Annotated in this window: 40 protein-coding genes, 2 tRNA genes, 1 pseudogene and 1 other annotated feature; of the genes and pseudogenes, 32 read left to right on the forward strand and 11 right to left on the reverse strand. The window is 40.3% G+C overall.

Going from position 1 to position 45585, the window contains the following annotated elements:
- Positions 1-92: 92 nt before the first annotated feature.
- Positions 93-734, reverse strand: a complete 642-nt coding sequence (gene plsY, locus M1F37_RS08095; protein WP_247935410.1) for a glycerol-3-phosphate 1-O-acyltransferase PlsY — start codon at positions 732-734, stop codon at positions 93-95.
- A 135-nt stretch (positions 735-869) separates the two neighbouring features.
- Here plsY and parE point away from each other — a divergent pair, with 135 nt between their 5' ends.
- The 18 genes from parE (at position 870) to sufB (ending at position 19958) form a co-directional block, all read left to right on the forward strand.
- Positions 870-2813: a DNA topoisomerase IV subunit B gene (gene parE, locus M1F37_RS08100; protein ID WP_247935411.1), complete on the forward strand. Its 1944-nt coding sequence runs from the start codon at positions 870-872 to the stop codon at positions 2811-2813.
- A gap of 137 nt (positions 2814-2950) precedes the next feature.
- Positions 2951-4117, forward strand: coding sequence for a hypothetical protein (locus tag M1F37_RS08105; protein WP_247935412.1), 1167 nt, complete (start codon positions 2951-2953; stop codon positions 4115-4117).
- Positions 4118-4185: 68 nt separating this feature from the next.
- Positions 4186-4575, forward strand: coding sequence for a CPBP family intramembrane glutamic endopeptidase (locus tag M1F37_RS08110; RefSeq protein ID WP_419991951.1), 390 nt, complete (start codon positions 4186-4188; stop codon positions 4573-4575).
- 53 nt (positions 4576-4628) lie between these two features.
- The gene (parC, locus tag M1F37_RS08115) at positions 4629-7100 is read left to right on the forward strand and encodes a DNA topoisomerase IV subunit A (RefSeq protein ID WP_247935414.1); all 2472 of its coding nucleotides are present in this window, start codon (positions 4629-4631) and stop codon (positions 7098-7100) included.
- Between the two features lie 134 nt (positions 7101-7234).
- Entirely contained in the window at positions 7235-8257 is a 1023-nt protein-coding gene (locus M1F37_RS08120) for a branched-chain amino acid aminotransferase (protein WP_247935415.1), read from the forward strand.
- Positions 8258-8279: 22 nt separating this feature from the next.
- Complete coding sequence (locus M1F37_RS08125; protein ID WP_247935416.1) at positions 8280-10247, forward strand: peptide ABC transporter substrate-binding protein; 1968 nt, start codon at positions 8280-8282, stop codon at positions 10245-10247.
- A 98-nt stretch (positions 10248-10345) separates the two neighbouring features.
- Positions 10346-10576: a DUF2969 domain-containing protein gene (locus tag M1F37_RS08130; protein WP_000037113.1), complete on the forward strand. Its 231-nt coding sequence runs from the start codon at positions 10346-10348 to the stop codon at positions 10574-10576.
- 49 nt (positions 10577-10625) lie between these two features.
- Positions 10626-10706: transfer RNA gene (locus M1F37_RS08135), tRNA-Tyr, on the forward strand.
- Positions 10707-10715: 9 nt separating this feature from the next.
- Positions 10716-10787, forward strand: a tRNA-Gln gene (locus tag M1F37_RS08140).
- Between the two features lie 161 nt (positions 10788-10948).
- The gene (rpsA, locus tag M1F37_RS08145; protein WP_001001631.1) at positions 10949-12151 is read left to right on the forward strand and encodes a 30S ribosomal protein S1; all 1203 of its coding nucleotides are present in this window, start codon (positions 10949-10951) and stop codon (positions 12149-12151) included.
- Between the two features lie 85 nt (positions 12152-12236).
- Positions 12237-12734, forward strand: coding sequence for a GAF domain-containing protein (locus tag M1F37_RS08150; RefSeq protein ID WP_247935417.1), 498 nt, complete (start codon positions 12237-12239; stop codon positions 12732-12734).
- On the forward strand, positions 12734-14392 hold the full coding sequence (gene dnaX, locus M1F37_RS08155; RefSeq protein WP_247935418.1) for a DNA polymerase III subunit gamma/tau: 1659 nt from the start codon (positions 12734-12736) through the stop codon (positions 14390-14392). Before M1F37_RS08150 ends, dnaX begins: the two co-directional genes overlap by 1 nt.
- A gap of 27 nt (positions 14393-14419) precedes the next feature.
- Entirely contained in the window at positions 14420-14614 is a 195-nt protein-coding gene (locus tag M1F37_RS08160; protein ID WP_001081602.1) for a DUF3272 domain-containing protein, read from the forward strand.
- Between the two features lie 150 nt (positions 14615-14764).
- A complete protein-coding gene (gene sufC, locus M1F37_RS08165; RefSeq protein ID WP_000114489.1) occupies positions 14765-15535 on the forward strand; it encodes a Fe-S cluster assembly ATPase SufC in 771 nt (256 codons plus the stop codon).
- Positions 15536-15562: 27 nt separating this feature from the next.
- Entirely contained in the window at positions 15563-16825 is a 1263-nt protein-coding gene (gene sufD / locus M1F37_RS08170; RefSeq protein ID WP_084863206.1) for a Fe-S cluster assembly protein SufD, read from the forward strand.
- A gap of 10 nt (positions 16826-16835) precedes the next feature.
- A complete protein-coding gene (locus M1F37_RS08175) occupies positions 16836-18062 on the forward strand; it encodes a cysteine desulfurase (protein WP_247935419.1) in 1227 nt (408 codons plus the stop codon).
- Positions 18049-18489 carry a Fe-S cluster assembly sulfur transfer protein SufU gene (gene sufU / locus M1F37_RS08180; RefSeq protein WP_247935420.1) on the forward strand — a complete coding sequence of 147 codons (441 nt, stop codon included), beginning with the start codon at positions 18049-18051 and terminating at the stop codon, positions 18487-18489. The genes M1F37_RS08175 and sufU overlap by 14 nt, the downstream gene beginning before the upstream one ends.
- A gap of 56 nt (positions 18490-18545) precedes the next feature.
- A complete protein-coding gene (gene sufB / locus M1F37_RS08185) occupies positions 18546-19958 on the forward strand; it encodes a Fe-S cluster assembly protein SufB (protein ID WP_247935421.1) in 1413 nt (470 codons plus the stop codon).
- Positions 19959-20149: 191 nt separating this feature from the next.
- Here the strand turns inward: sufB and pbp3 are convergent, their stop codons facing one another.
- Positions 20150-21391, reverse strand: coding sequence for a D-alanyl-D-alanine carboxypeptidase PBP3 (gene pbp3 / locus M1F37_RS08190; RefSeq protein WP_247935422.1), 1242 nt, complete (start codon positions 21389-21391; stop codon positions 20150-20152).
- Positions 21392-21493: 102 nt separating this feature from the next.
- Here pbp3 and M1F37_RS08195 point away from each other — a divergent pair, with 102 nt between their 5' ends.
- On the forward strand, positions 21494-22603 hold the full coding sequence (locus tag M1F37_RS08195) for an AI-2E family transporter (RefSeq protein ID WP_247935423.1): 1110 nt from the start codon (positions 21494-21496) through the stop codon (positions 22601-22603).
- Positions 22604-22809: 206 nt separating this feature from the next.
- Positions 22810-24006, forward strand: a complete 1197-nt coding sequence (gene tuf / locus M1F37_RS08200; protein WP_001040724.1) for an elongation factor Tu — start codon at positions 22810-22812, stop codon at positions 24004-24006.
- Between the two features lie 153 nt (positions 24007-24159).
- Here the strand turns inward: tuf and M1F37_RS08205 are convergent, their stop codons facing one another.
- Together M1F37_RS08205 and M1F37_RS08210 are read right to left on the reverse strand one after the other, a co-directional pair.
- The gene (locus tag M1F37_RS08205; protein WP_247935424.1) at positions 24160-25242 is read right to left on the reverse strand and encodes a DEAD/DEAH box helicase; all 1083 of its coding nucleotides are present in this window, start codon (positions 25240-25242) and stop codon (positions 24160-24162) included.
- Positions 25239-26216: a Gfo/Idh/MocA family protein gene (locus M1F37_RS08210; RefSeq protein ID WP_247935425.1), complete on the reverse strand. Its 978-nt coding sequence runs from the start codon at positions 26214-26216 to the stop codon at positions 25239-25241. Before M1F37_RS08210 ends, M1F37_RS08205 begins: the two co-directional genes overlap by 4 nt.
- A gap of 141 nt (positions 26217-26357) precedes the next feature.
- On the opposite strand from M1F37_RS08210, the gene M1F37_RS08215 reads away from it, so the two are divergent.
- The 6 genes from M1F37_RS08215 (at position 26358) to M1F37_RS08240 (ending at position 33967) form a co-directional block, all read left to right on the forward strand.
- On the forward strand, positions 26358-27062 hold the full coding sequence (locus M1F37_RS08215; RefSeq protein WP_247935438.1) for a YoaK family protein: 705 nt from the start codon (positions 26358-26360) through the stop codon (positions 27060-27062).
- Between the two features lie 58 nt (positions 27063-27120).
- Positions 27121-27208, forward strand: a sequence feature (ribosomal protein L21 leader region).
- Positions 27209-27243: 35 nt separating this feature from the next.
- On the forward strand, positions 27244-27558 hold the full coding sequence (gene rplU / locus M1F37_RS08220) for a 50S ribosomal protein L21 (protein WP_000109141.1): 315 nt from the start codon (positions 27244-27246) through the stop codon (positions 27556-27558).
- Between the two features lie 15 nt (positions 27559-27573).
- On the forward strand, positions 27574-27918 hold the full coding sequence (locus M1F37_RS08225) for a ribosomal-processing cysteine protease Prp (protein WP_000613699.1): 345 nt from the start codon (positions 27574-27576) through the stop codon (positions 27916-27918).
- A gap of 16 nt (positions 27919-27934) precedes the next feature.
- Positions 27935-28228 (forward strand): 50S ribosomal protein L27, encoded by a 294-nt coding sequence (gene rpmA / locus M1F37_RS08230; protein ID WP_006154204.1) that lies wholly within the window; start codon positions 27935-27937, stop codon positions 28226-28228.
- Between the two features lie 250 nt (positions 28229-28478).
- The gene (locus tag M1F37_RS10090; protein WP_348771863.1) at positions 28479-31397 is read left to right on the forward strand and encodes an accessory Sec-dependent serine-rich glycoprotein adhesin; all 2919 of its coding nucleotides are present in this window, start codon (positions 28479-28481) and stop codon (positions 31395-31397) included.
- A gap of 104 nt (positions 31398-31501) precedes the next feature.
- Complete coding sequence (locus M1F37_RS08240) at positions 31502-33967, forward strand: LPXTG cell wall anchor domain-containing protein (protein ID WP_419991950.1); 2466 nt, start codon at positions 31502-31504, stop codon at positions 33965-33967.
- A 425-nt stretch (positions 33968-34392) separates the two neighbouring features.
- On the opposite strand, the pseudogene M1F37_RS08245 reads toward M1F37_RS08240, so the two are convergent.
- Positions 34393-35512: pseudogene (locus tag M1F37_RS08245) on the reverse strand (IS30 family transposase).
- Positions 35513-35610: 98 nt separating this feature from the next.
- Positions 35611-35778 (reverse strand): hypothetical protein, encoded by a 168-nt coding sequence (locus M1F37_RS08250; RefSeq protein ID WP_247935427.1) that lies wholly within the window; start codon positions 35776-35778, stop codon positions 35611-35613.
- Positions 35779-36094: 316 nt separating this feature from the next.
- On the opposite strand from M1F37_RS08250, the gene M1F37_RS08255 reads away from it, so the two are divergent.
- From M1F37_RS08255 to M1F37_RS08275, 5 genes are all read left to right on the forward strand, one after another.
- Complete coding sequence (locus tag M1F37_RS08255) at positions 36095-37261, forward strand: AI-2E family transporter (protein WP_247935428.1); 1167 nt, start codon at positions 36095-36097, stop codon at positions 37259-37261.
- Positions 37251-38480 (forward strand): tetratricopeptide repeat protein, encoded by a 1230-nt coding sequence (locus tag M1F37_RS08260; RefSeq protein ID WP_247935429.1) that lies wholly within the window; start codon positions 37251-37253, stop codon positions 38478-38480. The genes M1F37_RS08255 and M1F37_RS08260 overlap by 11 nt, the downstream gene beginning before the upstream one ends.
- 139 nt (positions 38481-38619) lie before the next feature.
- Positions 38620-39261, forward strand: a complete 642-nt coding sequence (locus tag M1F37_RS08265; protein WP_247935430.1) for an amino acid ABC transporter permease — start codon at positions 38620-38622, stop codon at positions 39259-39261.
- Between the two features lie 9 nt (positions 39262-39270).
- Positions 39271-39900: an amino acid ABC transporter ATP-binding protein gene (locus tag M1F37_RS08270; RefSeq protein ID WP_247935431.1), complete on the forward strand. Its 630-nt coding sequence runs from the start codon at positions 39271-39273 to the stop codon at positions 39898-39900.
- A gap of 9 nt (positions 39901-39909) precedes the next feature.
- On the forward strand, positions 39910-40749 hold the full coding sequence (locus M1F37_RS08275) for an amino acid ABC transporter substrate-binding protein (protein WP_247935432.1): 840 nt from the start codon (positions 39910-39912) through the stop codon (positions 40747-40749).
- Positions 40750-40809: 60 nt separating this feature from the next.
- Here M1F37_RS08275 and lysS read toward each other — a convergent pair whose 3' ends face one another.
- Positions 40810-42300: a lysine--tRNA ligase gene (lysS, locus tag M1F37_RS08280; RefSeq protein WP_247935433.1), complete on the reverse strand. Its 1491-nt coding sequence runs from the start codon at positions 42298-42300 to the stop codon at positions 40810-40812.
- A 130-nt stretch (positions 42301-42430) separates the two neighbouring features.
- Here lysS and M1F37_RS10035 point away from each other — a divergent pair, with 130 nt between their 5' ends.
- Positions 42431-42556, forward strand: coding sequence for a hypothetical protein (locus M1F37_RS10035; protein ID WP_282184502.1), 126 nt, complete (start codon positions 42431-42433; stop codon positions 42554-42556).
- A 33-nt stretch (positions 42557-42589) separates the two neighbouring features.
- On the opposite strand, the gene M1F37_RS08285 is transcribed toward M1F37_RS10035, so the two are convergent.
- From M1F37_RS08285 to M1F37_RS08300, 4 genes are all read right to left on the reverse strand, one after another.
- Complete coding sequence (locus M1F37_RS08285; protein ID WP_247935434.1) at positions 42590-43207, reverse strand: histidine phosphatase family protein; 618 nt, start codon at positions 43205-43207, stop codon at positions 42590-42592.
- Positions 43207-43689 (reverse strand): aminoacyl-tRNA deacylase, encoded by a 483-nt coding sequence (locus tag M1F37_RS08290; RefSeq protein WP_247935435.1) that lies wholly within the window; start codon positions 43687-43689, stop codon positions 43207-43209. Before M1F37_RS08290 ends, M1F37_RS08285 begins: the two co-directional genes overlap by 1 nt.
- Positions 43689-44531: a DUF368 domain-containing protein gene (locus M1F37_RS08295; RefSeq protein ID WP_247935436.1), complete on the reverse strand. Its 843-nt coding sequence runs from the start codon at positions 44529-44531 to the stop codon at positions 43689-43691. The genes M1F37_RS08290 and M1F37_RS08295 overlap by 1 nt, the downstream gene beginning before the upstream one ends.
- A gap of 94 nt (positions 44532-44625) precedes the next feature.
- The gene (locus M1F37_RS08300; RefSeq protein WP_247935437.1) at positions 44626-45426 is read right to left on the reverse strand and encodes a glycoside hydrolase family 25 protein; all 801 of its coding nucleotides are present in this window, start codon (positions 45424-45426) and stop codon (positions 44626-44628) included.
- Between the last annotated feature and the right edge of the window lie 159 nt (positions 45427-45585).

Genomic DNA, 45585 nt, shown 5'->3' on the forward strand with positions numbered 1-45585 from the left:
AAAGGACTCAGCCCTGTGCAATACAGAACTAAATCCTTTGGATAAATTAATTGTCTAACTTTTTGGGGTCAGTACATACATGAACTGACGTTTTATTTTTTAGGATGTTGGTGGGTCAAATTCAATCCCCAAGGGACTAAATTTTCAGTTTTATTTTTAATGCGTGTGATATTATCCTTATGTCGAATGATGATCAAACTAGTGAGTGCAAGGATAATAGCGATGAAGAGAGGGTCATAGTGACTCAGGATAAAACCAAAAAGCGGAAAGAGTAAAATCCCGATGACAGCCGCGATAGATGCTGTGACGCTAGATAGTGAAATCATACTACCAAGATAGAGGGTTCCGAAGAAAACAACCGCAAGGTAGAGACAGAAGACAGGCGCAAATCCGAAAATCACTCCAGCACTAGTTGCGACAGCCTTGCCTCCCTTAAATCCTGCAAAGATAGGGAAGGTATGGCCAATAACAGCTATAAGTCCGAAGATGAGAGGCGAAACACCTTGCAGATGAAACATAATCGGAAGAAGGGTTGCTAGGGTTCCTTTGAAAAAGTCAATCACAAAGGTTGCCATACCAGCTTTCTTACCTAAAATGCGGAAGGTATTGGTCGTTCCAGTGTTACCAGAACCATGCTCGCGCAGATTGATTTGAAAGAATACTTGTCCAATCCAGAGACCAGACGGAATCGAACCCAGCAGATAGGCCAGGATTAATAAAACTATTGTAATCATACTACTATTATATCATGAAATGGAGAAGAAAGGCAGAGAATCTCTTCTGAAATTGTCACACCGGAGAAAGAAAAATTTTGCAAAATCCTTGGAAAACCTGTAGAATAGTAAAGATGAACGAATAGGAGGTTCCTTGTGTCAAAAAAGGAAATCAATATTAACAATTATAATGATGATGCCATTCAGGTGCTAGAAGGGTTGGATGCGGTCCGAAAACGTCCAGGGATGTATATCGGATCGACCGATGGTGCTGGTCTCCATCACCTAGTCTGGGAAATCGTCGATAATGCCGTCGATGAGGCCTTGTCTGGATTTGGTGATCGTATTGACGTGACCATCAATAAAGATGGGAGTTTAACGGTTCAAGACCATGGACGTGGGATGCCTACTGGTATGCATGCTATGGGCATTCCAACAGTTGAGGTTATCTTTACCATCCTTCACGCCGGAGGAAAATTCGGTCAGGGTGGTTATAAGACATCAGGAGGTCTCCACGGGGTGGGTTCTTCAGTCGTCAATGCCCTGTCAAGTTGGTTAGAGGTAGAAATTACTCGTGATGGTGCAATCTATAAGCAACGTTTTGAAAATGGTGGCAAACCTGTCACGACTCTGAAGAAAATCGGTACAGCGCCCAAGTCTAAGACAGGAACCAAGGTTACCTTCATGCCTGATGCGACGATCTTTTCTACGACAGATTTCAAGTACAATACCATTTCAGAGCGCCTTAATGAATCAGCCTTTCTCTTGAAAAATGTGACCTTGTCTCTGACTGATAAACGAACAGACGAAGCGATCGAGTTTCACTATGAGAATGGGGTACAAGACTTTGTTTCTTATCTGAACGAAGACAAGGAAACCTTGACGCCTGTTCTTTACTTCGAAGGCGAAGACAATGGTTTCCAAGTAGAAGTAGCCCTCCAGTACAATGATGGATTTTCAGATAATATCTTGTCCTTTGTCAATAACGTTCGTACCAAGGATGGTGGAACGCATGAGACAGGACTTAAGTCTGCCATTACTAAAGTCATGAACGACTATGCCCGTAAGACAGGTCTTCTCAAGGAAAAAGATAAAAACCTTGAAGGTTCAGACTATCGTGAGGGACTAGCGGCCGTTCTTTCTATCTTGGTTCCTGAAGAACATCTTCAGTTTGAAGGACAGACCAAGGACAAACTGGGAAGTCCTCTAGCTCGTCCAGTTGTGGATGGAATTGTGGCGGATAAGTTGACCTTTTTCCTTATGGAAAATGGGGAACTGGCTTCAAATCTTATTCGTAAAGCCATCAAGGCTCGTGATGCCCGTGAAGCAGCACGTAAAGCGCGCGATGAGAGCCGAAATGGCAAAAAAAATAAAAAAGACAAGGGCTTGTTGTCTGGGAAATTGACCCCAGCCCAGTCTAAGAATCCAGCTAAGAATGAACTCTATCTAGTCGAGGGGGATTCTGCCGGTGGTTCTGCCAAGCAAGGTCGTGACCGCAAGTTCCAGGCTATCTTACCTCTTCGTGGTAAGGTTATCAATACAGCCAAGGCCAAGATGGCGGACATTCTAAAAAATGAAGAAATCAATACTATGATTTATACCATCGGTGCGGGTGTAGGGGCAGACTTCTCTCTTGAAGATGCTAACTATGATAAGATCATTATCATGACCGATGCGGATACTGACGGTGCCCATATTCAGACCTTGCTCTTAACCTTTTTCTACCGCTACATGCGTCCGCTAGTTGAGGCAGGACATGTCTATATCGCCCTTCCCCCTCTTTACAAGATGTCTAAAGGAAAAGGTAAGAAAGAAGAAGTGGCTTATGCTTGGACCGACGGAGAACTAGAAGAACTCCGCAAGCAGTTCGGTAAAGGCGCCACCCTTCAACGTTACAAGGGACTTGGAGAGATGAATGCGGATCAACTCTGGGAAACAACCATGAACCCAGAAACACGCACCCTCATCCGTGTAACGATTGAAGACTTAGCACGCGCCGAACGTCGCGTCAATGTCCTCATGGGAGATAAGGTCGAGCCACGTCGTAAATGGATTGAGGATAATGTCAAGTTTACGCTGGAGGAGAGTGGGGTGTTTTAACGGAGTACTTTTCATTGAAGCAATAGCTCCTAATGAAAAGACGCTTGCCGCTATCAGGCAGACAAGCTAACTCCCTTACTAGCTCGAAAAGCAAAAAATAACGTTTTGCTTTTCTCACGTTGTAGGAGGAGAAGTGTATGGCAAATAAAAAGAAAAAACAAAAGAGTATTCTAGAAAAAGATATAAAAAAAGAATTTGTTGCGAAGGTCAATCTATCTAGTAAAACTAATCAGAAAAAGGGAAATACAAGTGATATTGAAAACAAAACGGATAACGCAAGTTTCATCATTCCTCAACCTTTACTGATAAAAAATAAGGATAATGACAAAACTATTTTTGATAAAATTATTCAGTTTTTGCCTTTGGTAATTTCTATAATATCGTTAGGCTTTACGATGTTTCTAGGATTTAGGACAATTGAAAATAATGAAAAGAACCAAGAGAATAATATCAAAAATCAGGAAAATAATAAAATTAACCAGGATAGAAGCAAATATCTTGATACAACAAATTTTAATATTGTTCAAAATTTTTGGCAAGAGAATCCAAGCTATACATTGTATAACGAATCTACAAAACCATTAACTATACCGCCCAAACCGTCTTACTATATGTATATCCCTGCTAAACTATTTTGGATTTTTAAAGATGGTACGCGTTTCTCGAATTTAATTTTATTACCTGTATCTTATGATAATGTTATCAGTCAATCAAGTACAGGTAAAACTATTGACGAAATTACTACTTCAGTTCTTCCGAAAAATTTTTATGGAAAACTAGGGGCCAGGGATTTAAGGTCTAGATTTTATGGTCGTCCTGGTATTGATAATATCGCTCATGAGTTACGAGTGTATCCATTTTTGGCTATAGCTACAAAATTAAATTATTCTTACAAAGATAAACCGGAAATACCTATATCAGAGAATTTTGTGACTACTCCGTGGAGTAAGGAGCCTCTTTCAGATACTAGATATAATGATTTAGAAAATTATACAAGAAATATTGCTCATTTTCCTGAGAACGAAATAAAAATTGTTGGAGATGATAATATTTATGATACTGCTTTTGCATATTTAGATTCACAATTTTCTAAATTCATTCCAATGCTAAAGGAGGGGTTTAAGAATAATGAAGAACAGCAAAGGTATTATACTCTTATGGGAAATCGTCGGGATATGAAATATGATCCTCAAAAGGATATTCTTGATTATTCGAAGCCGAGTGAGGATAACTTTCATTCTCTCGGTAGGGAACTTTCTGATAAGGTTATCCCTGCTAAAGATCCTCTTTACCCTGACTATTAGAGGAAAGAATTCACTAAAAAAGGCCCCCCACCCCCTCATCGGGAAATCCTATAGGAAATTTATTTGTTATTTTTTTGAGTGCAGTCTGTGTTTATGGTGGAGAAGAAGAACTGGGATGGCGTGGCACCTTGCAACCAATTTTGGAAACTAGATTCTCTTTTTGGATTTCCAGTTTGATAACAGGTTGTATTTGGGCAGTAAGGCATGTACCTTTATGGTTTGTGATTGGAAGTTCCCAAAGTAGGATGTCTTTTATATTATTCAGTCTATTCGCAATTTATCTCAGCATTCTTCTAGCGGCTGTTTTCAAAAAAACTAAGTCGGTCCTCTTTTGCGCCATTTTTCATGGTCTAATTAATACCTTACTTAGCTTATTTGTTATTAAAATTAATCTTTTATTCATTCTAGGATTAGTAGGATTGCTCTTCTTTTCTCACTACCTACAAAGAAATAGTTAAATTTATAAAACATAGATTTACTTTGCAACAAAACATTTAAAAAGAGAATTATTATGTCTAACATTCAAAATATGTCCCTGGAGGACATCATGGGAGAGCGCTTTGGTCGCTACTCCAAGTACATCATTCAAGACCGGGCTTTGCCAGATATTCGTGATGGTTTGAAGCCGGTTCAGCGCCGCATTCTTTATTCGATGAATAAGGATGGCAATACCTTTGACAAGAGCTACCGTAAGTCGGCTAAGTCTGTCGGGAACATCATGGGTAATTTCCACCCACACGGGGACTCTTCTATCTATGATGCCATGGTGCGTATGTCTCAGGATTGGAAAAATCGTGAGATTCTAGTTGAAATGCACGGTAATAACGGTTCTATGGACGGAGATCCGCCTGCGGCAATGCGTTATACCGAGGCTCGTTTGTCTGAGATTGCTGGTTACCTTCTTCAGGATATCGAGAAAAAGACAGTTCCCTTTGCTTGGAACTTTGACGATACCGAAAAAGAACCAACTGTTCTGCCGGCAGCCTTTCCAAACCTCTTGGTCAATGGTTCAACCGGGATTTCAGCTGGTTATGCCACGGATATTCCACCACATAATTTGGCCGAAGTTATCGATGCGACAGTCTATATGATTGATCATCCAACTGCCAAGGTTGAGAAGTTGATGGAATTCTTGCCTGGCCCAGATTTCCCTACAGGAGCTATCATCCAAGGCCGTGACGAGATTAAAAAGGCTTACGAAACTGGTAAGGGGCGCGTGGTTGTTCGTTCCAAGACTGAGATTGAAAAGTTAAAAGGTGGTAAGGAACAAATCGTTATCACTGAGATTCCTTATGAGATAAATAAGGCCAATCTAGTCAAGAAAATCGATGAAGTCCGTGTCAATAACAAGGTGGCAGGTATCGCTGAGGTTCGTGATGAGTCTGACCGTGATGGTCTTCGCATCGCAATCGAGCTTAAGAAAGATGCCAATACTGAACTTGTTCTCAACTACCTCTTTAAGTACACTGATTTGCAAATCAACTACAATTTCAATATGGTGGCGATTGACAATTTCACACCTCGCCAAGTTGGGATTGTGCCAATCTTGTCTAGCTACATCGCCCACCGTCGTGAAGTCATCTTGGCACGTTCTCGATTTGACAAGGAAAAGGCTGAAAAGCGTCTTCATATCGTAGAAGGTTTGATTCGTGTCATCTCTATCTTGGATGAAGTCATTGCTCTTATCCGTGCTTCTGAGAACAAGGCTGATGCTAAGGAAAACCTTAAGGTCAGTTATGACTTTACTGAAGAACAGGCTGAAGCTATCGTTACCTTGCAACTCTACCGTTTGACCAATACGGATGTCGTTGTCTTGCAGGAAGAAGAAGCAGAGCTTCGTGAGAAGATTGCTATGCTGGCAGCCATCATCGGTGACGAACGAACTATGTATAATCTCATGAAAAAAGAACTTCGTGAGGTTAAGAAGAAATTTTCGACTCCGCGTTTGAGTTCTCTAGAAGACACTGCGAAAGCAATTGAGATTGACACAGCTAGTCTGATCGCCGAGGAAGATACTTATGTCAGCGTGACTAAGGCTGGTTACATTAAACGTACTAGTCCACGTTCTTTTGCAGCTTCAACGCTGGAAGAAATTGGTAAACGGGATGACGATCGATTACTCTTTGTTCAATCTGCTAAGACAACTCAACATCTCTTAATATTTACAACACTAGGAAATGTCATCTATAGACCAGCCCACGAGTTGGCAGATATTCGTTGGAAGGATATCGGAGAGCATCTAAGCCAGTCTATTACAAACTTTGAAACCGATGAAGAAGTGCTCTATGTCGAAGTTGTGGATCAGTTTGACGATGCGACAACCTACTTTGCTGCAACTCGTCTCGGTCAAATCAAGCGTGTAGAACGCAAAGAATTCACTCCATGGCGGACCTACAAGTCTAAGTCGGTTAAGTATGCTAAGCTTAAAGACGAGACAGACCAGATTGTAGCAGTGGCTCCGATTAAACTAGATGATGTTCTCTTGATTAGCCAAAATGGTTATGCACTTCGTTTCAATATCGAAGAGGTTCCAGTTGTTGGTGCCAAGGCAGCAGGTGTCAAGGCTATGAACTTGAAAGAAGATGATCTCCTCCAATCTGTCTTTATCTGTAACACCTCGTCCTTCTATCTCTTGACCCAACGTGGTAGTTTAAAACGTGTTTCTATTGAGGAAATTCCAGCAACCAGCCGTGCCAAACGAGGATTACAAGTCTTGCGTGAATTGAAAAACAAACCGCATCGTGTCTTCTTAGCAGGAGCAGTTGCAGAGCAAGAGTTTGTTGGTAATCTATTCGGTACGGAAGTGGACGGGACTGATCAAACTCTGTTTGTCCAATCCAACAAAGGAACAATCTATGAAAGCCGATTGCAAGACTTGAACCTGTCAGAACGAACCAGCAATGGAAGCTTCATTTCTGACACGATTTCAGATGAAGAAGTTTTTGATGCTTATCTTAAAGAAGTATATACTGAAGCTAAATAAGTGAAATGAAGAATCAGTTCTCAGAGCTGGTTCTTTTTATTGAAGAAATTTTCTGAAAATTACAAAATATGCTTGCTATTTTAGAAAAATAGTGTAGAATATAAGAAATAGGTTTTTAGAATAAGGAGTGGAATATGACAGTAAAGATTGATTGGGAAAATCTCGGTTTTTCCTATATGAAATTATCTTATCGCTATATTGCTCATTTTAAAAATGGACAATGGAATCAAGGAGAGTTGACAGAGGATGCAACCTTGCATATTTCAGAGTCTTCTCCAAGTCTCCACTATGGACAACAAGCATTTGAAGGATTGAAAGCTTATCGTACTAAGGATGGCAGTGTTCAACTTTTTCGTCCTGATGAAAATGCTAAACGCCTGCAACGTACTTGTGACCGTCTCTTGATGCCACAAGTTTCCACAGAAATGTTTGTAGAAGCTTGTAAGGCGGTTGTTCGTGCGAATGAAGAATACGTACCACCATATGGAACAGGCGGCACCCTTTATCTTCGTCCACTTTTGATTGGAGTAGGAGATATTATTGGGGTAAAACCAGCAGAAGAGTACATTTTCACCATCTTTGCTATGCCAGTTGGAAATTACTTTAAAGGCGGTTTGGTTCCAACCAACTTCTTGATTCAGGATGAATACGACCGTGCAGCGCCAAATGGTACAGGTGCAGCTAAGGTTGGTGGGAACTATGCTGCTAGTCTCTTGCCAGGGAAATTGGCCAAGTCACGTCATTTTTCCGATGTTATCTATCTAGACCCATCAACTCATACAAAGATTGAAGAAGTCGGATCAGCTAACTTCTTTGGAATTACAGCTGATAATGAATTTGTGACACCATTGAGTCCTTCTATCTTGCCATCTATTACCAAGTATTCTTTGCTTTATTTGGCAGAACATCGCTTGGGCTTAACTCCTATTGAGGGGGATGTCCCGATTGATAACCTGGATCGTTTTGTAGAGGCAGGTGCCTGTGGTACGGCAGCAGTTATTTCCCCAATTGGTGGAATTCAGCACGGTGATGATTTCCATGTATTCTATAGTGAAACAGAAGTTGGCCCTGTGACTCGTAAACTCTATGATGAATTGACAGGTATTCAGTTTGGTGATATTGAAGCGCCAGAAGGTTGGATTGTAAAAGTAGATTAAAATAAACAAAAGGAGATTTTTGATGAAATCGAAAAAGTGGCTCTTAACAGCAGGAGTGGTCCTGAGCACGACAGCTCTTTTAGTGGCTTGTGGAAAAGCTGATAAAGAAGCAGATGCACCGACAACGTTCTCATATGTCTATGCAGTAGATCCAGCATCTTTGGACTACAGTATAGCGACTCGGACATCGACGACAGACGTTATTGGAAATGTTATTGATGGTTTGATGGAAAACGACCAGTACGGAAATGTTATTCCTTCCTTGGCTGAAGATTGGTCTGTGTCAAAAGATGGTTTGACTTATACTTATAAACTTCGTAAAGGAGTGAAATGGTACACTTCTGAGGGTGAAGAATATGCAGAAGTGACAGCCCATGACTTTGTGACAGGACTAAAACACGTAGCTGATGGCAAGTCAGACGGTGTCTCTCTCATCCAGAATTCAATCAAGGGATTGGATGCTTACATGACTGGTGAAACGAATGATTTCTCTACAGTTGGTGTCAAGGCCTTGGACGATTATACAGTTGAATATACCCTAAACAAACCAGAAAGTTTTTGGAATTCTAAAGTTACAACAGCGACGATGTTGCCTGTAAATGAAGAGTTTTTGAAGGCATCAGGTAAAGATTATGGAGCAGTTACTCCAGCAGGGATTCTCTATAATGGTCCTTATTTCTTGAAGACTTTGACTTCTAAATCCTTGATCGAATACGAGAAAAATCCAAATTACTGGGATAAAGAAAATGTAAAAATTGAGAAGATCAAATTGACTTACTACGATGGTTCTGATCAGGAATCGTTGATCCGTAGTTTCTCTTCTGGTGCCTATACGACAGCTCGTCTCTTCCCAAGTAGTTCAAACTTTGCTTCAACTTTAGAGCAATACGGAGATAAAATCACTTATAGCCCACAGGACTCAAGTAGTTATTACTTTACCTTTAACGTAAATCGTCAGTCATATAATAAAACTGCGAAAACAAGTGAAGAGCAAAAGACTTCTACAAAAGAAGCGATGCTTAATAAGGACTTCCGTCAGGCTATCAACTTTGCCTTTAACCGTCATTCTTATGCTGCTCAGTTAAATGGTGAAGACGGTGCGGACAAGATTATCCGTAACAGCCTCGTTCCTGACAACTTTGTACAAGCAGGTGGTAAGAACTTTGGTCAAATCGCTCAATCAGAGTTGGTGAACTACGGTGACCAATGGAAAGGTGTTGAGCTAGTCGATGGTAAGGATTCTATCTACAACCCTGACAAGGCTAAAGCAGCCTTTGAAAAAGCTAAGAAAGACCTGGAATCTAAAGGGGTAAGCTTCCCAATTCACTTGGATGTTCCAGTTGAACAAACAGATACCATCGCCGTTCAACAAAGTAACTCTTTCAAACAGTCTATCGAATCAACTCTTGGTGCTGAAAATGTCGTCATCGACGTTCTTCAAATGACAGATAATGAAAAGGAAACAATCACTTCACAAGCGCGTGTTCCTTCCCAAAAAGACTATGATTTGAATAGTACAGGATGGGCTCCAAGTTATCAAGACCCAGCATCTTATTTAACTATCATGGATCCTAAATCAGGTTCTGCTATGAAACACCTAGGTATCACTAAAGGAAAAGACAAGGATGTCGTAGCTAAGGTTGGTTTGGACCAATATAAGAAATTATTGGATGATGCAGATTCAGAAACTACAAATCTTGAAGAACGCTATGAAAAATATGCTAAGGCTCAAGCTTGGTTGACAGATAGTTCATTATTGATGCCAACAGCCTCATCTGGTGGTTCTCCAGTTGTAAGTAATGTTGTGCCATTCTCAAAACCATACTCACAAGTTGGTATTAAGGGTGACCCATATATCTTTAAAGGTATGAAATTGCAAAAAGATATCGTTACAACAAAAGAATATGAAGAAGCACTGAAAAAATGGCAAAAAGAAAAATTGGAATCAAACGGTAAGTACCAAAAAGAACTAGAAAAACACATTAAATAAAGCAGAAAACTCTATATCAGACTCAGAATGATATAGAGTTTTTTCTTGCTAGTTTTAGGATTTTCTTGTAAAATAGAAAAAGTGAAGAGAGGTATGAAATGAGCAAGAAAGATAAAAAAATTGAGATTCAAGTAGCGGATGCCAAAGTTAATGTAGGGAAAGATAGTTTTGAAGGTTATACATTGACTATCGGTAAAAAAGTTATCGGAGAAATTGCCGAATTAGATGGACAATTTGCCATCATAAAGAATGGGAATGTCGATAGTTTTTATAAAAAATTGGAAAAAGCTGTGGAAATTTTGATTGAAAATTATAATTTAGCAAAATAAGTCTTGTTTTTTTGAAATTTTCATGATATAATAGTCCATGTTGATTGTAGGAGAGATAGCGAAGTGGCTAAACGCGGCGGACTGTAAATCCGCTCCTTCGGGTTCGGGGGTTCGAATCCCTCTCTCTCCATTTCATCAGTGGGGTATAGCCAAGCGGTAAGGCAAGGGACTTTGACTCCCTCATGCGTTGGTTCGAATCCAGCTACCCCAGTTCTTAGGTAATAATCAAGATAAAAAGCAAAATATCTTAGGGTATTTTATTTTTATAATTGAAAGACGTGAACGATATGAACATGTCCTTGCGGGTGCTTAGGAAAAAAATTATAAGTATGTCAAGTTTAAGAAAAACTTGATTGTTGGAGGATTTTTTAGATGAACGAATTTGAAGATTTGCTAAATAGCGTTAGCCAAGTTGAGACTGGTGATGTTGTTAGTGCTGAAGTATTGACAGTTGATGCGACTCAAGCTAACGTTGCAATCTCTGGAACTGGTGTTGAAGGTGTCTTGACTCTTCGCGAATTGACAAACGATCGCGATGCAGATATCAATGACTTTGTTAAAGTAGGAGAAGTATTGGATGTTCTTGTACTTCGTCAAGTAGTTGGTAAAGATACTGATACAGTTACATACCTTGTATCTAAAAAACGCCTTGAAGCTCGCAAAGCATGGGACAAACTTGTTGGTCGCGAAGAAGAAGTTGTTACTGTTAAAGGAACTCGTGCCGTTAAAGGTGGACTTTCAGTAGAATTTGAAGGTGTTCGTGGATTCATCCCAGCTTCAATGTTGGATACTCGTTTCGTACGTAACACTGAGCGTTTTGTAGGTCAAGAATTTGATGCTAAAATCAAAGAAGTTGACGCTAAAGAAAACCGCTTCATCCTTTCACGTCGTGAAGTTGTTGAAGCAGCTACAGCAGCAGCTCGCGCTGAAGTATTCGGTAAATTGGCTGTTGGTGATGTAGTAACTGGTAAAGTTGCACGTATCACAAGCTTCGGTGCTTTCATCGACCTTGGTGGTGTTGACGGATTGGTTCACTTGACTGAATTGTCACATGAACGTAACGTATCACCAAAATCAGTTGTAACTGTTGGTGAAGAAATTGAAGTGAAAATCCTTGATCTTAATGAAGAAGAAGGACGTGTATCACTTTCACTTAAAGCAACAACACCTGGACCATGGGATGGCGTTGAGCAAAAATTGGCTAAAGGTGATGTAGTAGAAGGAACAGTTAAACGTTTGACTGACTTCGGTGCATTTGTTGAAGTATTGCCAGGTATCGATGGACTTGTTCACGTATCACAAATTTCACACAAACGTATTGAAAATCCAAAAGAAGCTCTTAAAGTTGGTCAAGAAGTTCAAGTTAAAGTTCTTGAAGTTAACGCAGATGCAGAGCGCGTATCACTTTCTATCAAAGCTCTTGAAGAGCGTCCAGCTCAAGAAGAAGGACAAAAAGAAGAAAAACGTGCTGCTCGTCCACGTCGTCCAAAACGTCAAGAGAAACGTGATTTCGAACTTCCAGAAACACAAACAGGATTCTCAATGGCTGACTTGTTCGGTGATATCGAACTTTAATCAAATTGAAAATTCACAAAATCCTTTGTTTTCTAAACAAGGGATTTTTCTTTTGTCTGTAAGTCTTTTTTGATATAATAGTTCTATGTTAGAATCAGAAAAACAATCACGTTATCAAATGTTAAATGAAGAGCTCTCTTTTTTATTGGATGGTGAAACAAATGTTTTGGCTAATCTTTCCAACGCCAGTGCTCTTTTAAAATCACGCTTTTCCAATACTGTATTTGCAGGCTTTTATTTGTTCGATGGAGAGGAATTGATTTTAGGTCCCTTCCAAGGAGGTGTTTCCTGCACCCGTATTGCACTAGGCAAAGGTGTTTGTGGTGAGGCAGCCCACTTTCAGGAAACTGTTCTGGTTGGTGATGTAACAACTTATCCCAACTATATTTCTTGTGATAGTCGAGCTAAAAGTGAAATTGTTGTTCCGATGATAAAGAATAGTCAACTACTTGGAGTTCTGGATCTTGATTCTTCAGAGATTGATTATTATGATGCTATGGATCGAGATTATTTGGAACAATTTGTCGCTATTTTGCTTGAAAAGACAGAATGGGACTTTACAATGTTTGGGGAGAAAGCCTAATGTATCAAGCACTTTATCGAAAATATAGAAGTCAAAACTTCTCCCAGTTGGTTGGTCAAGAAGTTGTGGCTAAGACTCTAAAACAAGCAGTAGAACAAGAGAAAATAAGTCATGCCTATCTTTTTTCTGGTCCACGTGGAACGGGAAAAACCAGTGTAGCCAAGATTTTTGCAAAAGCTATGAACTGTCCAAATCAAGTGGGTGGTGAACCTTGTAATAACTGCTATATTTGTCAGGCAGTGACAGATGGTAGTTTAGAAGATGTCATTGAAATGGATGCTGCCTCAAATAACGGGGTGGATGAAATCCGTGAAATTCGTGATAAATCTACCTATGCGCCTAGTCTTGCCCGTTATAAGGTCTATATCATAGATGAGGTTCACATGTTGTCTACAGGGGCTTTTAATGCTCTCCTAAAGACGTTGGAAGAGCCAACACAGAATGTGGTCTTTATTTTAGCTACAACGGAATTGCACAAGATTCCTGCGACTATTCTATCCCGTGTGCAACGTTTTGAATTTAAATCAATTAAAACACAGGATATTAAGGAACATATCCACTATATCTTAGAAAAAGAAAATATCAGTTCCGAACCAGAGGCTGTGGAAATCATTGCTAGACGGGCTGAAGGTGGAATGCGAGATGCCTTGTCTATTTTGGATCAAGCCCTGAGTTTGACACAGGGAAATGAATTGACGACTGCTATCTCTGAAGAAATTACTGGCACTATTAGTCTATCAGCCTTGGATGATTATGTGGCTGCCTTGTCTCAACAGGATGTTCCCAAAGCCTTAGCTTGCTTAAATCTTCTTTTTGACAATGGTAAGAGCATGACTCGTTTTGTGACCGACCTTTTGCACTATTTAAGAGACTTGTTAATTGTTCAAACAGGTGGAGAAAACACTCATCATAGCTCAGTCTTTGTAGAGAATCTGGCTATTTCTCAGGAAAATCTGTTTGAAATGATTCGCTTAGCAACAGTCAGTTTAGCAGATATTAAGTCTAGCTTGCAGCCCAAGATTTATGCTGAAATGATGACCATCCGTTTGGCAGAAATCAAGACTGAACCAGTTCTTTCTGGAGCGGTTGAAAATGAAATTGCTACGCTGAGACAGGAAGTTGCCCGTCTCAAACAAGAACTCGCCAATGTGGGAACTGTAGCCAAGCCAACTAGTCCAGCGCCTAGTCGTCCAGCGGCAGGCAAAACAGTCTATCGTGTAGATCGCAATAAAGTTCAATCTATCTTACAAGAGGCCGTCGAAAATCCTGATTTAGCACGTCAAAATCTGATTCGTTTACAGAATGCCTGGGGAGAGGTGATTGAAAGTCTTGGAGGTCCTGATAAGGCTCTGCTAGTTGGATCTCAACCAGTTGCGGCCAATGAACACCACGCTATTCTTGCTTTTGAGTCTAACTTCAATGCTGGTCAAACCATGAAACGAGACAATCTCAACACCATGTTTGGCAATATCCTCAGTCAGGCAGCAGGTTTTTCACCTGAGATTTTAGCCATTTCCATGGAGGAATGGAAAGAAGTTCGCGCAGCCTTTTCAGCCAAAGCCAAATCTTCTCAAACTGAAAAAGAAGTAGAAGAAGAAAGTCTGATTCCAGAAGGATTTGAATTTTTGGCTGATAAAGTGAAGGTAGAGGAAGACTAAAGAAAGATTTCATGATACAATAAGTTTATGAATAGACAACAATTTATTATCATAGCGCTGTTTACAGCTGCTGAGACCTATTTTTTTAATGAAGCCTGGATGACTGGTCGCTATATTATGGCAGCCTTTTGGGCCATTTTGCTCTTTCGAAATTTTCGAGTTAGTTATTTGATGGGCAAGATTGTAGATGTCATTGACCAGCATTTGAAAGGAAAAGACTAGTCCTCAGCTTCTAGACAAAATCAAAGCCTTTTAGGCTTTTTTTTGTTATACTATAAAAGTATATTTATTGACCTTTTACCGTGTTTTCTAGGGAAATCAAGTATGTTTCTAGTAAGTACTGTAAAGGCCTTGAAAAAGAAAGGAACTATCATGTCAGTATTAGAGATCAAAGATCTTCATGTTGAGATTGAAGGAAAAGAAATTTTAAAAGGGGTTAACCTGACCCTTAAAACAGGAGAAATTGCCGCTATCATGGGACCAAACGGTACTGGTAAATCGACTCTTTCTGCCGCTATCATGGGAAATCCTAACTATGAGGTTACCAAAGGTGAAGTCTTGTTTGATGGCGTAAACATTCTTGAGTTAGAAGTGGACGAGCGTGCGCGTATGGGACTTTTCCTTGCTATGCAATACCCATCAGAAATTCCTGGAATTACCAATGCTGAGTTTCTTCGTGCAGCTATGAATGCTGGTAAAGAAGACGATGAGAAGATTTCAGTTCGCGAGTTCATTACTAAATTGGATGAGAAAATGGAATTGCTCAACATGAAAGAAGAAATGGCAGAGCGTTACCTCAACGAAGGTTTCTCTGGTGGTGAGAAAAAACGTAATGAAATTCTTCAACTCTTGATGTTGGAACCAACTTTCGCCCTTTTGGATGAGATTGACTCTGGTCTTGATATTGACGCCCTTAAAGTTGTATCTAAAGGTGTGAACGCTATGCGTGGTGAAGGTTTTGGTGCTATGATTATCACTCACTACCAACGTCTTTTGAACTACATCACACCAGACGTGGTACACGTCATGATGGAAGGTCGTGTCGTCCTTTCTGGTGGTCCAGAATTGGCTGCGCGTTTGGAGCGTGAAGGATACGCAAAACTAGCTGAAGAACTTGGCTACGACTACAAGGAAGAATTGTAATTCCCTCGTATCTTTTAGGAGAAGTAAATGACTAAAGAAAATATTAAACTTTTTTCAGAAATGCACGCTGAACCAAGCTGGTTGGCTGACCTCCGTCAAAAAGCTTTTGATAAGATTGAGAGTTTAGAATTACCAGTTATTGAGCGTGTCAAATTTCACCGTTGGAATCTAGGTGATGGAACGATTACAGAAAGTGAGCCATCAGCAAATGTTCCAGATTTCACAGCTTTAGATAACCACTTGAAGTTGGTGCAAGTAGGAACCCAAACTGTTTTTGAGCAAACCCCAGTTGAGTTGGCTGAACAGGGTGTTGTCTTCACAGACTTTCACTCAGCTTTAGAAGAAATTCCAGAGCTGATCGAGGAATTCTTCATGTCATCTGTTAAGTATGACGATGACAAGTTAGCAGCCTACCATACAGCTTATTTCAACAGTGGTGCTGTTCTCTACATTCCTGATAATGTTGAGATTAAAGAACCAATCGAAGGAATTTTCTATCAAGACAGCGATAGTGATGTGCCGTTTAACAAGCATATTATGATTATCGCTGGTAAAAACTCTAAGATTAGCTATTTGGAACGTTTGGAATCTCGTGGTGAGGGTAGTGCCAAAGCAACTGCCAATATCACAGTAGAAGTAATTGCGCGTTCTGGAGCTCAAGTGAAGTTTGCTGCGATCGACCGTCTAGGTGAAAACGTCACTGCCTACATTAGCCGTCGTGGTAAATTAGGCAACGATGCGAGTATTGACTGGGCAATCGGTGTCATGAACGAAGGGAATGTCGTTGCTGACTTTGATAGTGACTTGATTGGTAACGGTAGCCATGCGGATCTGAAAGTCGTAGCTCTTTCAAGTGGCCGTCAGGTACAAGGGATTGATACTCGAGTGACTAACTATGGTTGCAACTCTATTGGTAATATCCTTCAACATGGGGTTATTCTTGAAAAAGCAACCTTGACCTTCAATGGTATTGGTCACATTATCAAGGGAGCTAAGGGAGCAGATGCGCAACAAGAGAGCCGTGTTCTTATGCTTTCAGACCAGGCTCGTTCAGATGCTAACCCAATTCTTTTGATTGATGAAAATGACGTAACTGCAGGACACGCAGCTTCTATCGGTCAGGTGGATCCAGAAGACATGTACTACCTCATGAGCCGTGGTTTAGATAAGGCAACTGCAGAACGTTTGGTTGTCCGTGGTTTCCTTGGCTCCGTTATCGTTGAGATTCCAGTCAAGGAAGTTCGTGATGAAATGATTGCGACTATCGAAGAAAAATTGTCAAAACGCTAAGGGGTAGCCTATGTTAGATGTAGAAGCTATTCGCAAGGATTTTCCAATTTTAGATCAAGTTGTCAACGATGAACCATTGGTCTATCTGGACAATGCTGCGACGACACAAAAACCACTAGCAGTTCTGAAGACGATTAACCGCTACTATGAGAACGACAATGCCAATGTTCATCGTGGCGTTCATACCTTGGCAGAAAGGGCGACAGCTTCTTATGAGGCGGCTCGTGAAACCATTCGTAAGTTTATCAATGCAGGCTCTACAAAGGAAGTTCTCTTTACCAGAGGAACGACAACCAGTCTCAACTGGGTAGCGCGCTTTGCAGAGGAAGTCTTGACTGAGGGAGACCATGTCTTGATTTCCGTCATGGAACACCATTCTAATATCATTCCTTGGCAGGAAGCCTGCCGTAAGACTGGGGCAGAGCTTGTCTATATCTATCTCAAGGATGGTGCTCTAGATATGGAAGATTTGCGAGCTAAATTGACTGATAAAGTTAAGTTTGTCTCCCTTGCTCACGCCTCAAATGTTCTTGGTGTGGTCAATCCAATCAAAGAAATCACTCAATTGGCCCACCAAGTTGGAGCCATCATGGTGGTGGATGGCGCTCAGTCTACACCTCATATGAAGATTGATGTACAGGACTTGGATGTGGACTTTTTTGCCTTTTCAGGTCACAAGATGTCTGGTCCGACTGGTATTGGTGTTCTTTACGGCAAAGAAAAGTATCTAGAACAAATGTCACCCGTTGAATTTGGTGGTGAGATGATTGATTTTGTTTATGAGCAATCTGCTAGTTGGAAGGAATTGCCTTGGAAATTCGAGGCTGGAACTCCTAACATGGCTGGTGCAATCGGACTGGCAGCAGCAGTGGATTATCTAGAAAAGATTGGTATGGACACAATTGAAGCCCATGAACAAGAATTGATTGCATACGTCTTTCCAAAATTGCAGGCAATTGAGGGATTGACCATATACGGTTCGCAAGATTTGGCTCAACGTTCAGGTGTTATTGCCTTTAATCTAGGTGATCTTCACCCTCACGACCTCGCTACTGCTTTGGATTATGAAGGAGTGGCTGTTCGAGCAGGTCACCACTGTGCGCAACCCTTGCTTCAGTATTTGGATGTTCCAGCAACAGCTCGTGCAAGTTTTTATATCTACAATACTAAGGCAGATTGTGACAAGCTAGTCGATGCCTTGCAAAAGACAAAGGAGTTTTTCAATGGCACTTTCTAAACTAGATAGCCTTTATATGGCAGTGGTAGCGGACCATTCGAAAAATCCACATCACCAAGGGAAGTTAGAAGATGCTGAGCAAATCAGTCTCAACAATCCGACCTGTGGGGATGTCATCAACCTCTCTGTCAAGTTTGATGCAGAGGATCGTTTGGAGGATATCGCTTTTCTAAACTCAGGTTGTACCATCTCAACTGCCTCTGCAAGCATGATGTCAGATGCAGTTTTGGGAAAGACCAAGAAAGAAATCTTAGAACTTGCGACTATTTTTTCTGAAATGGTTCAAGGTCAAAAAGATGAACACCAAGACCAACTTGGAGATGCGGCCTTCTTATCAGGCGTTGCCAAATTTCCTCAACGAATCAAATGTGCAACCCTAGCTTGGAACGCCTTGAAGAAAACAATTGAAAATCAAGAAAATAACTAAGGCAAGTTTATTTGTCTTATGAATCAGTAGAAATGAAGAATGAAAGAAAGGATATTATGGCTGAAGAAAGAGTAGAACCAAAACCAATTGACCTTGGTGAATATAAATTTGGTTTCCATGATGATGTAGAGCCTGTCCTATCGACAGGAAAAGGTTTGAATGAAGATGTCATTCGTGAACTATCAGCTGCAAAGGGAGAACCTGAGTGGATGTTAGAATTCCGTTTGAAATCTTATGAAACTTTCAAAAAAATGCCCATGCAAACTTGGGGAGCAGACTTGTCAGAGATTGACTTTGATGACTTGATTTATTACCAAAAACCATCTGATAAACCAGCTCGTTCCTGGGATGATGTTCCTGAAAAAATCAAAGAAACCTTTGAACGTATCGGGATTCCAGAAGCTGAGCGTGCTTATTTAGCTGGTGCCTCTGCCCAGTACGAGTCAGAAGTGGTTTACCACAACATGAAGGAAGAGTTCCAGAAATTGGGGATTATCTTTACAGATACGGATTCTGCGCTCAAGGAATACCCAGACTTGTTTAAACAATACTTTGCTAAGTTGGTACCGCCGACTGATAACAAGTTGGCTGCACTCAACTCAGCAGTATGGTCTGGTGGAACCTTTATCTACGTACCAAAAGGTGTAAAGGTAGATATTCCACTTCAAACTTACTTCCGTATCAACAACGAAAATACTGGTCAGTTTGAACGTACCTTGATTATCGTTGATGAGGGAGCAAGTGTCCACTACGTTGAAGGATGTACAGCGCCTACTTATTCAAGCAACAGCTTGCACGCTGCCATTGTAGAAATCTTTGCCTTGGATGGAGCTTATATGCGTTATACAACCATCCAAAACTGGTCTGATAACGTCTATAACTTGGTAACAAAGCGTGCTAAGGCTCAAAAGGATGCCACTGTTGAATGGATTGATGGAAACTTGGGTGCCAAAACAACTATGAAGTACCCATCTGTTTATCTTGATGGAGAAGGGGCGCGTGGTACCATGCTCTCTATCGCCTTTGCCAATGCTGGACAACATCAGGACACTGGTGCCAAGATGATCCATAATGCACCGCATACTAGTTCATCTATCGTGTCTAAATCTATCGCTAAAGGCGGTGGTAAGGTAGACTACCGTGGACAAGTAACCTTTAATAAAAATTCTAAGAAATCTGTCTCTCACATCGAGTGTGACACCATTATTATGGATGATTTATCAGCATCAGATACCATTCCATTTAATGAAATCCATAACTCGCAAGTTGCTTTGGAACACGAAGCCAAGGTTTCTAAGATTTCAGAAGAACAACTCTACTACCTCATGAGTCGTGGTTTATCAGAAACTGAGGCAACCGAGATGATTGTCATGGGATTTGTGGAGCCCTTCACAAAAGAACTTCCAATGGAATATGCAGTTGAGCTGAACCGTTTGATTAGCTATGAGATGGAAGGATCAGTTGGGTAAAATTTGATTTTAGATTTATACTCAATGAAAATCAAAGAGCAAACTAGGAAGCTAGTCGCAGGCTGTACTTGAGTACGGCAAGGCAACGCTGACGTAGTTTGAATTAGATTTTCGAAGAGTATTACCCAAAATCAAGGACTTTGAAGACGAACTTGTAACAAAAAAATCGCGGTTTAAAATCGCGATTTTTTTTATAATTTTTCGTTGATGAAGCGGATAAACTGATTCCACCAAACTTTTAAGAAGAAGGCTTTTTCAACTTTCTTTTCTGCTACCATTTCAAAACTAGGACGTTCTGTAGTGATATAACCTTGTCCAATCAAGTCATTATCTTCATAAGTCAAATGTCCAACTACTGTTCCGGCTTCAAGTGGTGCTGGGATTGCCTTAGAATCAGGTGTGAATTGAATAGATTGGGAAGATTGATTCCCAACACGTTCAATTAGAGTAATATCATCTTTGGCAACAGCAGTGACTGTATCTTCTTTTCCGTCTTGTACAGGGGCTTTGCTATCTTGATAGGCATCACCTTTCTGAACGATTTTACGGAGTGTGAATGTAGAAGAGATATAATCCATTAGTGAGGATGTAGCTGTAAAACGAGCATAAGGGTTATTGTCCTGATGATCGGCATTCAAAACAACTGTGATAACCCTCATCCCTTTTTCGACAGTAGTACCTACAAAAGATTCTCCGGCTTTGTCTGTTGTTCCTGTTTTCAGTCCATCAAAACCACCACGGTAAGCAGGCATTCCTTCTAACATGTAGTTGGTAGAAGTGATTGTCATTCCAGCAAAAGTTGAAGAAGGTTTTTTCGTGATTTCTAAGACTTGTGGGTATTTTTTGATGAGGTTGCGAGCAACGATAGCAACATCATATGCACTGAGCTTATTTTCCTCATCTTTTTTAGAGCCTGGGTAAATATTATCCCCTAGAGTCTCATTGTTAAGCCCCGTCGTATTGACAACTGTGGCATCCTGAATTCCCCATTCCAAGAGTTTTGCCCGCATCATATCGACGAAATCTTTTTCTGAGCCAGCAATTTTCTCGGCTAGGGCAATAGCGGCACTGTTAGCACTAGATACTAGTGTTGCTTCCAGTAGCTGCTCGACAGTATAATTACGAGCCTCCATAGGGACGTTACTCGCTTCGGAATTTGTCGTTAATTTGTAAGGATAATCAGAAATATCTACCGGAGTGGATAGTGTAATACTGCCGTTTTCCAAGGCTTCATAGACAAGATAAACCGTAATCAATTTTGTGATTGAAGCGATTTCAACTGGCTGAGTTGCATCTTTTTCATAAAGTATTTTACCAGTATTTGCCTCAACAGCAATTGCATGTTTAGCAGCAATATTAAAATCTTGTGCAGCGACAGTCGATGCTGAGCCAATGACGGAAAGGCTTAGGAGAGTTAAAATTATTTTTTTCATAGTAAGTTTATTCTATCATAAAGAAAAAAATATTCCCAGTTTCATGATATAAGAAAGAAGCTTTTTTGAAAGTGTGGTAAAATAGATGAATGGAGGTACCTCATGTTTCGTAAGAATAAATTATTTTTTTGGACCAGTGAGATTTTACTATTAACCATCATCTTCTATTTATGGAGAGAGATGGGAGCGATTATTACACCTTTTGTAAGCGTCGCAAACACTATCATGATTCCCTTTCTTTTAGGTGGTTTTTTATATTATTTGACCAATCCTATCGTAAATTTTTTACAAAAGTATTTCAAAATTAATCGTATCATTGGAATTCTATTAACCTTGTGCGCCTTGGTCTGGGGACTAGTTATTGGGGTAGTTTATCTCTTACCGATTTTGGTCAATCAGTTGACCAGCTTGATTGCGACTAGCCAGACTATCTACAGTCGTCTTCAAGATTTGATTGTTGATTTATCCACTTATCCAGCCTTTCAAAATTTGGATATTCAAGCGACTATTCAACAGTTAAACCTATCCTATGTAGATATTCTACAAAATATCCTAAATGGTGTGACGAATAGTGTTGGAAGTGTCCTATCAGCTCTCTTTAGTACTGTTTTAATTATTATCATGACACCTGTGTTTTTGGTTTATTTTTTGTTAGATGGTCACAAGTTCTTGCCGATGCTTGAACGTACTGTTTTAAAGCGAGATAAGTTGCATATTGCAGGTCTGCTAAAAAATTTGAATACTACAATTGCTCGATATATTAGTGGAGTCGCCATTGATGCGATTATTATTGGTTGTTTGGCCTTTATCGGATATAGCGTGATCGGTTTAAAATATGCTTTGGTCTTCGCCATCTTTTCAGGATTAGCCAATCTCATTCCGTATGTGGGACCAAGTATAGGTCTGATTCCGATGATTATAGCCAATGTCTTTACTGATCCTCATAGAATGCTGATTGCAGTTGTTTATATGCTGATCATTCAACAAGTGGATGGGAATATTCTTTACCCTCGCATTGTTGGTGGTGTGATGAAGGTTCATCCAATTACGATTTTAGTATTACTCTTGTTATCAAGTAATATCTACGGTGTTATTGGTATGATTGTAGCAGTACCAACCTATTCTATCTTAAAAGAAATTTCTAAGTTCTTATCACGTTTGTATGAAAATCATAAAATAATGAAAGAACGAGAAAGAGAATTAGCTAAGTAAAAGTCAGGAAATTCCTGATTTTTCTTTTTGTTTAATTAAGTGATAGGAGTAGAAGTGTCGTTTAGATTAGCCGATTAAGAATAATTCACAAAATGTGTGTAAAACACTTGCAATTTAGCTGAAATTTGATAAAATAGTAAGGAAAGTTAGACTGTATTGCCTACTGTCTATCTATAAAATATATTTTATTGGAGGCTTTTACTCAAATGGCAAAAGAAAAATACGATCGTAGTAAACCACACGTTAACATTGGTACTATCGGACACGTTGACCACGGTAAAACTACTTTGACAGCAGCTATCACAACTGTATTGGCACGTCGCTTGCCTTCATCAGTTAACCAACCTAAAGACTATGCGTCTATCGATGCTGCTCCAGAAGAACGCGAACGCGGTATCACTATCAACACTGCGCACGTTGAGTACGAAACTGAAAAACGTCACTACGCTCACATCGACGCTCCAGGACACGCGGACTACGTTAAAAACATGATCACTGGTGCTGCTCAAATGGACGGAGCTATCCTTGTAGTAGCTTCAACTGACGGACCAATGCCACAAACTCGTGAGCACATCCTTCTTTCACGTCAGGTTGGTGTTAAACACCTTATCGTCTTCATGAACAAAGTTGACTTGGTTGACGACGAAGAATTGCTTGAATTGGTTGAAATGGAAATCCGTGACCTATTGTCAGAATACGACTTCCCAGGTGACGATCTTCCAGTTATCCAAGGTTCAGCTCTTAAAGCCCTTGAAGGTGACTCTAAATATGAAGACATCGTTATGGAATTGATGAACACAGTTGATGAGTACATCCCAGAACCAGAACGTGACACTGACAAACCATTGCTTCTTCCAGTCGAAGACGTATTCTCAATCACTGGTCGTGGTACAGTTGCTTCAGGACGTATCGACCGTGGTATCGTTAAAGTCAACGACGAAATCGAAATCGTTGGTATCAAAGAAGAAACTCAAAAAGCAGTTGTTACTGGTGTTGAAATGTTCCGTAAACAACTTGACGAAGGTCTTGCCGGAGATAACGTAGGTGTCCTTCTTCGTGGTGTTCAACGTGACGAAATCGAACGTGGACAAGTTATCGCTAAACCAGGTTCAATCAACCCACACACTAAATTTAAAGGTGAAGTCTACATCCTTACTAAAGAAGAAGGTGGACGTCACACTCCATTCTTCAACAACTACCGTCCACAATTCTACTTCCGTACTACTGACGTTACAGGTTCAATCGAACTTCCAGCAGGTACTGAAATGGTAATGCCTGGTGATAACGTGACAATCGACGTTGAGTTGATCCACCCAATCGCCGTAGAACAAGGTACTACATTCTCTATCCGTGAGGGTGGACGTACTGTTGGTTCAGGTATGGTTACAGAAATCGAAGCTTAATTCGATTTAGTTCCCAGAAGAACAATTATTTAAGTCAGACACTAAAAGAATCTTGCTATGCAAGGTTCTTTTTTTCTGATATTGAACTAAAATTGAAGGATTGCTTACACAAAAAAGCTCTATACACTTGGTGTGCATAGAGCAAAGGGAGCTTTATTGGATATAGAGTTCTTGATTTTTTAGGACAATTTCTCGTACACTTGCAAACTTCTTGAGTTTTTTGATTTCTTCAGGATGAGTTACGAGAGTGATAACATAACCTTCCTTGCCCATACGGCCAGTACGGCCAGCACGGTGAGTGTAGGTTTCGCTATCTCTAGGAACATCAAAGTTTACGACACATTCGAGGCTATCGATATCAATTCCACGTGCCAGAAGGTCTGTTGCTAGAAGCAGAGTTAGCTGCTTGTCCTTAAATTTTTCCAAGATAACTTTTCTAAATTTGACATTGACATCACTAGCGAGGGAAACAGCCAAGATATCCCGATACTGTAGTTTTTCTTCTGCACTTCCTAGATCTGACAGGCTGTTAAAGAAGACGAGACCTCGGAAATCTTCCACATGAGCTAGTTTTCGTAGCATATCCACTCGGTGACGTTGGTCTACCTGCATGTAGAAGTGTTGGATGTTGTCTAATTTTTGGTCAGAGAGATCAATGGTACGTGTGTTAGGCGCAATCTTTTCTTGGTTAAACTTAGTTGTCGCACTCATGTAGACGAGTTGGTGGTCACGAGGTGCGTAGTGAGTGATTTTCTCGACAAAGTGAATCTGAGAATCATCAAACAATTGGTCAAATTCATCTAGAATGATGGCTTCCACATTCATCATCTTGATTTTCTTCAGTTTAATGAGTTCAAAGATACGGCCTGGTGTTCCAATCAGAATTTCTGGCCCTTTTTTTAGGCGTTCAATCTGGCGTTTCTGACTTGAACCTGATAAGAAGAGCTGTGCAGTCAATCCGATAGCCTCTGCCCACTTTTTACATACATCAAAAATTTGTCCAGCAAGTTCTGTATTCGGTGCTAGAATCAAGAGTTGTTGGGCTTTTTTCTTTTGTAGTCTGAGAAGACTTGGTAGGAGATAAGCTAATGTTTTACCAGTTCCTGTTGGGCTCACTCCTAGGAGGTTTTCTCCAGCAAGAAGGGGTTCAAATAGTTGGGTTTGAATGGGGGTGAATTCTTGGAAACCGAGTTGGTCACTTAGTTCTTGCCATTCAGTCGGTAGTTTGGTTTTCATTTTTCTGCCTCAAATCTAATGCCAGCAGTCTGGCGCATGGTATACAGTAGCTCATGAACTGAACTTGCATCTTCCAGCCAAGTTTGGTAGAGATTCGGCTCTGGTTGCTGGATCGTGTGTGCAAATACAGCGACTTCCTCAGTCATCGTATGAGGAGCCTGTTGGATAGGGAGTTGGATTTGATTTCCTTGGTGGTCGGTAAAAATAGCTGAGCGAACATGCTCGATAGTGTTGAGGGTCAAGGTTCCATCTGTCGTATAAATCTCGCAAGGAAGATTGGAAGTGATGTTTTTCCCAGCCTTGATATGGACTTGGAAGTCGGGGTAGAAGAGAATCCCATCTCCATTTAGGTCGATGCTATTGTCAAGCTGTTGCCCTTGATAGGTGGCATCTAGAGCCTTTCCAAAGAGACGAACAGTAGCGTAGAGGGGATAAATCCCCAAATCCATAAGAGCTCCGCCAGCAAAACGGTCTGAAAAGACATTTGGTGTCTGTCCAACCAACAAATCCGGCATTTTAGAAGAATACTTGGCATAGTTGAAATCTGCCCCTAAAATTTGCTTGTCTGCTAAAAAGTTCTTGATAGTAATAAAAGCTTCCTCGTGGTAATTGCGAGCTGCTTCAAAGATAAAACAGTGATTTTCCTTAGCTGTTTGAACCAAATCCAGCCAGTCTTGTGGCTGAGTGACAGCTGGCTTTTCAAGAATGACGTGCTTACCTGCAGATAAGGCATCTTTTGCCTGAACAAAATGCAAGGAGTTTGGGCTAGCAATATAGACCACATCAAAGGAACTATCGAAAAAATCTTCTAGCTTGTCAAATAAGTGGACATTACTGTAGCGACTAGCAAACATTTCTGCAGTTTCTATCTTTCTAGAATAAACTGCGACCAGTTGGTATTTTCCACTGGTATGGGCTGCTTCTATGAAGTGGTGGCTGATAGCCCCTGTTCCGATGACACCTAATTTAAGCATAGATACTCCTTTTCCGATTTCAAATCCTTCTTTCATTATAACATAGATAGACGGGACTATCCAACAGAGGGTAAAAAATTTCAAATAAGCTACTAGGTCTTTTCCAAAGAAAGTGGTACAATAATGAGACGAGTAAATGAAATGGGAGGGGAAATGAGGTTATTACCTATAAGGAAAATATCACGTCAGTCTAAGAGGCTAGCGCTTTTTTTGACTTTTTGTGCAGGTTATGTAGATGCCTATACTTTTATTGTGCGAGGGAACACTCTTGTAGCTGGACAAACTGGGAATGTTGTCTTTCTTTCAGTAGAATTAATCCAAAATAATGTTTCAGATGTTAGGGATAAGGTTCTCACTTTGCTAGCTTTTATGATGGGGGTCTTTTTATTAACTGTTTATAAGGAAAAATTGAGAATTGTAAAAAAACCGATTCTGTCACTGATTCCTTTGGCAATCCTATCAATAGTTATTGGTTTTGTGCCGCAGACGGTAGATAATATCTATCTAGTACCTCCCTTGGCCTTCTGTATGGGCTTGGTGACAACTGCCTTTGGTGAAGTATCGGGGATTGCCTACAATAATGCTTTTATGACAGGAAATATCAAGAGAACCATGCTGGCTTTTGGAGATTATTTCCGGACCAAGCACACTCCTTTTTTACGTGAAGGGTTCATATTTGTTAGCCTACTTAGTAGTTTTGTCCTTGGCGTTGTCTTTTCAGCCTATTTGACGATTTTCTATCATGAAAAGACTATCCTAGGTATTCCAATCATGATGAGTATTTTTTATCTCAGCATGCTTTTTGCTAAGTGGCGGAAAAAAGTAAAAGAAAAAGATTCATTTTAGGTGTTATTACTTGTAAGAAAATAGGAGATATGCTACAATTGAAGAGTTGACTATGCACGATCCTGTGCAACCGCACGAACATCGTTGCTTGATTATTCAAGTTTAAGTGGTTCGTCCCACGATGCTAGGCGAGTCTTCACAAAAATTCGGGGAAACCCATAAAAATCATAGGAGGTGCATAATGAGCACATACGCAATTATCAAAACTGGCGGAAAACAAGTTAAAGTTGAAGTTGGTCAAGCAGTTTACGTTGAAAAATTGAACGTTGAAGCTGGTCAAGAAGTTACTTTTAACGAAGTTGTTCTTGTTGGTGGTGAAAACACTGTTGTCGGAACTCCACTTGTTGCTGGAGCTACTGTAGTTGGAACTGTTGAAAAACAAGGAAAACAAAAGAAAGTTGTTACTTACAAGTACAAACCTAAAAAAGGTAGCCACCGTAAACAAGGTCACCGTCAACCATATACTAAAGTTGTCATCAACGCAATCAACGCTTAATTTTAAGGAGAACACATGATACAAGCAGTCTTTGAGAGAGCCGAAGATGGCGAGCTGAGGAGTGCGGAAATTACTGGACACGCCGAGAGTGGCGAATACGGCTTAGATGTCGTGTGTGCATCGGTTTCTACGCTTGCCATTAACTTTATCAATTCCATTGAAAAATTTGCAGGCTATGAACCAATCCTAGAATTAAACGAAGATGAAGGTGGCTATCTGATGGTGGAAATTCCAAAAGATCTTCCTTCACACCAAAGAGAAATGACCCAGTTGTTCTTTGAATCATTTTTCTTAGGTATGGCAAACTTATCGGAGAACTCCTCAGAGTTCGTCCAAACCAGAGTTATCACAGAAAACTAACACGGAGGAAAACATTATGTTAAAAATGACTCTTAACAACTTGCAACTCTTCGCCCACAAAAAAGGTGGAGGTTCTACATCAAACGGACGTGATTCACAAGCTAAACGTCTTGGAGCTAAAGCAGCTGACGGACAAACAGTTTCAGGTGGATCAATCCTTTACCGTCAACGTGGTACACACATCTATCCAGGTGTAAACGTTGGACGTGGTGGAGACGATACTTTGTTCGCTAAAGTTGAAGGCGTAGTACGCTTTGAACGTAAAGGACGCGATAAAAAACAAGTTTCTGTTTACCCAATCGCTAAATAAAAAGGTCCAGTGAACCTTTTTATCCCGAGCCTTGAAATGTAAAGGTGAGGAAGCTAGAAGTAGCATGAATAAGGCTTTCCGAGTTTTTCGGGAAGCCTATTTTTTTGTTTTGGTATCCATCATTAATTTGATCCTAGTGCAGTTGGATTTCCATTTTTTTATTAGATGATTAGAACAAAATAGTTAAAATGTGCTATAATAAAAAGTAACATCAATTTTTAAAATTGATAGAAAAACGGAAGGTATTTACATATTTTTTAAAAGAAATGAAGGTCAATTTAGAGAAACAGACCGTGTTACAAGATTTAAGTTAATCAAGTCTGGTAAACACTGGTTACGTGCCTCTACTTCTCTTTTTGGTTTATTTAAAGTCATTCGTGGCGGAGTGGATACAGCTCAAGTATCAACAGAGGTTGTTGAGGAGCGTTCTTCTACACCATTGACAGGAATCGATGTCCTTAAGGGGATAGTAGCGGCTGGTTCGGTTATCGGGGGAGGAGCTATCGTTCAGACGCAGGTTTATGCTAATGAACAAACAGCAGTAGAAAAAGTAATTGATACAGATAGCACGCTCGTCAATTCGGACAAAGTTGTTCTTGGGACAGTTGGTCAAGAGAATCAAGATTTGCCATCCTCAGAGGTCACTTCTCATTCTATCAGTGAGAGTGTCTCAGTATCTGAAAGTCATTCATTATCAGAGTCTTTGTCTACAAGTACTTCTGCATCAGTATCTGCCTCAACTTCTACTTCTACTTCAGCATCTACTTCAACATCAATTTCAACTTCAATTAGTACATCTGAATCAGTAGCTAAATCAGAAAGTCTTTCTGGGACTGTCTCTACAAGTTCTGCAGTTACAAATTCAACAAGTCAGAGTGTTACTGGTGAAACTTCTAAGGTAGAGGAAGTAGTAGCGAATAAAGATAGTGCTACAATTACCTATAAATCAACTCCAGCAAACTTGAATATTGCTTCAGCAAATGCGGTAGTATCTGACAAAGTTATTGCTAGTGAAGCAACTGCCTTAGCAACTACTGCAACAGGGGTAGTAACAGCAACTGAAACTGACAAAAAACGTGCAGAGCAAGAGAAAAAACTCAAAGGACTTTCTGATGAAATCGGAACTTATCTTGCTCGATTAGGTCATCGTGAAGGAGCAGAGTCTACCCTTCTAAAAGGGAAGTCTACAATTTATGCTATCAAAAACGCTTTAGTAGATCCCAATGCTGACCTTAATGCTCTTATCACTGAAGCTACTAGAACACGTAATAGCGTGGTGAACACTGTCCTTCGTGCTAGTACAGGGGCACGTGACTATCGTACAGGCCAACCACTGACAAAATCAAATGACTTACGTGCCTTTGATACAAATGCTTCTTTGGGAAGAGCAGAATATCAATCAAGAGCTAACCTAATCGTTACAAATGAGAACCAGGCAGATTACTTTGAAACAACTGGTACAGCTTATCTTGATAATGGTACCGTAACCCTGACGGAAAATACTGGTGGTCAAGCTGGTGCCTATACCCTTAAAAACAAGATTGATTTGACTGAAAGCTTTACATTGAAAGGAAAGCTCAATCTTGGAGATGCTTACGAAGGATTTAAAAATGGGCACGAAGGCGGTGACGGTATTGCAGCAGTATTTTCAACTGCTGATCCTGGGGTCATCGGTAATGCTAATGGGAATGGTTCGGGTGGATCTCTCGGTATGGGAGGAAGTAATCTAAGAGGTTCCTTTGGATTTAAACTCGATACATGGCATAATACTGGTAGACCTACTGCTAATAATAAAGTATCAGCTGACCCTAAATATGGTGGTACTAGCTATCAAAGAGGTGCCTTTGGTGCTTTTGTTTATAACTACAATGGAAATAATGCACAAGCTCAAGGAAGTGTCTACCCAGTAATCCGTACGGTTGAAAAACTATGGGATAGTCCATATGATAATTCTCTAAAGGACTACACACTATCCTATGATGGTAGAACAAAAGAGATGACGGTAACCTATAATGGTCAAACTTGGTCTCTCGATTTGAATCGAGATCCATTAGCAATTTCGAGCGATATACAAGTAGATGGATTCCCACCTTCTAAAGCGCTTGAGTACCAAAATAAGAAAAATACATTACTTTCAAACGCTGGAAATCCTGAAGAGTTAGCCTTAGCAATCTTTGCTTCGACTGGTTCTGGAACCAACCTACAACAATTCAGACTAGAAAAATTCCAGTATTCTGCTAAGGGTGCCTACGTTGTCGTTAAATTTATCGATGCGGATACTGGTGAACAAATCCCTGGTAGGCCGGAGAAATTTGTACAGCTTCCTGAAGGTAGAACTGTTGATTTTTCACAGCTTTTGAACATTGACGGTTATCAACTGAGAGCTAGCAACGTTTCCACTGCTCGAGGATATGTATCGGGCAATACGGTTAGGGTTATTGAAGGTAAACAAACAATCACTTATTCCTTCCATAAGATTAGACAAAATGAAAAATATGATGCAGTTGCAAAAGTTCCAACTGTCTACGCTGTTCAAGGTGAGGCTACATCAGATCTTGCTAATGTCAATAACTTTCTGACTATCAATCCAGTTGATAGCTCAACACCTGCAGTGTCTGGGCAAAGTATTGCTTGGGTAACTCCAATCTCTACAACTACAATTGGAAGTCAGATAGCTTTGGCGCGCGTGACGTATTCGGATGGTTCTCATGATGATGTGAACATTCCTTACACTGTATATCCAAAAGTTGAAACGAAGACAAAAGATGGTGTGACAGGTCAGTTCTACGCCTTTAAAGCAGTTCCAGGTAGTGACAGAACTGTTGGAGGAAGCTATGCCAATAATATTGGTGGTTATTCAAACCTCTATCTCAACCTTCCATCAGGCACTACATTCTCTTATGAATATCGCCTTAATAACAATCCAAGTGCCACATTGAGTAAACAAGATGGCTCACCTGACTTCAGTACCGTATGGCATACAACAGGTGCTAATCCTGTGTCACACCGTACAACTTACACAGTAAGAGCTACCTATCCAAATGGACGTTATGGTACGGCAACAACAAGTAATCCTGCTTTGACAAGTGAGACAAGCTTTACTTACACAGTAGTGGACCCAGTTGTAAACAAGAGTATGTTACAACAGTTGGTGATAAGGCTTCATTAGCTGACATCATTGCCAATCCAGAGAATGCTATTAAGAATTCTGATACTGGAGTTGCGGTACCAGCAGGAACAAGCTATAGCTGGCAACAAGCTCCAGATGATGCCATGGTCGCAAATCCAGGATTCTATACTAGAAAAGTAAATGTCACTTTACCACAAGGATCAACAGATGCTTCAAGAAATAGCACGCTGGTTCCAGTAATCTTTAAGGTTAATCCTCAAGCACCACAAATCGCTGATGATCAGGTGACAAATACAGGTGGTCTTCCAAATAAAGGAATTACTGTAACGAATGCTCTACCAAATGCGCAGGTTACCTTGACAATTGGTGGTAAAACTGTTACTAAACAGGCTGATAATGCAGGAAATGTAACCTTCTCATCTACTGATGTTGCAGATAGCAATGGTCTTCTTCCGACAGGAAATGTAACAGTTAAACAAAGTAAGGAATTCCTTAACCCTGTAACGAATCGCAATGAATCGTTGGAATCAGGAATAGTGACTAAGAGCATTACTAAGGAACTGATTAAACCTGAGGCGACAAAAACTGTTGTAGAAGTGAAGGATCGTGTTACTAAACAGTGGAAGGTAGTTCCGCAAACAACGGCACAAAATCTACCAGAACATACCTTCTATGCAGGTGATGAGCTTCGCTTCACCACAACCTTCACAGATAATAGTAACTATATCAAGAAAACAAACGTCCATTCAGGTACAACAAGTGCAACAATTGTGACAAATGTTTTGGATAATTCATTTGGAGAGGCAAATGCGACAAACATTTCTACTTTGACGGAAGCTACTTCAACTAATCCAGCTAAATTGGTAGTTACAGGAAAAGTTAAAGACGGTCTACAATATAGTAATAGTAATGCTGCAACTCGTTCTATTTCAGCAGAAGATGCGTCAGATAATCGTTCAGATGGTTCTACTTTCAGAATAAAACAAGGTAGTCTAGCAGTAAGAAATGCTGACTTGAATCCTGATAAGAAGATTAAGGTCACAAGCCTAGCTAGATTGACAGAAACTGAAAAAACAAGCATTATAGAAGCTGTTAAGAATGCCCATGATACATCTACAGAAAAAGAAAAAGAACGTATCCAGGACGTTACCATCGAAGGGGATAATGTCAAGATTACCTATAAAGATGGTCAATCTCGTACTAAACCAATCTCAGATTTGGCAATGGAAGTTAACCCACCAGTTATTGAAAACTTAAGTGGACGTGGAGGTTTACCAGATCAAAGCATCACGGTAACCAATGTTCTTCCAGGAGCAACCGTAACCTTGACAGTTGCAGGTCAAACAGTTAAGAAAAAAGCAGAAGATAACGCTAACAGCGTAACTTTTACTGCGGATGAGTTGAAAAAGGTTTATGATGCAAATAATGGCCTTCTTCCTTCAAGTACTACACCTAATGTAACTGCGACTCAAAGTGTACCAGCAGGTCCAAATACAACTGAAGTGTTAGCTTCAGAGCCAGGTTCTGGTACGATTACTCCTGAACGTGTAAATCCAACAATTACCTATACTGTTACAGTAAATGGTCAAGAGCCTAAGAGAGATAGCAATGGTCGCTATTTGTTCTATGCTGGAGACAATATTCAGATTACTTATACAGGTAAAGATAATAGTGGTAAATTAGTCACACTGAAGGTCTCTGGTAATAGAAAAAACTTGACGGACTTCTTCGAAAACAGACCTGAGTGGGGAACTGGTCCTATCACTAATATTGATAAATTGACCAATGATGACCAAACGACATTTACCATTAATGCGGTTACTAATAAAGATCTTGCGTGGAGATCAGGAAACACTTGGGGACGTTGGCTCAATGCTACAGATCCTAGTGGGAACAGTGTTGACGTAGGAGAAATTCGTATTCAACAAGATCAGTTGCAAAACTTGTTTAAGAAGCCGGCCATTGACTTGACTGAAGTTAAGGATAAAAATCATTTATCGGAATCTGATAAGGAAAAAGTTCGCGAAGAAATCAGAAAAGCTCATGATAAAGTGACTCCAAACGGACGGGATCGTATTTCTAGCATTGACGTAAGTGAGAATGGAATTGCAACTGTCTACTATAAAGATAATGCTAAAGTAACATCTGGTAGTCAACCATATGCACCGACGATCTATAGTCAAGATGAAACTGTTTCAGACAAGAAATATCGCTCTGAGTCAGCTTCAACCAGTGCATCAGAATCAGCGTCAACTAGTGCATCGGTAAGTGCAATGACTAGCGCAAGCACGTCAGCAAGTACATCTGTATCAACAAGCGCGTCTGAGTCAGCATCAACAAGTGCATCAGAATCAGCAAGCACATCAGCTTCTGAATCAGCATCAACAAGTGCGTCTGAGTCAGCATCAACAAGTGTAAGTGTTTCAACATCAGCGACTCATTCTACTTCAACTAGTCAAGATCCTCAAGATGATAGTACTAAGACTCGCAAGCAACTTCCAAATACTGGAACAACAGCTTCAGCTACAAATGCTCTTCTCGGAGCTGTAGCAGGTCTAACAGGATTAGGTTTAGTGGCTAAACGTCGTAAACGTGATGATGAAGAATAAGTCTTGTATTATGAAGATAATAAAAGACTAAGTTAGCTATGAGAAAACCTCCAAGGATTGTATTATCCTTGGAGGTTTTTAGCTACTTGGGAAGAGCCTAACTTTGTCGATTAGTAAATTAATTTTTAATAGTTCAGGGGACAAAAAAATAAAAGTGGTAGCTTTTAAAACTAAGTTCCAGTTTCCCACAACCTAGCTTTTAGTAGGAGAAAAACGCGTGACATCAGTGGCAATTCGTCTTAGACTAACTTCCACTGGTTTTCTTTTTCTTGATATATAAGGGTTCAAAAGCGAAAAGACTCAGAAAAAAGTGCACGACAAATAGCCCTAAAATAGAGTCGTCTTAGAGTAAATTCCAGTTGCTAGCGTTTAGTGTGAGACTTTTCGATGGTGATAAGATGTGTAGTTAGAAGGGAAAATTCCCTTTATTTCAATAGATTAGGTGATAAGTGTGTGTCTTCTGGTTTAGCAACCCAGAAGAGCAGTGATGTCCTCGCCAAAGGTGAAGGTGAAGATGTCGTAAGCAGATTTTCCTTGAAAGTCTTCTCGTTTCAAGGAATTGACATGGGAAATGACTAGATTGATGTCCTCCTGAGTTAAATTGTCAAAGGAAGTGCCCTTGGGAAGAATGGCTCGCAAAACCGTATGGTTCTTCTCAATCCGCCCCTTCTGGTCAGGACGGCTAGGGTCTCAGAAGTAGAGGTGAGACTTCCCATCAATGTCTCGCTCAAGCTCCTCCACATAGAAGAACCCAGATCCGTTGTCCGTGAGAATGACAGGGAATAGCTGATGGAAGGCACACCCTCCGTCCATGACTCTTTCTTTCAAATCTGCGAATTTAGTGGCGACCTCCAGAGCGGTCTTGTTGTCCAAAAGCAAGGCGAAGAGGAAGTTGCAGAAGGAAACATTGAAGGTGAGCAGTAGCTTTCCACCAGGTCTGCCGGTGACCGTGTCCATTTCCAACCATTTGAAGAAATCATCTGTTTCTCGTAACTCTTGGAAATCTTGATAGGTCCGCCCAATTTTCATCTCTTTGGGAATAGCTACTTTTCTGGATTTTCTACGTGCCTTGAACTTGACCATCCGAGGGAAATCAATGGGCTTGGCTGTTAGATAGCTCAGCTTGGCATGCCGATACACCGTAGCTTTCGACACAGGGAGATTATGTGTCTGAATGATATGGTAGATGCTTTGTTTCTTCTGGATGCCTTGGGTTAAGATCTTGTCTATCTGATAAAAACTTTCCTTGTTTAGGGGAATGCCCTCTCTGGACTTCCTCAACATAGTCTTGTACTGTTCCTGCGCCTTTTTGGCGTAGTAAAGATAGCGGTTAAACCCACAATCCGTCCTCTTTTTTGGACAGTTGTTACAGACATAAGGAGCTTTTTTGAGAAGTGGGCAATCCGTGCAATCAGATTTGACGGATGTTGGATGCATGATGCGATTGCGCTTGATTTCCTTTGAAATCGTTGACGGGTCTTTTCCTATCTTCTCAGCGATGGAACGGAAAGTTTCCTGTTGGCTGATTCCAGTTTGGATGTCAATCCGGTCTTCTAGAGTGAGATATTTTTGTTTTTTTTATCATGAGGCGCCTCCTCACGAAAAGTCTCAGACTTAATTCTAGCATCATTCGTCGTCTGAGACTAACTTCCAGTTTTAGGAGAGAGATGGAAGTTACTTTGAGAAGTTACGTCAAATTTCTTCTGAATTTTCTTTGGCTTGTTGGTATCTAGTGGACCATATAGAATACAACAAACGATAGACTTTTGGTGGACATCAATACCACAACACGTTTCAATCATGACTTCCATTATAAAAACCTCCTGTTAATTATTGAACAATTGAACAAGAGGCTACTAGTAAGATATTTTCATGCTCAAGGCATATTCGAGTTATCTCATGACTCTTGTTCATCCAGTTTTTGATACAGGCTAGGAAAAGCCCTATTAAACACCACGGATTTGTATTGTTCAGCTTCATTATAAGATAAACTTCGTTTTCTGTCATGAGTTATCAGGCTCTGCCTGCTTAGAGTTTTTTGTGTCGCTGTCTCCATGTAAGCACTTTAAAAAGAGTTATTTTGTTTCAAAAATGGTATAATGAGAGAACAATAGAAAGGAAGTATTTATGGAGCAAAAAGAGAAACATTTTAGCCTATCTTGGTTTTTCAAGTGGTTTTTGGATAACAAGGCAATTACTGTATTTTTGGTAACCTTATTATTGGGACTGAATCTTTTTATTTTAAGTAAGATTAGTTTTCTATTTTTACCTGTTTTAGACTTTTTGGCTGTCGTGATGTTGCCAGTGATTTTATCTGGTTTGCTATATTATTTATTAAATCCTATTGTTGATTGGTTGGAGAAGCATAAGGTTAATCGTGTTATAGCTATCAGTATTGTCTTTGTCATCATCGCCCTCTTTATCATTTGGGGATTGGCAGTGGCTATTCCAAATCTGCAACGTCAAGTTTTAACCTTTGCAAGAAATGTACCAATCTATCTCGAAGATGCAGACAGAGTTATTAATGATTTGGTAACCAAGCATTTACCAGATGATTTCAGACCTCAATTAGAGCAAGTTTTGACAAACTTCTCAAGTCAGGCTACAGTTTGGGCGAGCAAGGTTTCTTCTCAGGCAGTCAACTGGGTGAGCGCCTTTATTAGTGGGGCATCTCAAGTGATTGTTGCCTTGATTATCGTTCCTTTCATGCTCTTTTATCTCTTGCGTGATGGGAAAGGCTTGCGTAACTATTTGACCCAATTCATGCCAACGAAATTGAAGGAACCTGTTGGACAAGTTTTATCAGATGTGAATCAACAGTTGTCCAACTATGTTCGAGGGCAAGTGACAGTGGCTATTATTGTAGCAGTAATGTTTATCATCTTTTTCAAGATTATCGGTCTACGCTATGCGGTTACACTGGGTGTAACAGCTGGTATTTTAAATCTGGTTCCTTATCTTGGTAGTTTCCTAGCCATGCTTCCTGCCCTAGTATTGGGCTTGATTGCAGGGCCAGTCATGCTGTTAAAAGTAGTGATTGTCTTTATCGTAGAACAAACTATTGAAGGCCGTTTTGTATCTCCATTGATTTTGGGAAGTCAATTGAACATCCATCCTATTAATGTTCTCTTTGTCTTGTTAACTTCAGGATCCATGTTTGGTATTTGGGGAGTATTGCTCGGTATTCCAGTTTATGCCTCTGCTAAGGTTGTCATTTCAGCGATTTTCGAATGGTATAAGGTAGTCAGTGGCCTATATGAACTAGAGGGAGAGGAAGTCAAGAGTGAACAATAGTCAACAGATGTTACAGGCTTTGGAAGAGCAAGATTTAGCCAAGGCTGAGCACTATTTCTTCAAAGCTTTAGAAAATGATCCAAGTGAGCTGCTTTATGAGTTAGCCACTTATCTTGAAGGGATTGGTTTCTATCCTCAGGCCAAGGAAATTTATCAGAAGATCGTAGAAGATTTTCCAGAAGTAAATCTTAATCTAGCAGCTATTGCTAGTGAGGATGGTCAAATAGAAGAAGCATTTGCCTATCTAGAGGAAATCCAATCTGACAGTGATTGGTATGTTTCGGCTTTGGCTCTGAAGGCAGATCTATACGAGCTGGAAGGTTTAACAGATGTGGCGCGTGAGAAATTGTTAGAAGCATTGACTTACTCAGAGGATCCTCTCTTGATATTGGGTTTGGCAGAGTTGGATAGTGAGTTGGAAAATTACCAAGAGGCTATTCAAGGCTATGCTCAGTTAGATAATCGCTCGATTTATGAGCAAACGGGCATTTCCACCTATCAACGGATTGGTTTTGCCTATGCTCAGTTGGGTAAATTTGAAACGGCTACAGAGTTTTTAGAAAAAGCCCTGGAGTTAGAATACGATGATCTAACAGCTTTTGAGTTGGCCAGTCTTTATTTTGATCAAGAAGAATATCAGAAAGCCGTCCTATATTTTAAGCAGATCGATACCATTTCACCTGATTTTGAAGGCTATGAGTATGGGTATAGTCAGGCCTTGCATAAGGAACATCAAGTTCAAGAAGCCCTGCGTATCGCTAAGCAAGGCTTAGAGAAAAATCCCTTTGAAACTCGCCTCTTGCTGGCTGCTTCACAATTCTCTTATGAATTGCATGATGCTAGTGGGGCAGAAAATTATCTCCTTACTGCTAAAGAAGATGCTGAGGATACGGAAGAAATCTTACTCCGTCTAGCTACTATTTATCTAGAGCAGGAGCGTTATGAAGACATTCTAGACTTACAAAGTGAGGAGCCAGAAAATCTTTTGACCAAGTGGATGATTGCCCGTTCCTATCAAGAAATGGACGATTTGGATACTGCCTATGAACTTTATCAAGAGTTGGCAGGAGATTTGAAGGACAATCCAGAGTTTCTGGAACACTATATCTATCTCTTGCGTGAATTGGGATACTTTGAGGAAGCAAAAGTCAATGCTCAAACTTACTTAAAACTGGTTCCAGATGATGTGCAAATGCAAGAACTGATTGAGAGATTGTAAGAATATATTTTTAAAACTGTATCTTATCATTTTTGATAGATATAGTTTTTCTTTTTAAAAGAGAATTTTTTTGCAAAAATCCTTGGTTATTTTGTTTATTTATGCTATAATAGGAACAATTATTTTTAGGAGGTGCAGTATGTCTTATTTGTTTGAGATATTACCGAGTTTATTGAGCGGTGCAAGCATGACTTTACAGGTTTTTGCACTGGTCTTGATTTTTTCTATTCCTTTGGGCGTTTTGATTGCCTTTGCCTTGCAAGTCCATTGGAAGCTCCTCCATCATCTGATTAACATTTATATCTGGATCATGCGGGGCACACCCTTGCTCTTGCAATTGATCTTTATCTATTATGTTCTCCCAAGTATTGGGATTCGCTTGGATCGTCTTCCTGCTGCCATTATTGCCTTTGTTCTCAATTATGCTGCTTACTTTGCTGAAATTTTTCGTGGAGGGATTGATACCATTCCTAAAGGTCAGTATGAGGCTGCTAAGGTCTTGAAGTTCAGTCCCTTTGCCACAGTTCGCTATATTATCTTGCCCCAAGTGACCAAGATTGTTCTTCCTAGTGTCTTTAATGAGGTCATGAGTTTGGTCAAGGATACTTCTTTGGTCTATGCTCTAGGAATTTCAGACCTTATCTTGGCTAGTCGAACAGCTGCCAACCGTGATGCTAGTTTGGTCCCTATGTTCTTGGCAGGAGCCATTTACTTGATTTTGATTGGTATTGTGACAATTATTTCTAAAAAAGTTGAGAAGAAGTACAGTTACTATAGATAGGAGGCTGCCATGTTAGAGTTACGAAATATTAATAAGGGATTTGGTCAAAAGCAAATTTTATCCAATTTCAGTCTAAAAATTCCTGAAAAGCAAATCCTGGCTATCGTTGGACCTTCTGGTGGAGGTAAGACAACCCTCTTACGTATGCTTGCGGGTCTTGAAACCATTGATTCAGGACAAATCTTTTATAATGGAGAACCTTTAGAACTGGATGAACTGGAGAAACGAAATCTACTGGGATTTGTATTCCAAGATTTTCAACTGTTTCCTCATTTATCAGTTCTAGATAATTTGACCTTATCACCTGTGAAAACAATGGGAATGAAGCAGGAAGAGGCTGAGAAGAAGGCACGAGGGCTTTTGGAACAGTTAGGATTGGCGGGACATGCAGATGCTTATCCATTCTCACTATCAGGTGGGCAAAAACAGCGGGTGGCCTTAGCGCGTGCTATGATGATTGACCCAGAAATCATTGGCTATGATGAGCCGACTTCTGCCCTGGATCCGGAATTACGCTTGGAAGTGGAAAAACTGATCTTGCAAAATAGGGAACTTGGGATGACGCAGATTGTCGTTACCCACGATTTACAATTCGCTGAAAATATCGCAGATCAGATTCTCAAGATTGAGCCCAAGTAGGAGGTGCCGATGACTACTAAGAAAATTGCTTTGGTATTGGTTTCGCTCCTGACTCTCTTTTTAACGGCTTGTACTCAGAAGGCTAGTGATCCACAGCAGGATAACTGGGATAAGTATCAAGAGCAGGGGACCATTACTATTGGTTTTGACAATACTTTTGTACCCATGGGATTTGAAGAAAAAAACGGCCAATATACAGGCTTTGATATTGATTTAGCGCAAGCTGTCTCTGAAAAATTAGGCTTTAAAGTTCAATTTCAGCCAATCGATTGGGATATGAAGGAGACGGAACTGCAAAATGGAACAATAGATGCCATCTGGAATGGCTATTCTGCCACTGATGAACGCCGAGAAAAGGTTGCCTTTAGCATTCCATATATGGAAAACCAGCAAGTTCTGGTTGCTAAGAAAAGCCAGCAAATTCGTTCAGTAGAGGATATGAAGGATAAGACCTTGGGAGCCCAAGCTGGTTCCTCTGGTTATTTAGACTTTGAAGCTCAGCCAGATTTACTGAAAAATCGTGTCAAAGACCAGAAGGCCAATCAATATCAGAGTTTCAATGAAGCTTTAATTGATTTGAAGAATGATCGGATTGATGCCTTGTTGATTGACCGAGTATATGCCAATTATTATCTCCAGTCTGAAGGTATATTAAATGACTATAATATATTTTCAGCTGGATTTGAAAGTGAATCCTTTGCGGTCGGAGTCAGACCAGCTGACAAAAGATTACTACAAGCTTTAAACCAAGCCTTTGTTGAACTATATCAAAAAGGAAAGTTCCAGGAAATTAGCCAAAAATGGTTTGGAGAAGATGTAGCAACCAAAGAAGTGAAAAGTAGAGATTGAGTTTTTCCTCAGTCTCTTTTTGAATCAAAAAACCTCTGGAAAGTACCAGAGGATAAGTGATTATTTCATTGTTGGGAAGAGCAATACGTCACGGATAGTAGTTGTATCGGTGAGGAGCATGCAGAGACGGTCGATACCGATTCCCAAACCACCTGTTGGAGGCATACCGTATTCAAGGGCTTCAATATAGTCATAGTCGATGCCTGTTGCTTCGTCGTCACCAAGTTCTTTAGCTTTAGCTTGGGCTTCAAAACGGCTAAGCTGGTCGATTGGATCATTCAGCTCAGTAAAGGCATTACCGTACTCCTTAGTCATGATAAAGAGTTCGAAACGGTCAGTAAAGCGTTGGTCTTCAGGATTTTTCTTAGCAAGTGGAGATACAGCTACTGGATGTCCATAGACAAAGGTTGGTTGAATCAAGGTTTCTTCAACAAACTCTTCAAAGAAAGCATTGATGATGTGACCAACTTCGGTGTAGTGTTTCTCAACTGGAACTTTCTTTTCAGCAGCGATAGCTTTGGCTTCTTCCAAAGTCATATCTTGCCAGAAATCTACACCAGTAATGTCCTTGATAGCATCCACCATGTGAACTCGTTTAAATGGTTCATTGATTTTGATTTCAGTACCTTGATAGTTAACTGGGCCATCGCCTTTAACTGATTTAGCAGCGTGTTGGATAATACCTTCAGTCAAGTCCATGATGTCTTGGAAGTCTGCATAAGCTTGGTAGACTTCGATAGAAGTAAATTCAGGGTTATGAGTAGCGTCCATTCCCTCGTTACGGAAGATACGGCCGATTTCATAGACACGTTCCATACCACCCACGATAAGGCGTTTCAAGTGAAGCTCAGTTGCGATACGAAGAACCATGTCAATGTTTTGGGCATTGTGGTGGGTGATAAATGGACGGGCAGCAGCACCACCAGCTTCGTTGTGAAGAACAGGTGTTTCCACTTCAAGGAAACCTTTTTGGTCAAGGTAACGACGGATTTCAGAGATGATTTTTGAACGAGTGACAAAGCGCTCAAAGCTTTCACGGTTCGAAATCAAGTCAAGGTAACGTTTACGGTAAATGGTTTCAACGTCTGTCAAACCGTGGAATTTCTCTGGAAGTGGACGAAGAGCCTTAGACAAGTGAGTGATGTGAGTAGCTTTGATAGAGAGTTCTCCCATATCTGTACGCATCACTTCACCTTCGACACCAAGAAAGTCACCAAGATCTGCTTTTTTGAAGATTTCGTAGTTTTCTTCACCGACAGCATCCTTACGAACGTAGATTTGAATCTGGCCTTCGCGGTCTTGAAGGTGGGCAAATCCAACTTTACCTTTACCACGTTTGGTTACCAAGCGTCCTGCGATAGTAGCTGTTTCGTTTTTATCGTGTAATTGTTCTTTATCGAGGTCGGCATATTTATCTTTTAATTCTTGTGAATTTGCAGTGCGTTCAAAACGTTTTCCGAAGGGATCGATTCCTTGTTCACGGAGCGCAGCCATTTTTTCACGGCGAACGATCTGCTGGTCATTCAATTCTTCCATATGTTCTGTTGACATGGGATCCTCCTAATTTTACTCAAAATTGAATACGATGAGTCATTTTTTGCGATACTCCCATTTTATCATAAATAAGTAAGAAATTCACGGATAATCTTTAAAAACTAAAAGAACTTGACGCTAATACTCAATGAAAATCAAAGAGCAAACTAGGAAGCTAGCTGCAGGCTGCTCAAAGCATAGCTTTGAGGTGGCAGATAGAACTGACGAAGTCAGTGACCCATACCTACGGCAAGGCGACGTTGACGTGGTTTGAAGAGATTTTCGAAGAGTATAAAATTAAGTTCTTTTATTGATAGGAAGTATCATTCCAAGTATAGAGAGTGAATGTTTCAAAATCATGGGTTTCTAGAATGGTCAGGCTGGCATTTGCTAGACCGCCATCTTTACGAAGAAGTGGTTCTTTATAGCCTAGGAGAGTACGAAGACTGGCAGTAAGATTGGCACCATGACCGACAATTAGAATACGCTCAGCCGGACTATCTTTGAGTGATTTGATAAATTGGATGGTCCGCTGTGTGGTGCTATAGAGGGATTCGGCTCCAAACATTTGAGTGTCAAACTTGGCAAGATTAGATCGGAAAGCTTTGATTTGTTGCGGGTAAATAGCTTCCAAGGTTGCAATTTTTAAACCTTCCAACTTCCCCAGCTGCCATTCCCGGAGATTTGGAACACTTTCTAAAGGACAGGGCGTCTGAAGTTGACTTTGGATAATCTCAGCAGATTTGACCGCTCGAGGTAAATCACTTGAATAAATCTGATCAAAAGGAATATCCTTAAGATATTGGCCTAGTTGTTTTAGGGTGTCAATGGATTCAGGAAGAAGGGGAGAATCTCCACTAGCACCTTGAAAACGGCCTTCTTGGTTCCATACTGTACGACCGTGGCGGACAATGTAGAGTTTCATTACTTGCTGTCCTCCAAGATATCTGCAAAGTCAGCTTTTACAAAGCTAGCCAAGTCTTGTGGCGCGACGATAATGCTGTGTCCGACTTCCCCTGCAGAGACAATCATTTGATCCAAGTCAAGAGCAATTTTATCGATAAAAATAGGATAATTGTGTTTCTGACGAATCCCGACAGGATTGTTAGCTCCATGAATGTAGCCAGTTGTTTTTTCCAAGTCCTTTTGTGGAATCATGCTCACTTTTTTATTGCCAGAAATTTTGGCTAGTTTCTTTTCAGACAAGTGTTGAGTGATAGGGACGATACCGATAATCGGTCCTGTTTTATCTCCCAAAAGTGCCAAGGTTTTGAAAATCTGATCTCGTTCATAACCTTGAGGAAGCTCTCCTTCCAGGGCATTGATTTGAATTCCCTGATGTGGTATATCTGCTTTAGACAGGATTTGTTCCACTAATGTTTTTTTGATTTTTACTTTTTTTGCCATTATTTATACTTATCCTCCAATTGGCTCATCCAAATACCAAGCCAGATTCCTAGTGCAAAGAAGAAGGAGATGATGACATAACCAACAAGTGAAAGTCCTGTGTACTGGATACTCTCAGAGTTTCCTGCATTTGGAATCAAGATCAAAAGGGTACTTGAGAGAACGATACCGATGATGAAATGATAGACGCGTGAGTGGAAGTTGTTTAAGGCATAATCCATCATTTTTGAAAAAATGATGAGAGTTGCACCTGCACCAATTCCAATCGGGAAGAAGGTTCCCAAGAGGTCAAAGGTTTTAAAACCAGTCAACATAGGAGCATAGAGGCCCAAAATCAAAAGTAGATTTGATGGGCTGAGGCCAGGAACCAAGACGCCAAGAGCCAGGAGTGCACCCGCTAGGACGAAATTAAGAAAGCTAGCACTTAAGGCTCCAACGACAAAATTTAAGGCATAGAGTCCTAATCCAGAAATGATAAAGGTTGTCCAGAACCAAGCCAAATCAATCTTGTCTCGGTCAGATTCTCGAGTTGATTCCTTGAGGAGACTAGGAACTGTCCCAATGATGGCACCTGCAAAGCTCCATAAGACAAAGACCTGATAATTTTCAAGAAGGTATTCAATCGGGTAGGAAAATAAGCCGATACCCAAAAGCATACCGATCGCAACTGGAATAAAGTACAAAACATTTTCTTTAAAGTCTTTAAAGGGATGGGCCAGAAAGCCAATCATCCGTTCATAGATTCCTAAGATTGCTGCTAGAACCCCTCCAGAAATCCCTGGTAAGATAAATCCAAGAGCAATCACAATCCCTTTAATAATACGTGCTAACCATGAAAGCATATATTTCCTCCAACTATTTCTATTTCAAAAAATCCTTATTATATTGTATCACAATCAAACACAAAAAGAAAAAGCAAATGATAAACAAATGCTTTTAAGGTTTTAAAAAGAGTTTTCTAAAGGTTTCTTCTTTGTTTTTTAAGGAAGAAATGACGTTGATGTCCAAATCGTGGTCAAAGCCAGCAATTTTTCCTTTAGATGTGTATTGGTGAATGTCGTAATCTAAATCAGTCTTAGGAGTAGCCTCGTAAAATCCTGAGTCAGAACCATAGGAAGGAATCCAAACAGACGTAAACTTGTCTGTATCAATACTGTGTTCTTCCATGAAGTAGACCCCAACGTAGATTCCGATATTTTTAGCACCTAGTGATTCTAGTTTTGCTCGAAAGGCTTCAACACCTTCGTTCATATTGGACATGGTTTTGTCTTCCACATCTAGCCAATAGTAGCTAGGGCTGTACGGCGATGAAGCGTTATAAAATACTTCAGCAGCCTTTTCCATTTCTTGGACACTTTTTCCAGCTACATAGGCATAGACACCAACTGGGACATTTCGTTTTTGAAACTCGGTAATATGGGTTTTAAAGGCCTTATCTACCCCATTAACAAAGGAAGCATCGTTTTCTTTTGAAGACTGAGCGCCACTATGGACACGAACGATAGCTCCAGAAATATTTTGAGACAGAGTATCGTAATTAATTTCCTCAGGACGTTGCCAACCAGAAACATCAATTACCGGTTTATCTATATTATGTAGCGCTTGCGATTCTACTTGCGCGATATTTGACTTTGTTTTTACAGGATGGTCCTCAAAACGAGGGCGATTCAGGATTAAAATGAAAATCATAATCCCAAAAAAACCATACAAAATAAGCGGATTAATTTTCTTTCTCATATCTCATAATTTTACCTTAAAAATGAAAAAAAATCAAAAAAAATACTCAAAAAATGGGTTAAGAAAGGACTTTAGAGCATTTGGTAACTTCTCAAAGTAACTTCCACTTGTCTGACCAAAGTGGAAGTTAGTCTAAAACGAATTTTTATGGTGGAATTA

This window comes from Streptococcus mitis (genome assembly GCF_023109105.1).
Taxonomy (GTDB): domain Bacteria; phylum Bacillota; class Bacilli; order Lactobacillales; family Streptococcaceae; genus Streptococcus; species Streptococcus mitis_BW.

Excerpts from the sequence above, each read along its gene's own strand:
- plsY (WP_247935410.1), bottom strand. The coding sequence starts at position 734 with ATGATTACAATAGTTTTATTAATCCTGGCCTATCTGCTGGGTTCGATT.
- M1F37_RS08105 (WP_247935412.1), top strand. The coding sequence starts at position 2,951 with ATGGCAAATAAAAAGAAAAAACAAAAGAGTATTCTAGAAAAAGATATA.
- parC (WP_247935414.1), top strand. The coding sequence starts at position 4,629 with ATGTCTAACATTCAAAATATGTCCCTGGAGGACATCATGGGAGAGCGC.
- M1F37_RS08120 (WP_247935415.1), top strand. The coding sequence starts at position 7,235 with ATGACAGTAAAGATTGATTGGGAAAATCTCGGTTTTTCCTATATGAAA.
- M1F37_RS08125 (WP_247935416.1), top strand. The coding sequence starts at position 8,280 with ATGAAATCGAAAAAGTGGCTCTTAACAGCAGGAGTGGTCCTGAGCACG.
- M1F37_RS08130 (WP_000037113.1), top strand. The coding sequence starts at position 10,346 with ATGAGCAAGAAAGATAAAAAAATTGAGATTCAAGTAGCGGATGCCAAA.
- rpsA (WP_001001631.1), top strand. The coding sequence starts at position 10,949 with ATGAACGAATTTGAAGATTTGCTAAATAGCGTTAGCCAAGTTGAGACT.
- M1F37_RS08150 (WP_247935417.1), top strand. The coding sequence starts at position 12,237 with ATGTTAGAATCAGAAAAACAATCACGTTATCAAATGTTAAATGAAGAG.
- dnaX (WP_247935418.1), top strand. The coding sequence starts at position 12,734 with ATGTATCAAGCACTTTATCGAAAATATAGAAGTCAAAACTTCTCCCAG.
- M1F37_RS08160 (WP_001081602.1), top strand. The coding sequence starts at position 14,420 with ATGAATAGACAACAATTTATTATCATAGCGCTGTTTACAGCTGCTGAG.
- sufC (WP_000114489.1), top strand. The coding sequence starts at position 14,765 with ATGTCAGTATTAGAGATCAAAGATCTTCATGTTGAGATTGAAGGAAAA.
- sufD (WP_084863206.1), top strand. The coding sequence starts at position 15,563 with ATGACTAAAGAAAATATTAAACTTTTTTCAGAAATGCACGCTGAACCA.
- M1F37_RS08175 (WP_247935419.1), top strand. The coding sequence starts at position 16,836 with ATGTTAGATGTAGAAGCTATTCGCAAGGATTTTCCAATTTTAGATCAA.
- sufU (WP_247935420.1), top strand. The coding sequence starts at position 18,049 with ATGGCACTTTCTAAACTAGATAGCCTTTATATGGCAGTGGTAGCGGAC.
- sufB (WP_247935421.1), top strand. The coding sequence starts at position 18,546 with ATGGCTGAAGAAAGAGTAGAACCAAAACCAATTGACCTTGGTGAATAT.
- pbp3 (WP_247935422.1), bottom strand. The coding sequence starts at position 21,391 with ATGAAAAAAATAATTTTAACTCTCCTAAGCCTTTCCGTCATTGGCTCA.
- M1F37_RS08195 (WP_247935423.1), top strand. The coding sequence starts at position 21,494 with ATGTTTCGTAAGAATAAATTATTTTTTTGGACCAGTGAGATTTTACTA.
- tuf (WP_001040724.1), top strand. The coding sequence starts at position 22,810 with ATGGCAAAAGAAAAATACGATCGTAGTAAACCACACGTTAACATTGGT.
- M1F37_RS08205 (WP_247935424.1), bottom strand. The coding sequence starts at position 25,242 with ATGAAAACCAAACTACCGACTGAATGGCAAGAACTAAGTGACCAACTC.
- M1F37_RS08210 (WP_247935425.1), bottom strand. The coding sequence starts at position 26,216 with ATGCTTAAATTAGGTGTCATCGGAACAGGGGCTATCAGCCACCACTTC.
- M1F37_RS08215 (WP_247935438.1), top strand. The coding sequence starts at position 26,358 with ATGGGAGGGGAAATGAGGTTATTACCTATAAGGAAAATATCACGTCAG.
- rplU (WP_000109141.1), top strand. The coding sequence starts at position 27,244 with ATGAGCACATACGCAATTATCAAAACTGGCGGAAAACAAGTTAAAGTT.
- M1F37_RS08225 (WP_000613699.1), top strand. The coding sequence starts at position 27,574 with ATGATACAAGCAGTCTTTGAGAGAGCCGAAGATGGCGAGCTGAGGAGT.
- rpmA (WP_006154204.1), top strand. The coding sequence starts at position 27,935 with ATGTTAAAAATGACTCTTAACAACTTGCAACTCTTCGCCCACAAAAAA.
- M1F37_RS08240 (WP_419991950.1), top strand. The coding sequence starts at position 31,502 with ATGGTCGCAAATCCAGGATTCTATACTAGAAAAGTAAATGTCACTTTA.
- M1F37_RS08250 (WP_247935427.1), bottom strand. The coding sequence starts at position 35,778 with ATGGAAGTCATGATTGAAACGTGTTGTGGTATTGATGTCCACCAAAAG.
- M1F37_RS08255 (WP_247935428.1), top strand. The coding sequence starts at position 36,095 with ATGGAGCAAAAAGAGAAACATTTTAGCCTATCTTGGTTTTTCAAGTGG.
- M1F37_RS08265 (WP_247935430.1), top strand. The coding sequence starts at position 38,620 with ATGTCTTATTTGTTTGAGATATTACCGAGTTTATTGAGCGGTGCAAGC.
- M1F37_RS08270 (WP_247935431.1), top strand. The coding sequence starts at position 39,271 with ATGTTAGAGTTACGAAATATTAATAAGGGATTTGGTCAAAAGCAAATT.
- M1F37_RS08275 (WP_247935432.1), top strand. The coding sequence starts at position 39,910 with ATGACTACTAAGAAAATTGCTTTGGTATTGGTTTCGCTCCTGACTCTC.
- lysS (WP_247935433.1), bottom strand. The coding sequence starts at position 42,300 with ATGTCAACAGAACATATGGAAGAATTGAATGACCAGCAGATCGTTCGC.
- M1F37_RS10035 (WP_282184502.1), top strand. The coding sequence starts at position 42,431 with ATGAAAATCAAAGAGCAAACTAGGAAGCTAGCTGCAGGCTGCTCAAAG.
- M1F37_RS08285 (WP_247935434.1), bottom strand. The coding sequence starts at position 43,207 with ATGAAACTCTACATTGTCCGCCACGGTCGTACAGTATGGAACCAAGAA.
- M1F37_RS08290 (WP_247935435.1), bottom strand. The coding sequence starts at position 43,689 with ATGGCAAAAAAAGTAAAAATCAAAAAAACATTAGTGGAACAAATCCTG.
- M1F37_RS08295 (WP_247935436.1), bottom strand. The coding sequence starts at position 44,531 with ATGCTTTCATGGTTAGCACGTATTATTAAAGGGATTGTGATTGCTCTT.
- M1F37_RS08300 (WP_247935437.1), bottom strand. The coding sequence starts at position 45,426 with ATGAGAAAGAAAATTAATCCGCTTATTTTGTATGGTTTTTTTGGGATT.